This is a genomic window from Hymenobacter elongatus (genome assembly GCF_004745955.1).
GTDB classification, from domain to species: domain Bacteria; phylum Bacteroidota; class Bacteroidia; order Cytophagales; family Hymenobacteraceae; genus Hymenobacter; species Hymenobacter elongatus.
Window position 1 is genome coordinate 1 of record NZ_SRLD01000010.1, and the last position, 57671, is coordinate 57671.

The following is a 57671-nucleotide window of genomic DNA, read 5'->3' on the forward strand; positions in this document are numbered from 1 at the left end:
TAATATCCATGCCCTTGGCGTCGAGGCGCAACGAGTCGGTGGCGTAGGCATAGGGCTTGAGCGTGAGCCAGGCTTTGCCGTAGAGGTAGCGCTTGGCGTAGTCGAAGCGCACGTCCAGCTTGGTGTGCACCAGCGCGTTGACTTTGGTGTCGGTGGCGCGGTAGGGGAGCTGGGGTTCGGTGGTGGCCGTTAGGCGGGGAGCTTGGGCAAAGCTGGCTGTAGCTGTTAATAAGCTGACGCTCAGGGTTAAGATTTTCTTCACGAAACGCAGGGATAGGGAGAGGGAATAGCCTGCGTGAAAGTAACCGTTCCGGGAACAAAGGCTGCAACAAGGGGCGTACTCATCCCAAACCGCACTGCTTTTTATACAAGCCTGGTGTGATGCCCTCGTGCTTCTTGAAAATGCTCTGGAAGTAAGCCGTGTTGTTGAACCCGGCCCGGAAGCACACGTCGGCCACGGTCGTCACCGGGTTGCGCAGCAGGCGCTTGGCCTCGGCCATGCGCTCCTGAATAATATATTCCACCGGCGTCAGGCCAAACTCGCGCTTGAACAGGCGGAAAAAGGTGGCCTTGCTCATGCAGGCCAGCTCGCTTAGCTTTTCCACCGTTATCTGCTCGGTGAAGTGGCGCTTGATGTACTGCACCACGTGCGCGAAGCGGTGGGAGGTGAGGTGCTGGGCGTAGTTCTGAAAAATAGTCTGGCGGGCGTTGGTCTGCATCAGCCGAATCAGCAGCTCCTGCAGCGTGAAGCCGGCCAGCACATCCTTGGCGGCGTGGGTTTCCTGCGACAGATGAATCAGGCGCTCCAGCGTGCCGTTTAGCTCGGGCGTGTTGGTGAGGTGGGCATTGTGGCTGGTGGCCAGGTGCCAGGGCGCGTGCTCTTCGGCCAGCGGAAACTGCTCGTTCAGCAAGTCAATAGTGCGCCGGATAGTATCGGACGGAATGGCCACGGCCAGGCACTGGGTGGGGTTGTTGAGCGTGGCCTCGGGGAAGTCGATGACCATCACCTGCTGCTCGCCCACAATCACCGACTCGCCGGGCAGGTAGTCGAAAGCCGGTTGGCCGGTTAGGTGCATCACCTTTTTGCCGCGCAGCATGGTAGTCAGCACCAGGTTGCCCATGCTGAGCGGCACCTGCTGGGCCGTTTGGTGGGTTTCGAAGATGTTGAGCTCAAAGGCATCGAGCGAATACACGGTGCGGTTTTCGACCAGCGTCGTCAGGTCGTCCGGGGCATGCAGGGCCGGCAGCAGTCTGTGGTTCATGGCTATGACAGGGAGGCTAAAGACACGGTGAGGAAACTTGCGACTATTCCCGAGCTTGTTGAGAGAATACTACATATTTTCTGGCAGGAACTACAACTATCTTGTAAGTAAGTACTCACTTCTAAACCACCCCTGCATGGAAACGTTAGAAAAAGCGTCCACTCTCATTGCCCGTCCTCAATTTAAGTCTCATTACGACAATTTCATCGGGGGCAAATGGGTAGCGCCAGTGAAAGGCCAGTACTTCGATAATCCCTCACCCATCGACGGCAAGGCTTTTTGTAAAGTAGCCCGTAGCACCAAAGAAGATATCGAGCTGGCCCTCGATGCCGCGCACGAAGCCTTCAAGACCTGGGGTAAAGCCTCGCCCATGACCCGCAGCAACGTGCTGCTCAAGATTGCCGACATCATGGAGGCCAATCTGGCCCATCTGGCCGCCGTCGAAACGGTGGAAAACGGCAAGGCTATTCGCGAAACGATGGCCGCCGACCTGCCCCTGGCCATCGACCACTTCCGCTATTTCGCGGGCGTAATTCGGGCCGAAGAAGGCTCGGCGACGGAGCTGAACCAGGATACTCTGTCGCTCGTGATTCAGGAGCCGCTGGGCGTGGTAGGCCAGATTATTCCCTGGAACTTCCCGCTGCTGATGGCCACCTGGAAAATTGCCCCGGCCCTGGCGGCCGGCTGCTGCGTGGTGGTGAAGCCCGCCGAGCAAACCCCGGCCAGCATCATGGTGCTCATGGAGCTGATTCAGGACGTGCTGCCCGCCGGGGTTATCAACGTGGTAAACGGCTTCGGGCTGGAAGCCGGCAAGCCGCTGGCCAGCAATAAGCGGGTGCAGAAGGTGGCCTTCACCGGCGAAACCACTACCGGACGCCTTATTCTGCAATACGCCGCCGAAAACATCATTCCCGTGACGATGGAGCTGGGTGGCAAGTCGCCGAACATCTTCTGCAAGTCGGTGATGGACCACGACGACGATTTCCTCGACAAGTGCCTCGAAGGCGCGGCTATGTTTGCCCTCAACCAGGGTGAAATCTGCACCTGTCCCTCGCGCCTGCTCATCCACGAGGACATTTACGACGAGTTTATGCCCCGCCTGATCGAGCGGGTGAAGGCCATTAAGCTCGGCCACCCGCTGGACCCCGAAACCATGATGGGAGCCCAGGCCAGCAACGACCAGTACGAGAAAATCCTGAGCTACCTCGAAATCGGCAAAGCCGAAGGGGCCGAGGTGCTGGTGGGCGGCGAAGCGCACTCCCACGACCACGAGGAGCTGACGGAGGGCTACTACATCAAGCCCACCATCTTCCGGGGCCACAATAAAATGCGGATTTTCCAGGAGGAAATCTTCGGCCCGGTGCTGTCCGTGACGACGTTTACCGATAACGACCACGCCATCGAGCTGGCCAACGACACGCTCTACGGCCTCGGGGCCGGCCTCTGGAGCCGCGACGCCCACGAGCTGTACAAGATGCCCCGCGCCATTCAGGCCGGCCGCGTGTGGGTGAACTGCTACCACGACTACCCCGCCGGGGCTCCCTTCGGCGGCTACAAGGCCTCCGGTTTCGGCCGCGAAAACCATAAGATGATGCTCGCCCACTACCGCCAGACCAAGAACATGCTTATCAACTACAGCCAGCAGAAACTGGGCTTCTTTTAAGCCGGTACCTTCAGGCAAAGCGTAGTAAACAGAACGTCATGCTGAGCGAAGTCGAAGCATCTCGCGTGCAATGGTAATCAAATACTAGTGCGGGAGAGATGCTTCGGCCAGCTCAGCATGACGTTCTCCTGTTTTTCAAACTTCCCTTCCCATGTCCCAGCCCCCAACTCCCCGCGTCCTCGTAACTCCCGCCGCCGAAGCCACCATCGACTTGCTGCGCGATGAGCACGGCCCGCTTATGTTTCACCAGAGTGGGGGCTGCTGCGACGGGTCGTCGCCGATGTGCTTTACCAAGGGCGAGTTTCGGGTGGGCGGCAACGACGTGTGGCTGGGCCAGATCTACGGCTGCGACTTCTTCATGAGTGCCTCCCAGTTTGAATACTGGAAACACACCCAGCTCACCGTCGACGTTACCAAAGGTCGTGGGGCCAGCTTTTCGTTGGAAATTCCGATGGGCGTCCGCTTCCTGATTCGCTCCCGGCTTTTTACCCAGGAGGAAGAGCAGAATATGGCAATCGTGTATGACGGGGAAGAATATTTGACCCGGCCGATGGAGGCCTAAGACGTATAGTCTCACACACACAAAAGAGCCCCAACAGCATTTGTTGGGGCTCTTTTGTGTGTAGTAGCGCGGACTTTACGTTCTGCGGGCTTTGCGGTAACTTCTTAGCGCACCCGTACCGGTAAGCCTTCGAGCTGGGCGTAGCTAAGTTTCCAGGCACCTTTCGGGTTCTTCTTCCACAGCAGGATGAAGTTGCCTTCGCCCACGCCCATCGGGGTGCCGGCAGTGGTCGGAATAACATCGACGACGTAGGTGCCGCCTTCGTAGGCCGTTTGGGCGTCGGTGGCAGAGCTGGCTACGTTGAGGCGCAGATTGGAGATGGTCCCCATCGTTTCGCGCACCCACCGGTTCGATACTTCCGACTTGCCCTGGAAGTGAGTTTCGCCTTGTAGGAAATGCACGTCGTCGGCGAAAAGCGTATCGAGCTGAATGGAGTTTTTGCTGTTCCAGGCGCTGATGAACTGCTGGTTGAGGGTTTGCGCCGTTACCGCCGGAGTGGCCGGGTCGGCCGTTTTGGTGCAGGAAGTGGTAAGGGCGGCCGCGAGGGGCAAAATCCAGAGGAAGGACTTCATAAAACCAGAGTTTGGTGAACGATGTAAAAGAATTTCGCCGACTCCGGCACGGGGCTGGAGTCGGCGAAAATAAGGGAAATCCGGACTTACCAGCTTTTCCGACGAACTTCCGACGTCGAGTAAGCGCTGTTCCGAACGCCGTAAGTTTCGTTGGGCAGGTAGCCGGCGGCTACGGGGCCGTTGGCACTAGTCAGCATCATGGGCGTGTTGGCGGCAAAGCCATTGGCCATCATGGGGTACTGCTGCTGCTGTTTCTGGGTTTGGGCAGCCAGGGAGGCTTTGCGCTCGGCGGCATCTACGCGGCGAGCCAGAGCGGCACGGTCGGCGCGGGCTTCGGCGGCGCGGTTGGCGTTGGCCCGCTCAATAGCGGCTACCCGAGCAGCTTCCTTCCGCTTGTTGTCGGTGCGCTTGCCAATAGCGTAGCCGATACCAGCACCAGCAACACCACCTACTACGCCACCCACGGCGCGGTTGCGCTTATGAATAATAGCACCGGCGGCACCACCACCCAAGCCGCCAATGACGGCACCTTTAGCCTGGGGGCTCCATTTTTTTCTCTCCTGAGCCTGAGCCATGTTGCTGAACGCGGCGGTGAGCATCATTACCAGGGCGAGAACTAAACTGACCTTTTTCATGATTTTTACTTTAAGGGTTCAGAAAACACTACTTCAGTTATGAACAAGTGTTTTGCAAGCACCGTGCCAGTACGGCGGCCCGAGCTGCAAGGTTGGGGTGAGCCGCCACAGCCGGCACGGCAGAAAAGTGGGCTGTTGGTAGCGTAAGCATACGCCCAGACAGAAAGTTTTAGCGGCTTGTTAAGCCCAGAGGCGCTTACCGGTTTAGCCAGCCGTTGGCGTCAAGCCAGTTCTGGAACCGGTCGATCCAGGCGTCCTTCGTGGTCTTGTTGTTCAGGCCGAAGCCGTGGCCGCCTTTCGGATATAGGTGCATTTCAACGGGCACGCCGTTGCGCAGGCAAGCCTCGTAGAAACGCAGGCTGTTCTGCACCTTCACCGTTTTGTCGTCGGCGGCGTGCATCAGGAACGTGGGCGGAGTTTGAGCCGTGACCTGCTGCTCGTTGGAATAGAGACGAATCTGGTCGGGCGTGGGCGCGTCGCCGAGCAGGCTTTTGCGCGAGCCGGCGTGGGCCAGGCTATCGGTGAAGCTGATGACGGGATAGAGCAGTACCAGAAAGTCGGGGCGCACGGAGGTGTTGTCCTGGTTTTCGCCGGCGGGCTTGGCGAAGTGGGTGCCGACTGTGGCTGCCAAATGGCCGCCCGCCGAAAAGCCCAGCAGGCCGATGCGGGCGGGGTTCACGCCGTACTCGGCAGCCTTTTGGCGCACCAGGCGCAGAGCCTGCTGGGCGTCCAGGAGCGGAGTGGTGGCTTTGTCGGGCTGGCTCTGGTCGTTGGGCAGGCGGTACTTGAGCACAAAGGCGGTGATGCCCATTTCATTCAGGCGCTTAGCTACCGCGGTGCCTTCATTATCCATCGAGAGCCGCACGTAGCCGCCGCCGGGGCAGATGATGACGGCCGTGCCGTTGGCCTTGTCTTTGGCGGGCCGAAAAACCTGGAGCGTCGGCTGCACCACATCCGACACCTGCACGCCACTAGCCAGCGTGATGCTGATTTCCTGTACGCTGCTGGCTATGGAGTTGGGAATAGTGCCGGAATAAAGCGACACTATGCCCTGGGCGGCTAACAAATGAGTAGAGAGAATGAACACCAGAACAGTGAAGAGGAGCTTTTTCATATGCGAAGCCCAGTAGAAGTGCGGGAGCAAGAACAGATCGGCTCAATAATACACAAAGCCCAGCCCGTATTGGTAAGGCTTGCGGCTGGGGGCAACACGAAGTACTACTTTGCGAGTCCCTGAACGATGGTCGTTTTATAGAAACAGCCTCCGCCACGGCCCGCGAAGTGGAACGTCGCGTTACGGTCACCTTAGTGAGCCGGCAGCAGATTAGAGTCGTCGGGGCCAGGCTTTGCCTGCTCGGGCGCGGGGCCGCCGTGCTCCTCGTCGGGCTTGTAGCCGGCTTCCAGCTCAGCCAGCTTTTCCCGGCCGTAGGCGAAGCGGGTAATCAGCACGTAGAGCACCGGCACGATAAAGATGGCCAGCAGCGTAGCCGACAGCATGCCGCCGAGCACGGTCCAGCCGATGGTCTGCCGGCTCTGGGCGCCGGCCCCGGAGGCAAACACCAGCGGCAGCACGCCCAGGATAAAGGCCAGGGACGTCATCACGATGGGCCGCAGGCGCAGGCGCACGGCTTCCAGCGTGGCGTCGACCAGCGGCATGCCCTTATCCACCCGCTCCTTGGCAAATTCGATGATCAGGATGGCGTTTTTGGCCGACAGGCCGATCAGCGTAATCAGGCCGATCTGGGCGTAAACGTTGTTGGTGAGCTTGGGCAGAAACGTGAGGGCCAGAATAGCCCCGAAGGCGCCCAGGGGCACGGCCAGCAGCACCGAGAAGGGCACCGACCAGCTTTCGTAGAGGGCCGCCAGCAGCAGAAACACAAACACCAGCGACAGGGCGAAGATGTAGACCGTCTGCCCGCCGGCCAGCTGCTCTTCCCGGCTCAGCCCCGAAAACTCGTAGCCGTAGCCCTGGGGCAACGATGCGGCGGCGGTTTCCTCCAGGGCCTTCAGCGCGTCGCCGGAAGAGTAGCCGGGGGCCGCGTTGCCGTTGATTTCGGCCGAGCGGAACAGGTTGTAGTGCGAGATGAGCGGGGCGCTTTCGGTGCGCTTATAGCTGGTGAGCGTGCTCAGCGGTACCATGCCGCCCTGGCTGTTGCGCACGTAGTACTGGCCCAGGTTGCTGATGTCGCCGCGGTACATGCTGTCGGCCTGGGTCACGACGCGGAAGTTGCGGCCGTACACGGTGAAGTCGTTCACGTAGGCCGAGCCCAGGTAGGTGCGCAGGGCCGTGCCGATGTCGGACACCGAGACGCCGAGCTTCTTGGCCTTCTCCCGGTCGATGGTGAGCTGGTAGCCGGGCGTGTTGGCGGTAAAGAACGAGAAGGGCCGCACAATCTCCGGGCGCTTGCCCAGCGCGGCCACGAACTTCTGCAGGTTGGCGTCGAAGGTGCGGATGTCGCCGCCGGCCTCGCGCTCCTGGAAGATGAAGGAGAAGCCGCCGCTGTTGCCCAGGCCCGGAATGGCGGGCGGCGAGATGACCACGATGTTGGCTTCCCGCAGGCGGCTCAGGCGCTGCTGCACGGTGGCAATCAGGGCCTGCAGCTGCTGCGCCTTGTCCTTGCGGTCGGCCCAGGGCTCAAGCTGGCAGAACACGGTGCCGCTGTTCGACTTGGAGGAGAAGTTGACTACGTTCAGGCCGCCCAGGCCGGCATAGTGCTTGATGCCCTTGATCTGGCTCAGCTCCTTCATCACTTCTTGCAGCGTGCTCACGGTGCGGGCCGTGGAGGCAGCCTCGGGCAGGGTGAAAGTCACAAACAGCCGGCCCTCGTCCTCGGTGGGGATAAAGCCCGAGGGCTTGCTGCGGAACAGCAGCCCGGTGCCCACCACGATGCAGAGCAGCAGGATGACTACCAGCCGGGAGTTTTTGATGCTCCGCTGCACGCCGCTGCCGTATTTGCCCGTCACCTTGTCAAACCAGGTGTTGAAGCGGAAGAAGAACTTGTCGAGGCCCGTCGAATTCTCGTCGCGCTTGTGGGGCTTGAGCAGCAGCACGCACAGGGCCGGGGTAAGCGACAGGGCCACGAAAGCCGAAATGACCACCGAAATGGCAATGGTAATGGCAAACTGCTGGTAAAGCCGCCCCGTGATGCCGGGAATGAACCCCACGGGCACAAACACGGCCGCCAGAATCAGGGCAATGGCAATGACCGGGGCCGAGATTTCGCGCATGGCCGCCAGCGTGGCGTCCAGCGGGCTCAGGCTCCGCTCGTTCATGTTGTGCTCCACGGCCTCCACCACCACAATGGCGTCGTCGACCACGATGCCGATGGCCAGCACGAAGCCGAACATGGTGAGCGTGTTGATGGTGAAGCCCAGCGGAATGAAAAAGATGAACGTGCCGATGATGGACACCGGAATGGCCAGCACCGGAATCAGCGTGGAGCGCCAGCTTTGCAGAAACAGGAACACCACGAGAATCACCAGCCCCAGGGCTTCGAGCAGCGTGTGCAGCACTTCCTCAATCGACACCTTCACCACCGTCGCCGACTCAAACGGCACCACGTAGTCCAGGTCGGCCGGAAACTGCTTTTTAAGCTGCTCCATGGTCTGGTTCACGTTCTCGTAGGTGTCGAGGGCGTTGGCACCGGGCGCCTGGTACACGAGCAGGTAGGCGGCGCGCTTGCCGTCCACAAACGAGTTGTTGGCGTAGTTGAACTTACCCAGCTCCACGCGGGCCACATCTTTGAGGTAGACCACCGAGCCGTCGGCGGGCCGGGCCTTGATGATGATGTTGCCGAACTCCTCGGTGTTGGTCAGGCGGCCCTTCACAAACACGATGTACTCAAACGTCTGACCCGTCTGGGCCGGCGGCGCGCCGATGGAGCCGGCCGCAATCTGGGCGTTCTGCTCCTGAATGGCGGCCGTGATTTCCTGGGCCGTCACGCCGAGCTGGGCCAGCTTGTCGGGCTTGAGCCAGATGCGCATCGAAAAGTCGTCGGCGCGGCTCACAATGTCGCCCACGCCCTTGGTGCGCAGCAGCGCGTCCTTAATGAACACGTTGGCGTAGTTGTCGAGGAAGGTGGTGTTGTGGCTGCCCTTGGGCGCGTACAGCGCCACCAGCATCAGAATGCTGGGGTTGCGCTTGCGCACGATCAGGCCCAGGCGCTGCACTTCCTGCGGCAGCGTGGGCTGGGCAATGCCCACGCGGTTCTGCACGTCGAGGGCCGCGATGTTGATGTCAGTGCCGACTTCGAAGTTCACCGTCATGCTCATCTGCCCGTTGCTGGTGCTGTTGCTTTGCAGGTAGGTCATGCCCGGCGTGCCGTTCACCTGCACTTCCACCGGCGTGGCCACGGTCTGCTCCACGGTCTGGGCGTCGGCCCCGGTGTAGGTGCCGCTCACCGACACCGTCGGCGGGGTGATTTCCGGGTACTGGCCCACGGGCAGATTCAGGATGGCCAGCCCGCCCACCAGCACTATCACCAGCGAGATGACGATGGCCGTAACGGGACGCCGGATAAAGGTTTCTGCAATCATTGTGGATAGCTAATGGCTGACAGTAGATCAGGCTGTTCCTGGAAAACAAGCTGCTGGCCTGTGAATAAGGGCCAGACTTTCATTGTACTCGCAGATTATTTTTTCTGTGAATACAGCCTCTATTGTACTCACAGAAAAAATAATCTGTGAGTACAGCCACCGGGCTGGCCGCTTACTTAGCTGTCGCTGTGCCCGGCATTCCAGCGGCGGCCGGTGGGCCGGCCTGAATCGGGCTGCCGTCGCGCAGGCGCTGCACGCCTTCGGCCACCACCTGGTCGCCGGCCTTGATGCCGTCCATTATCACGATCTGGTCGCGCAGGCGGGGGCCGAGCTGCACCTTGCGCTGGCGGGCCTTGCTGCTGTCGCCGGCCACGAACACGAAGTTCTCGCCCATCTGCTCCACAATGGCTTTGTAGGGCACCACCAGCCGGCGGCCCGACTGCCGGTTGAGCACGCGCAGCACGCCGCTCAGGCCATCCTTCAGCCGGCGGTCGGGGTTGTCGAACTGCACCCGCACCCGCACCGTGCCGGTCTGCTGATTCACGCCCCGGTCGATGGCCAGAATCCGGCCCGGCTGGTCGTAGGTGCTGCCGTCGGGCAGGTCGAGGCGGAAGGTGGAGTCGCTCGGCAGGCCGCGCTGCTGCAGGTCCACGAAGCGGGCCAGGTCGCCCTCGGTCACCACAAAGTCTACGCCCATCGGGTTTTCGCCGCTGATGGTGTTCAGCAGCGTGGCCCCGGCACTCACCTGGGAGCCCAGCCGCACCTGCGAAATGCCGATACGGCCGGCAAACGGCGCCTTGATCAGGGCAAAGTCGAGGTCGGTGCGGGCGGAGGCGACGCCGGCCTGGGCCTCGGCAATCTGGGCCTGGGCGGTGGCGTAGGCGGTGCCGGCATTGTCGACAATCTGGCGGGCAATGGCGTCCTGCCGGAGCAGGCGCTGGTAGCGGTCCAGGTTTACCCGGGCATTCTGGGCCAGGGCCTGGGCCGTGCGCAGGCCAGCCAGAGCCTGCTGGTAGGCTGCCTGGTATTTGCGGCGGTCAATTTCGTAGAGCGTTTTGCCCTTCGGCACCAGCTCGCCTTCCTTGAATGAAATGGCCGTCACGAAGCCCGTACTCTGGCTGCGCAGCTCCACGCTGTTGATGGCTACCACGGTGGCCGGGTACTCGTCGTAGTACACGGCCTCGGTGGTGCGGGCGGCTACCAGCGTCACGGGCGTGGCCGGCGGCGGCCCGGCGGGCTTATCGGCTTCCTTGCTGCCGCAGCTGGTTTGGGCAAGTAGGCTGGCCGCGCAGGCCAGGGTCAGAAGAAGCTTGTTCATATTATCGGGAAAGCGGGAGCAGGGAAATCTTGCAATAGATCAGAACGTCATGCTGAGCTTGTCGAAGCATCTCGCGTGGCGTCGTTGGTTTAGTAATCAGACGTCAGCACGCGAGATGCTTCGGTCCCTGGCTTGATGCGCCACATGCTCAGCATGGCGTTCCGGGTTATTTAATAGTTGACCGGCAGGCTGCCTTGGGCGCGCAGCAGATCGACTTTGCTGCTGAGCACCTGAAACAGGGCGCTGTAATAGTTGAGCTGGGCGGTGCGCAGCGTCGTCTGGGCCACGATGACGTCGAGGTAGGTTTTGATGCCTTCCCGGTATTGCAGGTCCACCACCGAGTACACTTCCTTCGACAGCGCCAGGTTGCGCTGCCCGATCAGGTAGTCGGCGTAGTAGCCCTTGTACGCCGCCAGAGCCTGCTCAAACTCAGTGTTGATGCTGTTGCGGGCCGCCAGTATCGACTGGTCGAGGCGCTGGTCGCCGAGGCGGACGCGGCGCAGGTTCTGCAGGCGGCGCGTGCCTTGGAAGATGGGCAGACTCAGCTGCAGACGGGCGAAGGAGCTGGGGAAGCGCTGGCTGTACAGGTCGCCGAAGCGGTTGTTCTGAAACGCCGCGTTGTAGTTGCCGAAGGCCGACAGGGACGGCAGAAAGCCCCAGCGGTAGTAGCTGATCTGGGCTTCCTGCAGGGCTTTCTGGGTTTGCAGCTGCTGAATTTCGATGCGGTTGGCCGCTTCCAGCACCACGGTGGTGTCCACGGCCGCGTCGCGCATGAGCTGCAGCGTGTCGTACTGCAAGGCCAGGGGCTGCTGCCCGGCCCGGCCCATGAGCTCCTTGAGGGAGGCCGACTTGGCCTTGATGGCCTCCACGGCCTGCTTGCGGGCCACGATGGAGTTGTTGAGCGAAATCTCAGCCTGCTTGTAGTCAATTTTGTCCACGATACCGGCGTCGTAGCGGGCCTTGGCGTCTTTGAGGCTGCGCTGCAGCCGCACGATGTCCTCGCTGAGCACGTCGAGCTGGCGCTGGGAGAGCAGCACGTCGTAAAAGGCCTTGCTCACGCTGCTCACCACATCGATGCGTACGGTGGTGCTGTTTTGCTGGTAGAGCTGCCGCGAGGGCCGGGAGCTGCGCAAGGCCAGCAGCACGTCGTTGTTGTAGATAGCCTGGGTGCCCGCCAGCCCGATGGTGGAGGTGTTGTTCAGGCCTATCTGCCGGGGCACGCTCACGCCCTCGGCATTGGGAAACACGGTGTAGGGCAGCTGAAAAAAGTGCTGGCCGGTGGCGTTGAGCGCCAGCTGGGGCAGCCAGCCGGCCAGCCCGATGCGGATGTTGGCCTCGTTGGTTTCCTCATCGATGCGGGCCTGGCGAATCAGCGGCTGGTTTTGCAGGGCAAACTGCAGGCACTGCTCCAGCGAGTAAGGGCTGGCCGGTGGCGGGGCCGTGGGCTGGGCCAGTGCCAGCAGCGGCGTGAGTAGCAACAGGCCCAATAGCGGCCAGATAGCTTGAGGTATTTTTTTCATAGCAAGTAAGCAACACAGCTCCCCACGAGGGGAAGCTGCCGCAACAGGTAGAGGACTACCGCCGGTAGCAGGAGTAGGGGCGGGTAGCGGTAGCTGGTTGGGAGAACAGCTACCAGGAGCGGAGGGCAGGAGCGGTAGTGTGAAAGCACCGCCGGAATAGCGGCGTTCAGCTGGCAGGGGCAGGCACGTTTTGCCATGCTACCATCGGGGCTGCTCCGGCAAGCGAAGTCAGCCGCAAGCCTGGTAAACCGAAGAATAAAAGAAAGATTGTGCCTCTGGCCGCGCCTTCGAGGGGCGGCGGGCCGGTACTCGGCATCCGCCGCGAAGAAAACAGGCGGCTTGATCTGGCGTTAAAAAAGCCGGAAGGCACGCTTCTTTAACGCCAGATCAGGCAGGGTACTGCCAAATGCCCCTGCTACATAAAGAGCTTACGCAACGCCCACAGGCTCCACACGATTACCATCAGGCCCACGCCCACGAACATCCAGCGCGTGGGAATGCGGCCCGCCAAGCGGGCCGCAAGCGGCGCGGCGGCCACGCCGCCGACCACCAAGCCCAGAATAATCTGCCAGTGCGTGATGCCAATGGTAGCGAAAAACGTAACGGCGCTGGCAAACGTGACAAAAAACTCCGTGACGCTCACCGAGCCGATGACATACTGCGGCGTGCGGCCCCCGGCAATGAGGGTGCTGGTTACCAGCGGCCCCCAGCCCCCGCCGCCAAACGAATCGAGGAAGCCGCCAGCCGCCGCCAGCAGCCCCAGCTTTTTGTGCTTGCGGCGCGGCCCGGGCTTACTGAAGGCTTTGGTGAGAATGCGCGTGCCCAGCAGCAGCAGATACACGGCCAGCAGCGGCTTCACGTAGGCGGCGTACTGCTCGCCGAAGCGGGAAAGCAGATACGCCCCCGTGATGGCACCCAGCACGCCCGGAATCAGCAGCACTTTGAACAGCTTCTTGTTCACGTTGCCGAAGCGGTAGTGATGGTAGCCCGATGCGCCGCTGGCAAACATCTCGGCGGTGTGAATGCTGGCACTCACGGCCGCCGGCGCAATGTTCATGCTCATCAGGCTAATGGCCGTCACGACGCCGTAGCCCATACCCAGGAGCCCGTCGATGAGCTGGGCCCCGAAGCCGATGGCTACAAAAATGTAGAACATGCGGGCGTTGGTAGCCACGTCCCAGGCCTGCTGCCAGGTGAAATAGTAGGAGAGGATATTGAACACCAGCATGGCCGCAAAGGCCAGCAGCGAAGCCGTAGCCAGCTTGCGCCACCGGGCCGCCGCCGGCGACTCGTAGGCCGGCCCACCGGCCAGCTCGGCTGTCACGGCATTCAGCGACTTCACTTTGTTGGCAAAGTCGCCGGCCAGCCTGCCCCGAATGATGGTCATGTGCTGGAGTACTTCCTGCAGCTCATTGGGCAGGGCGTCGGTCAGCACCGAGCGCAGGCGCTGGGCCACCGTGGCCGACTTGCCGTTGGTGGAAATAGCAATTTTCAGGTCGCCTTTCCGCACGATGGAGCCCAGGTAGAAGTCGCACTCCTCGGCCATGTCAGCTACGTTGCAGAGCAGGCCCAGCTCGGTGGCGTGGGCCTTGATGCCGCGGTTGAGCACGGGGTTATCGGTGGTTACGAATACGATGTCGTGTCCCACCAGATCGGTGTGGGTGTAGGCGTGCTGGCGCAGCTGGAGGTCCGGAAAGTCCTGGGCCAGCACCAGAATGCCGGGCAAAAATGACTTGCTCACTACCGTAACGGCCGTGGCGGGGCTGTTGCCCAGTATAGCGGTCAGCTTCTCCAGGCCCAACGGGCCGCCGCCCACCACCAGCACCCGAAACTTTTCCAGCTTCAGAAAGATGGGAAACAGGTTATTGCCCGCTTCTGCGGTGGCCGGGACAGGGCCCAGCGGCGGCAAATCGTCTTCAGCGGGAAGAGGCGTTGTCATAGCAGGAAAGGTGGCGGGCGAAAGGGCGGAAGCGGCAGAACGTGTGCCAGGCATGAAAGTTCAAGCCATGCGTGGTAGCCAGCCCGGCCGCCGAGCGGCGCACCACGAAGGTGCCGCGCCGCTCGGCGGCCGGGCTGGCAGGGTGCTTTCTTCGTCCAACATTTCCCGGTAGCGTTTGTTGAGTTGCCCGCCCGCGCGGCTGGCTTGCAGGTATAAAGTAGAACGCCCAACGGCTTTGCCCATCAGCCCACTCTCGGCCAGCTACGGTCGGGCGCAGCCGTGGGGCCGTCAGTCGTCCGAATCGGGATGCCGTCGTCGGCTCGGTAGCATGTCCGAATGACAGTGGCCAGTCGATCATGTAGTTGCGGAAGGTAGTGCTCTGCTTCCGCAAACGCTAAGAAGCTGTTTGAGTTAGCAAAAAGCTGGCATTGTGATGTAGAGACGCATAATTGCGTCTCGCCGCTTGCGCCTCAAGGCCAGGTTTTGTTCAATGATGAGACGCAGCTATGCGTCTCTACATCATTCCTGATACCTGAAAAAATTAACTCAAAACAGCTTCTAAGGAACAAGTGTTTAACGTGTTGTCGGACAATGGGTTGAGTCACAGCGGCGGCGGTAAGTACCATGCAGTCTTCGCGGTTGCCTTACAATTCGCTCACACTAATCCGAATATCGGTGTTGCGGCCGTGGTCGTCGGCGCAGGATATTTTTAGGTTGCCGGGGGGCGGGCGGAAGAATACCCGCTCAGTGGCGGCGGCAGTTCGCAAAAACTGGTCGTTCACGTACCACGATACCTGCCGCACCTCGTTGTCGGTGGTGCAGCTGAGCAACAGCTGCTGCTGTTCGCCCCGGTTCAGCACATATTCGGTATTGGCCAGCGGGGAGGTGATGCCGGGCGCTTTTTCTGCCCCACCGCGCACGAGCTGGCAGGCGGGGTTATGGGGCGGCAGGCGGCGGTACGGAATGCCCTGCGCATGCTTAAAAGCCGCGACTTCCGGTAGCAGATTCGGATAGAGTGCCCGCCGAAAACCGGCCGCCGGGGCGCAGGCCCGGCAAAACAGGTACTGCTCATCGGCCGAAACCAACACCTCTTTCTGGTGCTGGCAGCGCCGGCTGGCCGACACGCCCGGCAGAAAATAGTCGATGAGCTGATGGGGGCAATTCTCGCCCGGCGGCAGGCCGGTTTCGGCGCATACCAGCCGGAAGTCCAGCGTGGCCGGGGGGTGAAACCAGTTGTTGGGCGAGTTGTAGGCCAGGGCGTTGAACAGATCGAACAGCAGCGGCGTGGCCACGTCGGAGCCGGTGAGGGCCGGGCTGCCCTGCCCGCTAAAGTTGCCGACCCACACCCCGATAGTGTACTCTTTATTGTAGCCGATGCTCCAGGCATCGCGGCGGCCGTAGCTGGTGCCGGTTTTCCAGGCAATTTTGGGAAGCCGAATGCTGGTTTCGTAGCCCACGGGCAAGTCGGGGCGGGTGAGCTGGGCCAGAATATCGGTGATGAGAAAGGCGGAGGCGGGAGAGACTACCGAAGAAGTAAGGAGGGAGGGTGTAGCAGCAGGAAGTGGTTCGGCCGGCTGCGGTTGCCTGCTGGGGCGTTTCTGCTCAATCTTGGTTCTTACTTCCTGCTTGTTGCTTGAGAAGCGAAGCGGCGCGTAGTGTCCCCCGTTGGCCAGCGTCACATACAGGTTCGTGAGCTCCTCCAGCGTAGCGCCGCAGCCACCCAGAATAGTACTCAGGCCCAGGTGCGGTGCGGTGCGGGCCACAGTCCGGAAACCGGCCGCCCGCAGCTTAGCGGTAAAAGTGGGCACGCCCAGATCCGATAATACCCGCACGGCCGGAATATTGAGCGAGTACGCCAGGGCCCGGTCCAGCGGCACCTCGCCGTGGCAGCGCTTGTCGAAATTCTCGGGCTGGTAGCCGCCAAAATTCGTGGGTACGTCGGGCAGCAGCAGTTTGGGCGTCACGAGGCCTTTGTCCAGGGCCAGGGCGTATAAAAACGGCTTGAGCGTGCTGCCGGGCGAGCGAATAGCCTGCACGCCGTCGTTCTGGCCTTTGCTGAGCACATCCTCGAAATCGGCGGAGCCCACGTACGCTTCCACCGCGCGGCTACGGTTGTGGATCACCAGCACGGCGGCGTTGGTAATGCCCAGCGCGTGCAGGCGGCGCACGTAGTTGCGGGTCAGGTCTTCGGCCTTGGCCTGTTTGTCGCGCCGCAGCGTGGAGGTGGTGATGGCCTGGCCCGGAAACTGCCGCACCAGCCGCCGCGCCAGGTGCGGAGCCAGAGCCGGGGCGGCGTGGCGCTGCACCTCCAGCGGCTCCAGCAGGGCGTTGTCGATATCCTGTTTGGGGAATACCTTTTCCGCGCCAAACCGTCGTAGCCAGCGGTTGCGCTCCCGCAAAATAGTGGCGTTATTCTTTCCCAGCACCAGTCCCCGGGGGCGGTTGGGAATAATAGCCAGCGTCACGGTCTGAGCCAGGGAGAGGTAGTCGGGCGGCTGCTGAAAATACAGCAGCGCCGCCGATTTTACGCCTTCGATATTGCCCCCGTAGGGCACCAGGTTCAGGTAAAGCTGCAGAATCTCATCCTTGCTGTAGTGGGCCTCCAGCTGCACGGCGCGCAGCATTTCCAGCAGCTTGTTGGCGGTGGTGCGCTCCTTGGGCTCCAGCAGCCGCGCCACCTGCATGGTAATGGTGCTGGCTCCGGTGGTGCGGCCCGTGCCAAACAGGTTGCGCCCCGCCGCCGTGAGAATAGCCAGCGGATTGACACCGAAATGATAGTAGAAATACCGGTCTTCCTTCGTAATGATGGTGCTGCGCAGAGCCGGTGTAATGTCGCGCAGCTCGGTTTTCATGCGCCACTTCTGGGTCGGGTTCAGAAAGGCGTGCAGCACCGCGCCATCGGCGGCCAGCACGATGGGCGAATACTGCGGGGCAGGCGGCAGCGGAAACAGGTGGTTCAGGCCCAGTAGCCCGAGTAGCACGAGCAGCAGGCTCACCAGAAGTCGTATGGTCGTCTGCCGTTTCATAGGGTGCAAGATAAGCGTCCGGCCGCCCGCGCCGGTAGATTTGCGTTGTATATTCGTTCGTCAACTCCTGTCTGCCGCCATGACGCCCATCACCGACTTTTCCCAGCTCGACCTCACCAAAACCTACACCTACGCCGATTACCTGACGTGGCGGCTGGAGGAGGTGGTCGAAATCATCAGGGGCCGGGTGCGCCGCACGAGCCCCGCGCCATGGGTGCGGCACCAGACTATTTCCTTCCGTCTTAATACACTGATCGGAATAGCCCTGCGGGGAACCAACTGCCAGGGCTTTGCCGCACCCTTCGACGTGCGCCTGACCCGCGCCACTGCCAACGGCGACGCGCAGATTACCACCGTCGTGCAGCCCGACCTCTGCGTCATCTGCGACCCGGCGAAGCTCGACGAGTTTGGCTGCGTGGGCGCGCCCGACTGGATTATCGAAATCCTGAGCCCCGGCAATACCGTTCACGACAGCAAAACCAAGTTCGAGCTCTACGAGGAAAACGGCGTGCGCGAATACTGGATGGTAGACCCCGGCCTGAAAAACGTGGTGGTATACACGCTGAGCGAGGCCGGCCAGTATGAGCTCCAGGGCGAGTTCTACCAGCCCGGCCCTATTCCCGTCGCCACCCTGCCCGGCCTGCTGCTGGAATGGGCGGAGGTGTTTGAGGGCGTGTAGCCACGGGGGGCGTCAGCTACCGCACCCGCACCACGCCCGCTCCATTGTAGGAGTGGTACTCCGCGTTGTACATAGCATCGGCACTCACCGGACCCAGCCGGAACGTACCCTTCGACACGGCCCGGGCCACGTAGTAGAACGACTTGGGCGCGGTGGTAACGGTGGTGAACAGGTTAATCCGGTCGTCGCGCAGGTCCAGGTAGTCGGGCTGGGCTGCATCCTGGGCCCAGGTGATGTCGCGCACGGCGCCGATGCGCGGGTTCTCGATTTCCAGGCCGGCGGGCAGCAGGTCCGTAATAGCCACGTTCTTCACTTCCCCGGCCGCATCGGCGCTCTGGATGGTGATGCGGACGATGACCAGGTCGTTTTGGCGGAAGGTGGCGGAGCCCACGGGGTTGCCGCTGCGGTCCAGAAACTGCCGGCGCACTTTCAGGTAGGCATCTTCCTCGCGCACGGTGTTGGTGGGTGATACGCCCTCGGTTTCCCAGAAGTAGTAGAGGCTGCCGCGGCCGGTGGTGCGCAGGGCCAGCCGGCGGTTGGCCACGTTGTTTACCGTGAGGTCCTTGCCGGAGAACCGGCCGATTTCCTTCGCGTCGGCCAGAATAGCCGCCGTGACGGTGCTGGCGGCATTCCGGCGGGCTACTTTGCCCAGGGCCAGCAGGGCAAACGCCCGTTCCTGGGTGCTGAGCCAGCCGGCCTGCTTCACCTGCCGGCTAAGCTGGCGGGTGAGCCGGGGCACCATGGCGTTGGCGGGGTCGGCTTCGAGCAGGGCGTTCAGGATCAGGGCGTCGTCGCGCAGGGGCGAGTAGAAGCTGCCGTCGAGGGCGCGGCGGGCGGCACGGTCGGTGAAGGTGGTGGGCAGCAGGTCGCGGAAGCCGCGCTGGTTGCCGCCGATAGCCTGGGCGGCGGCCAGCAGGAAGCGCGAATCCTGGGCCAGCAGCTGGCGGTTGGCTTTGTAGTAGTTCAGGGCCACGGCATCCTGGCGGCCGGACAAGGCCAGCACGTACACCGAGTAGGCAATTTCCTTTTTGGCAATGACCTTGCGGCGGGCGATGTTGCTTACGTCGAAGTAGTCATACTCCTCCGTTTCGTGCTTGCGGGTGCAGGCCTGCAGGTATTGGAGCGTCTTGTCGAGCGTACTCTTGTTCACCTCGAAGCCGGCGCGCTGGGCTTCGAGCAGGAAGTGGGCGGCGTAGGCCGTAGACCACCAGTTGTCGTAGTCGCCGCCGGGCCAGTAGCTCAGGCTGCCGTTGTAGAGCTGCTGGGCCTCGATTTTGCGGATGGCTTCCTGCACGTTGTAGTTGGGGTTGAAGCGCGTGCCCTTGGCTTGCTTGCCGGATTGCTGACCCAGCGTGGCCGTCAGGTCGCCGTAGTAAAGCTGGGGGAAAGCGGCCGACACGGTTTGCTCCAGGCAGCCGTAGGGATACTGGAGCAGGTAGCGCAAATCCTTGGCAAACTCCGTCATCGGCGAGCGGCTCACCACCAGCTGGCTGCGCAGGGTGGCCGGCAGGAAGTCGGTTTTCAGGTTCAGCTGCTGGGCACTGCCGCCCTGCACGACGCCCGAGCCGGTGACCTTTTGCAGTGGGGAAGCGGGGCGAACGGGTATTTCGATGGTTTCAGTGAACACCTCTCCTGCTGCCTGCACAGAAGCTACCACAGTGCCGTTGCCAATACCCGACGGTGCCAGTACTTTGAATAGGGTGCGCTGCTCGGCGTTGGGCCGCAGCGAAATGCTTTGAGTAGCCGCTCCAACTAAACGCAGTGGCCCGTTTACCTTAATTGTAGCAGTGCCGGAAGTCGTTTTACCCGTCGTATTCGTCAGCGTCACGGGCACGTCAATCGTGTCGCCGGGGCTGAGGAAGCGGGGCAGGCTGGTGCTGATAACCACCGGGTCGGCGACGCGCATGGTTTGCCCGGCGCTGCCGAAAGCATCATCCTTGTAAGCCACGGCCATGATGCGCACGGCTCCGCTGAACTGCGGAATACGGACTTTGTAGCGCACCTTGCCGCTGGCGTCGGCGCGGAGCACGCCGCTCCATTTGGCCAGCAGCTGCACCCGGCGCGAAGGCACGGGCGTGGTGCGGCGGGAGAGGTCGGCGCCGTCGCCGCCGGAGGAGCTGGTGCCCAGCTCGGGCAGCAGAAAGGGGTACACGTCGTAGGCCTGCACTTCCAGGGCGCGCTTCTGGTAGAAGTAGCCGTAGGGGTCGGGCGTCCGGGTATCCTTCAGCTGCAAGATGCCCTCATCGACCACCGCAAAGGTGACCGAAGCGCCCGGCGCGGTGCTGGCTTCGATGGTCTGCCAGGTCTGGGAGCGGCTCTGGGCAGGGGCCTTAATGGTAATGGGCAGGCGGGTGCCGGGCTTTTCCACCGTGAGCGGTACGAAGCCCCGGGCCACGGTGAGCGGCAGGCGGTTGTCGGTGATTTCGCGGATGGCGGTGGCCGTCACGTAGATGTTGGGCACGTGGTTGCCCCGGATTGGGATGCTCACCCGCGCCGACTTCTGGTCGGTGGTCACGTAGAAATGGTCGATAACCCGGTCCCGCTCCACCGTCACGAGCACGCGGCCGGGGAAGGGCGTTTTGAGCAGGAGTTTGGCCGTTTCACCGGGCTGGTACTTGGCCTTGTCAGCTTCAATGGTGACTTCGCCCTCGTTGTTGACCTCGAAGGAGTTGCTCTGGGTGTCGCCGTAGCCGTAGGCGTAGAAGCGGCTGGCCACGTAGGTAGCGGCACCCGGCCGGGACACGCGCACCTCGTACTCGCCGGAGGAAGCGGGCGTGAAGTCGAGGCTGGTTTCGGTGCCGATGGTGCGGTTTTGGGTCAGAATGGCCTGCTCGCGCTTCTGGGAGTTGTACCCGTAGCGCCCACCCTGGCGCTCAATAACGGTTTCCCACAGCAGCCGCACCACCCTGATTTGAGCGGCGGCGGCGGTCGGCTGACCTTTGGGCGTGAGGGCCACGAAGCGCAGCGGCAGCGGCTGGCGCGTGCTCACCAGCTCGGGCAGGCGCTGAATCCCGAACAGCACCGGCTGGGTCTGCACCTCGAAGGTAGCCAGGCGGTTTACGGGCCGGCCGCTTTCGTCGAACACCGTGGCGAAGGCCGCGCCTTCCAGGGTACCGAGGTCGGCGTAGGCGGGTACTTCGTAAGCCGCCGTGCCCTGGCCGGAGGCGTCGGTGGTGCCTTCGCGGGTGGTTTTCTCGAAGCGGTCCGAAATCGAGGTGTTTTCTTCTTCGCCGAAGTTCGTGCGCTTCCGCTCCCCGGTGCTGATGTTAAACTCGTAGCCGGGGTAGCTTTTGGGGTTGAAGGATTTAGCCTTCAGCGAGAATTCCACCTCGAACCTGCGGTCGGCGGCGGGCGGGCCAAACAGGTTCAGCGCCGTGATGCGGGCCGTCACCGACTGGCCGGGGCGCACCACGGCGGGCGCGGCTTGCACCGTCACCTTGAGGCGGTCGGGAATGAATTCCTCGACCGAGATTTTGCGCGAAGTCAGCAGCACGTCGTTGCCGGTCAGCACTTCCAGCGTGTAGAGGCCGGTCATCACGGCGGGCGGCAGAACAAAGCGCGACTCAAACGCGCCGTCGGCGGAAAGCTGCTTGCGCAGGCTGGCGTATTCCCTGCCGGTGGGCAGCAGCAGGCGGATTTTCACCGGCAGCCCGGCCGGCGGGGCCTGCCAGCTTTCGGTGCGGACGACGGTGTTGGTGCGGATGGTGTCGCCGGGGCGGTACAGGTCCCGGTCGCCGTAGAGGAAGGCCTGGTAGCGGGCCGCGTTGCTTTGCAGCCCGCCCACGTCGAAGCGGGAGGTTTCCACCCGGCTGGTGGGCAGGTTCAGAAAGGTGAAGTCGGACCCGCGCTGGGCCGTAACCATGCTCAGGCGGAAGCGGCTGGTGGCGGCCGTGCTGTCGAACACGGCCACGCCCGCGCTGTTGGTGGTACCCGAGCTAATCACCTGGTTGTTGGTGCTCACAAACCGCACGCTCACGCCGCCGAGGGGCGTAGCATTCCGAATGGAGTTGGCAAAGACCAGCGTGCGGCCGGCCTGGCCCTGCTTCACAATCAGCCCAATGTCGGACACCGAAACCAGCTTGCTCACCTGCAGCCACTGCCGCTCGGTATCCTGCACCTTCACGATGTAAAGCCCCTTCATCGGCCCGGTAAACTCCAGGTCTTTCAGACTCAGGTTCAGCAGCCGCAGCCCGTTTTGTTTGGGCAAACCGGCCACGGAGTAGGTGCGCTCGGTCAGCACGCTGCCCAGCGTTTCGACGTCGTAGTAGTTGTAGGATTTGTCTTCGTACTCGCCGCCTTCACTTTCGCCCCCGCCTTCCTCGTCGTAATCGTAGCCGTACTGCTTGCCGCCGCGCAGCAGCTGCTGGATGTTGTTGGCGTAGACCTTGGCAATGGTGACCTGCACCTTTTCGACCTCGGCGATGCGTACGCCCAAATTGCGCGAACCCAGCGCATCGAGGTACAGGGCCTTGTCGCCGTTGGCGAAGCTCAGGCTGGGCCGCTCATCCACGAAGGAGGCGGTTTGGGTAAATGGTTCGGCCAGCTGCCCGCCCAGCAAGCCGCGCATACCGCTGCGCAAGCTGAGCTGGTAGGTTTTGTCTACGTCGAAGCCGCCCTTGAGCACGAAGCCGCTTTCCAGCGCTTCCACCGCATACTCCACCGCCGGCGACACGGTGAGCAGCGCCGGAATTTCGGTGGCCGATACGGGCTGGTTGGTGAGCACCGTAATGACTGGGTCGCCCTCCACGATGGAAGCTACCACCTCGCGCACCAGCAGCGTCTGCTGGTCGGGCACGGCTACCTGCGCCGTCAGGGGCCGCTTCGTTGCCTGGTCAGAACCCAGGGCGCGCAGGCCGGGCGCTACTTCCAGCGTCACGGGGGAGCCAGGGCGCACGTCCTGGGTCAGGGCCACGCCCACGATGCTGTCGGCTTCGGCCGATACTACCTCAAACGCCACGGGCTTGCCGTCCTGGGTTACGCGCAGCAGGGGCTGCAGGTCGGCGGGCTGCACGGCGTAGTTGAACAGCAGGTTGGCGCGCATTTCGGCCGACCCCGCCACGCGCCGGCTCTGGCTCCAGAACAGCTGGGGCTCGTGCATCTGCAGGGCCGGGGTGTGAAACTTCGTCCGGCTCAGCGCGGGCTCCTTCTTCAGCTTCAGCGCCGCCAACGCTACCGGCCGCCACTGGGCCTGAAATGCCGTGGCGGGCCGAAACGGCTCGGCGGGCGAAAACGTCAGCTCCCGGTCGTTGGTCCACTTGAACTTACCGCGCACGGCGGGTTCGAACTGCACGTACTGCACCGTATCCCAGCGGCTCACGCGGCCTTCGCCCACGGGCTCATCGAAGGTAAAGCTGATGTTCTGGTAGGGGCTGATTTCCTCGCCTTCCGTGGTTGAGGCAGTGTCATCAGGCTTGGAGCAGGCGTACAGCAGAGTCAGCAGCACCAGCAGCGGCAGGTGGAGCATTCGGGAGGGCAGCATAAGGGGATAGGAGGGGAGTGGAAGGACGGGGGAAGGTATAGAGAAAAGGGGATTGTTGGTAGAATGGAGGCAGGCTTATAGCAGAGCGAATCCAGCCTTACCAACGCTTTTCAGCAATTAGTCTCTTACTTTGCTTCTATGGCTACCAAACGCACACCAGCTTCTACTCTTGCCCAAACCCGCCCGCCTTACATGCTCATTGCCAGTGTTATCGATGGATGAGACAGCTTACTATCATTTCTGCAATGCCGCCGCGACCATCAAGCAGATTCGTTCCATTATGTGGGCTAATCCTGAGCGACCATCAGATGAAAGTATTGACTGGCTTATGAATGGTGCCCGGCCGGAGAAAGAACGCCGGATCGGACAACGTCTACGGCGCGGAATGATATAAAAGCTCTTCCGCAGTTGTTCGGCTGTGCTTTAGCACTTATTGCCACGGACCACTGAACAAGCAAGCCATCATTCCCCCATCTTCGTCCCATGTTTACCCGCCAGAGCCTGCGCCACCTCGCCAACGACAACAGCTTTCAGCGTGGCCAGGCGTACTACGATGCCGGAGCCGTGCGCAAGCTGCGTCGCGAGGCCAATACCTTCCAGGCTCAGGTGAAGGGCACGCGTACTTACCGCACCGAACTGCTGTTGGCTCCCACCGGCCCTAAGTTCGAGTGCAACTGCCCGTATGATTTCGACGGCATCTGCAAGCACGCGGTGGCTTTGGGTCTGGCCGTGCTCGAAGCTTATGGTTCCAACCTGACGAGTCAGGAAAGCAGGGAGCACCCCGCTGTCCCCAAGCGGTTGGGAGCTGCTGTGGCGGCGGCCTGGGCCAGCCACCCCACCGCCGACAAGCTGCGCTTCCTGGAACAGGCCCTGGCTAAAAGCGACGATTTGGCGCGGCAGTTTCTGGGCTTCGTCGGCCAGCCCGTGCCCGCGTCCGGTCCCGATCCACTAGTCATTCTCGACACGCTGGCCGAGCGGCTAACCGATACGCTCAGTACCCTGGAGTTCGACGAGGAACTGTGGGAAAGCAGTGGTGGTAATGGCGGCTACGACGAGGGCGAGGCGCTGGAAGAAGCCAGTGCCGAAGTAGTGCGCGAAGCCCTGGCCGGCTTCGTGAGCGAGCTGTTGGGGCTGGCCCGTGGCGGCCAGCTTACGGCGGCCCTGCGCTACTGGGCCACGGCCTGTGCGGCCATCTACCAGGTAGACGAGCCAGGCAGCGACGACTACGGCCTGTTTGGTGACTACGGCACCGAGGTGCTGGCGCAGTGGCACGAGCAGCTGCACCCCGCCGGCTGGCCCGCCGTGCTGCTGTCCGCCGTGGTACCGCCCGCCGAATTGGAAGCGGGCTTGCACTGGTTGGATACTTACCTGATCGACCCACCAACCCGCTGGCCCGACTTCGAGGCGAGCTGGCTGCCATTGTTGCTGGCGCTGGCCGCCGACCCAGCCGCCGCGCCGCTACTGCTGGCCCACCTGGAAAAAGTCCCGCTCAGCGCCGACACCCAGGCCCGCTTGCGCCTCCAGCTGGCCCGCACCCTGGCCAACGACGCCGACTGGGTGCAAACAGCCGAAACGCTACTGCCCCAGGATGCCGCCGTGGCCCAGCAGCTGCTCAACTATTACACCTGCCAGGCCGACCGCCCCGCCCTACTACGTACCGCCGCCAAGGCCTTGGCCATCTGGCCCGATCATTTCGGCGGGTATGTCCTCAACACTTTCACCGCCGCCCAGGCTCCCGATCTGTACCGCGACGCCCTGCGCCACCGTACTCAGGCCAACCACAGCCTCGACGACTTCGGACAGCTGCGCCCGCTGCTGATGCCGGCCGAAATCACGGCTTTAGTTGAAACCGCCGTGGCGGCGGCGCAGGACGGACGCGGCAGTGTGGCCTTTGCCGCCGAACTGCTCGCCCGGGAGGCCAGCCCGGTAGCCCTGACCGAGTTCGTGCTGGGGCTGGAGTGGATTCACATCAGCCCGCCCTACCACGCCGAAATTGCCATGATGCGGTTGGCCGAAGTGGACCCTACGGCGTTGATGCTGGCGCTGGAAACCCGCGTTCGTGCCTACCTCGGCGGCCACGCCGGTGCTAAGCGCGGGGCTTTTCTCTACGACCGTATCGGCCGCTGGCTGGTGTCGGTCCGTGGCACGGCCCCGCGCCTCACGGAGCCCGTTTTGCGGCTAGCCCTGGAGCTGCGGCAGGAATTTCCAACGCTGTCCGGCCTGCGTCAAGTGCTGCGAGACGAGGGTTTTCTACCCATGGAGTCGACTGGCGCGCCACATAAGCGGGGGAAATAACAAACGGCTCTATACTGAGCAGGATGACCACATTTCATCAACCGCTTTTAATTCAGGAACAGGTCTGCTGTGTAGCACTGCGACCCTGAGCGCCCCGGTATGCGCGCCGCTAGTACGAGTGAAGCCGCGCAGTTTATGCCTGAGCCGGTATGACCCCACGCGAAAGATCTCGTCTCTACACAGCTGCATGCACTGGTGTGTGCGGTTTCAGAATATCACTGGCCAGTCGACATCATCGTGCGACGGGTCGCGAGGCAACGCTTCGCGGTACGGGCTTAGAGCCGTTTTTTTGCCCCTGTTTCGCCTAAGCTAGCTGGCTGGAAACTGGCGCTGATAGTGCAGCTTCAGGATAGTATCGACCTTCTCTTTGGTCAGCGGCTTGCTCACCAAGCCGGCGATGGGCAACTCCTCCATCCGGTCCAGGTCGTGGGATTCCATAGAAGCGGTGTGCATCACGATGACTACTGCCTGGCGCTGGGCCGGCGGCAGGCGCTTGTAGGCCTCCAGAAATCCCATGCCGTCGAGCACGGGCATTTTCACGTCGAGCAGCACCAGGATGGGGCTGGCCGGGTCGGCGCTGGCAGTGAGTTGGTCGAGCGTAGCCAGCGCCTCGGCGCCGTTAGTGGCCGTCAGGTACTGGTCGGCCACGCCCAAGTTCTTGAGAAGCCGCTCGTTGAGGTGATTGGTAGTAGGGTCGTCGTCGACCAGCAACACACTAGAGAGCTTGATCATAAGTAGAAAGGTTCTGCACAGAAGGCCGCGCCACTATACTCGCAGATGACATCAGGCGGGCAGCGCGACGACAAAGGTAGTGCCAACACCGGGTTGACTACGCACCGAAATGGTGCCCCCGGCGTTTTCTACGATCTTTTTTATCGTGTAGAGCCCCACGCCCGTGCCCTCTACGTGGCTGTGCAGGCGCTGAAACAAGCCGAACAGCCGGGCCTGCTGGGCTTCATCCAGCCCCAAGCCATTATCCTGCACTTCGAGGAAGGTGCTAGTCTCAGTACAGTGGCAGCGCAGCTCTACCACCACCGGCCGGCTCGGGTCGCGATACTTCACGGCGTTACTAAGCAGGTTGTACACGATGCTGCGCAGGTTGCGGGGCGCGAACGACAGCGTAGGGCAGCGGGCCACATCCACCACCAGCTGCGGGCTGGCAGCGGTTAGCAGCGGAGCCAGATCGGCGCACACGTCTTCGACGAGGGTTGCCATATCCACTGTTTCGGGCGGCTGGGAGTGGGACGCTTGCAGCCGGATAACGTCGGTGAGCTGGGCCAGGGTGAGCTTGAAGCGCTCCACGGCGCTTTGCATCATATGCAGCAACGGCTGCACCTCGGTGGCCTGCTGCGCCGTGGCGGGCAGCAGTTCGAGCAAGGCATACACCAAGCCCTCGATATTGGCAATAGGCGTGCGCAAATCGTGGGAAGCGGTGTAGATAAAATTGTCGAGGTCGGCATTGGTGCGGCTGAGCTGCTCGTTGGCGGCGGTCAGCTCCCGGGCCAGGTCCAGGGCCTGCTGCTCGCTAGCAGCTACTGCCTGCCGGGCCCGCACCTGTTCGGTCACGTCATGGGCAAACACGCGCACGCCGTCCACGGCTCCGTACTCGTCGCGGTGAGCCTGATAGGAGAAGGTACAGTAGATTTCTTCCAGCGCGCCCCCGTCCTGCCGGGCCATCATCAAGGGCATTTCCTGGGCTACATACGGCACTCCCGTCTGGTACACCTGCCCCAGTAAGGCGGGAATAGGCGTGTCGGTCAGCTCGGGCAGGGCCGTGAGCAGGGGTTTGTCCAGCAGCTCCCGACCCGGAAATATGTGCTGGTATGCCGGGTTTACTAGTCGGAACACATACTCGGGGCCAGCGAGAATAGCGATGGGAGCGGGGGCCTGCATAAAGAGCTGCTCCAGCTCCAGCTGTTGGGCGGCGCGCTGCTGACGAGCCAGCACCTGGTCGGTTACGTCGTAGGCAAACACCGAAATGCCGGCGGTCTGGCCGTCTTCCTGGTAGGCCTGGTAGGTAAAGTTGAAGTAAGAAGTCTTGGCCGGTTGGCCATCGGGCTGCTCCACCACGAAGGGTAATTCATTGCCAAAATGCGTTTCACCCTTCTGAAAAACTCCGTCGAGCAGCGCTACTAAGCCCTGCGCCGCCGCCTCGGGTGCGACTTCAGCAATGGTTCGGTTGCGCAGCTCGCGGCCAGGAAACAGCCGCTGGTAAGCAGGGTTGTAGTACTCAATGCGGTGGCTGGGCTCGCGCAGGAGGGCTATCAGGGCCGAGGTCTGCTCAAACACCTGGTAGAACGCTTCGCGCTCCTGCACCTGGTGCCGGGCCGTCGACAAGGCCTCGGTCTGGGCCGCCAGCGCAGCCTGGGTATGTTCCCGCACCCGAATTTCCAGCCCCTGGTTGAGCTGCAGCAACTGCTGGCGGGCCAGCACTTGCTCGGTTACGTTGTAGGCAAAAATGAGCACGCCGGCCACGGCCCCCGCGGCGTCGCGGGTGGCTTGGTAGATGAAGTTGAAGTAGCCCGGATCTAGTCGGCCCGAGTTGGTGCGGTCCAGCAGTGCTGGCACTTCATTGCCGTAGTGCGTCTTACCGGTGCGGTATACCTCGTCCAGCCAATCGAAAAACGGTTGGCCGGCCAGCTCCGGCGCGGCTTCGCGGTACGGGCGACCCACCATCTCGCGGAAGCCAAACGTCTGCCGGAAAGCATCGTTGGCCATTTCGATAATGTGGTCGGGGCCGGCAAGGCGGGCAATCATGCCGGGAGCCTCGTCGAAAACGGAAAGCAGACGCTGGCGCTGGCGCAGGGCCTCCGTCAGGGCGGCCTGTTCATGGGCCTGGCTTTCGCGCAGGTCCTGCTCCACGGCGCTCCGCCCGTGGTCGGCGGTGTCGGTGAAGCTCACAACCAGCAGCGCTCCACTGCGCTGGGCCGCGATGTGGTAGTAGTTGTCGAGCCCGTCGTGTTGGTAGTTGACATCGTAGCGGCCGGCCTCGCCCGTTTCGAACACGCGGCAGTAGAAAGCGAAAATGCCAGTTTCTACCGTGTGCGGGAAGTGCGTGAGCAGCGTGCCACCCGGCTCTGCGGGCAGCGTCAGCATGCGTTGGCCGGCCGGGTTGAGGTAGTCGAAGGCAAAGTCGGTCAGCGTACCGTCCGGTTCGTAGATCGGCCGCCACAGCTGCAGGGCCGTGAGCGAAACATCGAGTACACTTTGCAGCAGGTCGTTGGCAAGGGGCAAGGGCAGGCGGGCCCCGTTGGTGGGGGCAGTGGAGGAGAACTCCATAGGGTGCGCAACAGGCGCAAAGGGAAAGCGGGGGCCAGGAAAGCAGCGGCGAAGACTGCGGGCGGGTAAGGACCGACGGCCGCGCTGAGGCGGTGGAGGGGCACCCGGGGGCGGGGTGCGGGCCGGAAGGCTGTCCAAGCAGGACCGGCACATAGGTATACGGCGTTGGCGCTAAGGTGACTGGAACAGCAGCGGCAGGAAAGAAATAAACGTGCCTGTAGCAGTGGTGGCCGCAGTTTTGGGTGTTTCTGGAAGCTGGTTTAATTAAGTTTACTTGAGCTGCCGAATGCTGTAGAGCTGCAGCAGTGTGCGGCTGCTCACAAGCAAACCGTTCACCGACGAGACGCGAAATGATGCGCCGCTACGGCAGGCTTCCCCTTATTAGTACCGCGCTTATGTTGTTGCCGGAAACGCAGAGACGTACCCCACATAGCTGCTTGCGCGTCAGGCGGCATCCCGACCGGGATGCCGCCTGACGCGCAAGCAGCTATGTGGGGTACGGTTTCTACTGCTTATTCTACTCTGCAAGCAAGGCCGTAGCCGGGCTGCCAGCGCGGCCGATGACTACCGCTTCCTTGGTGTTGTCCTCCGGCCGCCGGTCTATCAGCAGCAGATCGGGGTCGATAGTGGCCTTGGTGGGCGCTGCCGACACGAGGAGCTGCAAGGTTTTCTGGTGGCTATCGAGGCGCACGCGCTGCCGGTGCAGCACCTTGTTGCGGGCTCCGTAGAGTGCCACATCAATGTAGTCGTGCAGCGGCGCTTCCGTTTCCTTGCCCGTGGCATCGGCGTAGCGCTTGTGGGCTTCCACCTGCAGAAATACCTTGTAGCCACCATCGGGCAGGCGCTTGTAGGCCACTTCCCGCACCTGATTATCATAGAGCGTGATGCGCTTGAGTTGGTCGGCCACGAAGTAGTGCAGCGAATCGGGCGTGGCCCGCAGCAGGTAGCCGTAAAGGTCGTCGGAGGTGGGGTAGGGGGCCGGGCGGCCTTCGTAGTCGCGCATAAATTGGGCCAGCGCACCGTGCAGGCGGGTTTCGCCCAGGTAGCCGCGCAGCGAGTACAGGGCCAGGGAGCCTTTGGCGTAGTGAATGTGCGGCTGGTCTTCGTTGTAGAGCAGGGGCAGCTCGCGCACCTTCTCACTGGCCCGGCCGCGCAGGTAGTAGTCGAGGGCGTAGCGCCGCAGCATCAGCACCCGCGCCGGGCCGTAGAGTCGTTCCAGCATCAGGGTCGAGAGGTATTCCGAGACAGATTCTGACATAAACGTGGCTCCCTGTACGGCCGCGCCGGTTACCTGGTGGCCCCACCATTGGTGGGCCATTTCGTGAGCTACCACCCGGTAGGTGCGGTCTACGTCCTTATCGTCGGGGCTGGTCTGGGCGATGAAGCCGAGGCCTTCGGAATACGGCATGGTGCCCGGAAAGGCCTGGGCTACTTTCTGGTAGCGCGGAAACTCGATGATGCGGGCCTGCTGCTGGGGGTAGGCCCCGAACTGCTGGCCGTAGTAAGCCAGCGACGCGCGCATGGAGCGCATCATGCGGTCGAGGTTGTAGGGGTGGGCGGGGTGGTAGTAGATTTCCAGGTCGACGCCATTTAGCTTTTCGCGGCGCACCTGATACCTGGCCGAGGTGATGGAATAGAAGTTAAGAACCGGCGCGGCCAGGCGGTAGTGGAAGTAGCGGCGACCGTTCTGCTGCCATTCTTTCAGCATAGTGCCGGGGGCCACGGCAATCTGGTCGGGGCTGGTGCTCACCGTGGCCTCGAAGCGCAGCCGGTCGGCGTCGGTCGAAATGTAGGTATTCGCGTAGGCCGCCGAGTCGCTCTGCGGGGCCAAGCGGGGCCGCTCGGCCAGGCCAAACCTGGCGCGGTCGGTGGCGTTTTCCAGTTCCAGTATCCGGGTGTAGCCGATGGTAGGCGCCAGGTCGAAGTTGTTGAGGAAGGTGCCGTTGCCGTTAATCAGGGGCCGGGACACCTTGTTTTCGAAGCCCCGGGCGCGGTAGTGGGCCGAGTAGCTCAGCACCAGCGAGTCGCCGGGGGCCAGGGCGGGCTGCAGGGCGAAGCTGCGGAAGCGCAGGCGCTCATCGTTGAGCACGGGCCGGGCGCCGGGGATGCTGAACTGGAAGTCTTCGAGGTAGCTGCCGTAGGACAGGCGCAGCGTGTCGAGCGGGCGGCTGGTTTTGTTGGTGAGCGTCAGCCGGCCTTGCACCTTTGCGGCGCGGGCTTCGGGGGTGAGGTCCACTTGCAGGCTCACAGCCGTCACGCGGGGCTGGGGGGCCCGCTCGAAGCGCTTGTACTGCTTTTCGTAGTCGGCCTGTACCTGTTGCTCGCCGGCCGCCGTGGCGTAGTCGTTGCGCACGTTGGTATTGTAGTGAATCCAGCCGCCCAGGCCTAGCCAGGTTAGCAGGCCGGTGGCGGCCACCGCCCGCAGCGCCGGGGTGAACGACTGGCGCAATTGCACTGCGCTGAAAGCCCCACCCACGGCCCGGCCCCGCACCCAGAGCCCGGCCGTGAGAGCCGCCAGCAACATCGTAAAGGCAGCCCAGTACAGCTTAAACCACACGATGCTTTCCGCGAAAGGCCCGAAGCCGTTCATGTCGGAGTAGGTGAAAGCGGGGGTGTCGGCGAAGCGCAGCAGGTTGTTGTTCCAGTCCAGGGCCGCCCCGCTGATGCTTTGGAACAGGATGATGGCCACCGTCAGGCCATAGGCCAGGAACTTGTTGCGCAGCAGCACGTGCAGAAACACCGTGCCCACGGCCACCATCACGTAGCGGGTGAACTCAATGCCAAACACGGCCTTGCCGTACAGGCTCCACTCAAAGTTGGTGTAGCCCTGCAGCGCCTGGGCCGCCACGCACACCAGCACGCCCACGCTCGTGAGCAAGGCGGCAACGGCCACCAGGGTCAGCATCTTGGCCGTGTAGGGCACCCAGGAAGGACGCGGCGACGCATCCAGGATGCCGTCGAGGCGGGCGTCCTGCTCTTTCCACACCAGCACCCCGCCGTAGTACACCAGCACGGCTATCACAAACAGCCCGTAGGTGCCATTAATCAGGTCGAGCATGGTGTAGGTGACCGGGTAGAAATGGCCGCCTTCCCGCTCCGAGGCCGTGGCCGCGATGCTGAGTAGGTTGATGACCCCCAGCCCGAGCAGAATCCAGAACGGCACGCTCTTCAGAATGCCGAGCAAATCCAGGCGGGCCTGCTGGGCCAGCTGCACCAGCGCCGCGCCGCGGTCGTGCCGGGGCTGCGTCCGGGGCTGGGGGGTGGGAGCCGAAGGCCGGGCTGCCGTCGGGGCGTCCGCCAGCCGGCGCTTTTTGGCTTTGCCGGTCGAGGTCGTGAACGAAAAGACGCCGTGCGTGAGGCCCATCAGAGCGCCGGCAATGCCCAGCCACACCAGGCGGTTGGTCAGCAGCGGCCCGGCGAAGGCCAGCACCTCGGTGTTTTTCTCGGCTACCGTCCAGTACTTGGTCAGGGCGTTGAGGGTGCGCAGGCCAAAGGGGTCGAGCAGCAGCACGGAGGCCGGCGCTTCCAGGTTGGAAGTCAGCAGGCCCACCAGCAGGAAGCCCACCATGAGCCCCAGCGCCGCGATAAAGGCGTACACCGTGTTGCGCGTGAGCACCGTGAGGCAGTAGATGATGGCCCCGGCCAGGACGACGTTGGGCACGATAAAGAAGCCCAGGGCCTGCACATACGGCGCCAGTTGAAACGCGCCCACCCGGGCCGGCTCGTTGAGCACCGCGCCCAGGGCAATGGCCAGCAGCACGCCCAGCAGCGCGAGCACGGCCACCAGCAGGCCGCCGGCGAAGCGCCCCCAGAGGTAGCCGGCTTTTTCGAGCGGCGCGGCGTACAGCACCTGCGCGTAGCCCGAGCCGGAGTCGCGGGTGGCGGTGCTGGCCATGATGGCCGTGATAAAGAGCAGGCACAGCATGGTCATGGCCCCGGCCCGGTTCAGGATGGCAAATGGGGCGTTGACGTGCAGGTTGCGCAGGTCCTGGCCTATCTGCAGGTTGGGCCAGAGCATGGCCAGAAACGTCAGCCCGAAGGTGACGGCGAAGAAGATGTAGGTGAGCGGCTGCTTGCGCCAGGTGGCCAGCTCGAAGCGGAGGAAGGCAGTGAACATGAGCGGGCGGGCTTAGGCGTGAACGAGGGTAGATTGAGGCTGCGCGGCTTTCCCCTGGATGGTGGAGAAAAACACGTCTTCGAGGCTGGGCTCCACGGCCTGGAAGCCGGCGGGCTCCAGGTCGTCGCCCACCACGTGCAGCAGCGGCTGCCCGGCCAGCAGCTTGGTCGATATCACGGCGTATTCCTGCTGGTATTCGGCCAGCTCGGCTTTCTCGATGGTGCGCTCCCAGATGCGGCCCTTCAGCTCGTGCATGGCGGCCTGGGGCTGCCCGGCAAACAGCACCCGGCCCTGGTTGATGATGGCCATGTTGCGGCACAGCTCGCGCACGTCGTCGACGATGTGCGTGCTCAGAATGACGATGATGTTCTCGCCGATTTCGCTCAGCAGGTTGTAGAAGCGGTTGCGCTCGCCGGGGTCGAGGCCGGCGGTGGGCTCATCCACGATGATGAGCAGGGGCTGGCCGATGAGGGCCTGGGCAATGCCGAAGCGCTGCTTCATGCCGCCCGAAAACGTGCTGATGCTGCGCTTGCGCACCTCGTAGAGGTTGGTTTGCTCCAGCAGGGCCTTCACCGTGTCGCGCCGCTCGCCGCGGTGCACGATGCCTTTCACCACCGCCATGTGGTCGAGCAAATCCTCGGCCGACACGCGCGGGTACACCCCAAACTCCTGGGGCAGGTAGCCCAGCACCCGGCGCAGGGCCATCTTATCCTCCAGCGCGTCAATGGCATCGAGGTGGATGCTGCCGCTGTCGGGGGCCTGCAGGGTGGCAATGGTGCGCATCAGCGAGCTTTTGCCGGCGCCGTTGGGTCCGAGCAGGCCGAACATGCCCTGCGGAATGGTGAGGCTCACGTTGTCGAGCGCCTTCACCCCGTTGGGGTAAGTTTTCGACAGATTTTTGATGGTCAGTTCCATGCGGGTCGGGGGTGAAGGGGTGGTGTCGTGGCAGCTGCCACGCGGTTTGGTAGGACAAACATCCATCAGGCCGCGCGGCAATGAAAGGCAGAATGAGTAAGTGGTAGCCGCCAGCTAGAATTCGGTCGGCTTGGCTTAGGCTGACCTCGGCCCCGGGCAAGGCCAAGTCGTCTTGGCGTGGTTCTGAGGATGGGGAATAGTCGTGCGAGCTTCCTGATTAGCGGCTAGAGCGAGCTGACGGCACGACGGCTCCAACTGCACTGTTTGGACTGCTGCCCGACTACTGTCCGAAACACTTTCCCGCAAGACAACTCGGGCCGATGGCGGCCTCGTTGAGCTCGCACTTCTCCTTCAACGGGTCAAGGGCAGTGCTCTCACAGAAGCTGTCTTTCAAGCCGCCGCCGCCGCTCGGCCGGGGCCTGATAAGTCACAGCTTAGCAGAGGCTAATGGGCTAAAAAGCGTCTAATCTCCGCTGCATATAACTCCGGCTGCTCCGCAAAAATCTGATGGCCTGAATTAGGTATTAACGTCAGCTTACTGTTGCTGAACAAATCCAGATATTCTTTCGTGTAGCCCCAGGAAATGTAATCGCACTGGCCTTTCATGACCAAAACGGGAATTTTATTGTCTTTCAACTTGATTCTTGGGTCTTTTAAATCACCGTAGCTGACGCTCGTATTTAAATTGCAATAACCGCCTGCACCCCCTTCTTCTTTCAAGGCACGGGTGCTATCGCAAACAAGACCTTTCGTAAACACAAAGGCCATCTTGGTTAAGTAGCCATCGGCTTCTTTATCCGAAGCAAGTTTTACCCCAAAAAACCTTGCCCACATGCCGATGGAAACATACCGTGGATTAAGAACGATGGGCAGCACCTTGGCATTAGGGCTATAAGGCTCTTTTAAACCCAGACTGTCGGGTGCTTTCACTTTTTCCAAGGCTTCATTCACTGGCTTAATCGAGCCCGGACACGTGAAAACTATTTTATCTACTTTGGAGGGGTTGTCAGCGGCATACAATACTGCCAATGCACCACCCCAGGATTGTCCAACCAGAATCACCTTTTCGACCCCCAACACCTTGATAATTTCTTCCAGGTCCTGTTGATGCCGGACGGCGGTGTATTCCTTCACTTTGTCCAGTCTTTCCGAAAGGCCGCATCCTACTTGGTCATACAAATACACATCGTACCCGAAGGCCGAAAGTGCCCCCAGCGTTTCAATGTTTTTAGTATACACGTATCCTCCCGGACCACCGTGCAAATAGATAATGGGGTACGGTTTTTTAACACCTTGGCCTGCAAGGTGTGTGTAGGCAATTTTTGAACCCGTCGGTAGTTCCCAATAGCGAGTGGTTGCACGGGGCTGAATAGCCGGCATAGCCAACTTTGTCGGAATACACCCTTTAAATATGAAAATTGTAATAAATGCAAAGAACGTCCATTTTGTAAATCTCAGGGCCTTTTTTTTCATCGTCATGTTCTTCATTTTTACCGGTAAGGGTTGTAAAGGCTACTGTGAAACATAGCAGCCAATGGCGCTTTACTGGAACAAACGTCCACCTATTCTCCCGCTCCTGAAAGGCACAATGAGTAAGTGGTCAGCCCCGGCGAGTATCCGGTAAGCTTGACTTAGAGCTTCATGGCAAGACAACTGGCGGTCCGGCATTTGGCTTCGGGCGGCAGTGGCCGAATGTGCCGAAAGTCACGCCCCAAACCGTTTCATCAGCTCGTCCTTTTTGCGGCGCGACACTTCGATAATAGAGTCGTCGGTGAGCTGCACGTAGCCGCCGCTGCCTTTGATGTAGCGCTTCACGTGGGCCGCATTGATGAGGTGGGACTGGTGAATGCGGATGAAGCCGTAGTCGCTGAACAGCTCCTCGTATTCCTTCAGCGTGCGGCTGACCAGTATTTTCTCCTTGCCTTCGAGCACGAACAGGGTGTAGTTGTCGTCGGCCTGGCAGCGCACCACGCGGGCTACTTCCACCACCTCGAAGCCCTGCATGGTGGGCAGCACTACTTTGCCGGCCGGCCCGTTGCGCTCCCGCAGGTTGTCGTAAAACGTGGTCAGCTGAGCCGCCACGGGTGCTTTCTGGCGCTGAGCTTTGGCCACGGCTTCGCGCAGCTCGGCTACGCCCACGGGCTTGAGCAGGTAGTCGAGGGCGCAGAACTTAATGGCCCGCAGGGCGTAGCGGTCGTGGGCCGTGGTGAAGATGATGTCGAAGGGTACATTGCCCAGCGCGTCGAGCAAGTCAAACCCCGAACCCAGGGGCATTTCCACGTCCAGAAACAGCAGATCGGGCGTTTGCTCGCGCAGCAGCAGCACGCCCTGCTCAGCCGACGTGGCCTGGCCCACCACCGTTACATCGGGGCAATAATGCCCCAGCAGGGCCCGCAGCGCCTCCCGGCTGTTGGTTTCATCATCGATAAGTATGGTGCGAATCACGGGTACGGCCTGGGGCTAAGCGGATAGGGAGAAGGTTGCTCGTGTTGTCATTCTGAGCCTGCGAAGTGCTTCTGCCGCAATGGTAGGGAATAAACGGCGGCGCAGCGAAGATAAAATAGCACGTGCAACTGGGTTTCTGCCGACTTTCCTGTCAGCTTCTCAGGAATGCAGGGCCGGAATCCGGACCACGACGCGGGTGCCTTCCGGTGGCGTGTCTGCGCTGGTCAGGTCCAGAATCTGAATCGTGAGGGGGCGGCGCGCCTGCCGGTTCAGCAGCGCCACGCGCTCCTCCACGATGGCCGAGCCCCGGGATGGGTAGCCGGCGTGGGTGCCGCGCTGCCCGGCGGCCCGGCGGCGGCCGATGCCGTTGTCCTGCACCACGGCTGTCAGGTAAGCACCGTCGCGGGCAAAGCGCACCTCAATATGGCCCTGGCCCGTGTGGTGCGACAAGCCGTGCCAAACGGCATTTTCCACGAACGGGTGCAGCAGCATAGCCGGAATTTCCTCGGCCAGCAGGGTCTCGTCTTCCACTACCACGTCGTAGGTAAACTGGCCCTCGAAGCGCAAGGCCTCCAGCTCCAGATAGCCGCGTAGCATCCGCACTTCGTCGCGCACGGTGAGCAGCGGCTGTCGCGACTGTTCCAGGATCAGGCGCATGAGGGCACCAAACCGGGTGAGGTAGTGCTGGGCGGCCTCCGCCTGGTTGTGCAGAATGTACTTCTGAATAGACTGCAAAGAGTTGAAGATGAAGTGAGGGTTCATCTGGGCCAGTAGCGCCCGTTGTTCCACCTGGGCCAGCTGCGTTTGCACCCGCTGCCCGCGCCGCATGTTGCGCACGCCCCAGGCACCCGCGCCCGCCGCTACGAGCCCGCCACTCAGCCAGCCGAGCCAGGCCCAGCTCACGGGCTGCTCTTTCGGTAGGCGCACGATGCCCTGGCTCGTAATAAATACCCACTGGCGCGCCGCCTCGCCCACAAAGCGCACGTCGCGGCCCTGCAACGCGGCCACGGCCCCAAAACGGCGGTTGGTGTAGCGCAGCACCCCTTCTGCCGTGGCTACCCACAACGGGCCTTGCGGAGCCTGGTAGAGGTGGTGAATCCGCTTGCTGGGCAGCCCCTGAGTGTAGGTCATTTCCCGAAAAGCCGCGCCGTCGTACCGCAGCAGGCCTTCGCGGGTGCCCACCCAAATCTGACCGGCGTCGTCCTGGGCCAGCGCCGTCACGGTGTCGTTGCTCAGGCCGTTGCGGGTCGTGAAGCGGGTGCGGCGCGGCCCGTCCGTCAGCAGCAGGCCCGGCGCGGCGGCTTCCCAGACGCGCCCCTGCCGATCTACCAGCCGGACACTGCCATCGGAGTCAGTGGTGTCTGCTGCCTGAATGTTCTGATACAGCAGAAGTAACGAGCCCAGGAAAGTATAGCGTAAGAGTTGCCAAGCCTTGCGTACATCTACTCCTCCTGTTGCCATGCTCTAAATGTAGGGAAGTATCTATATAGGGAGCGTTAAACCAGGCTAGAAACAAGCACTACTAGTGCCGCGTCAACCAATTGTTATGGTGAGGTAACAGGTGCAAATTCGTGGTAGTAGCTAGGCCGGAGGTGCCCCATAACTGCTTGCTAAAAATGTGATAAGGTAAATATAATCAGTGTCTTAAATTTTATTTGCTCTATCATTGCTGGTTATTCAGAATCTGATAGGAGCTCGATATTAGGGTTCAGTCTCGTGAGTGTGAGGATATTCAGAAACGCGTGGTACCGATTACGAGAGCCGGTTGGCTATCTACAATACGAATTCTATTTAGGCGGTGACTGTATCGGGTAACAGCCTTAACCTTATGGGCAAGTGCAGCGGCTGAGAGTACTAGTATTGGAAGTTGCTGATAATCAATGCTATATTCACTTAGCATCCAATGAGCGTATAGTTGGTCGAAAGAGTATGGGTCATAATCACACTGAAATTAAGTTATATCGGTAAATTTACATTGCTTATTATTGTGCATTCAATGCCGCAGAATATGTTCTTTCTTTGCGGTTTGAACAAGCATATTTATATCTAACGCTAAGGATTCAAAGGTTTGAAAGCACTAGTTACTATTGTGTTGTTTGTTCTTTCTGTTGCTGTAGGCTATCTGCTCTATCGGCAGCCACCAGTTATAGCCTATGTGGATTCTGCTAAAATGCTGAATAGCTACCAGGCCATGATTGATGGACGCAAAGTTTACCAGGCGAAATTTCAGGGCTGGCAAAACAACGTAGACACGCTTTCTGCCGGCGTTCAGCAAGCCATTAAGGAGTATGAGCGCAAGGCCGCTGGCATGTCGGAACAGGAGAAAGTACTGTCGCGCCAGTTGTTAGCATCCAAGCAAAAACAGTTTGTCGAGTACCAGCGAGCCATACAGCAGAACGCACAGCGTGAGGAGGCTAAGTCCAACGAGAAGATATTAGCAGCTGTCAACGCTTTTCTGACCCGCTACGGAAAAGACCATGACTATGATCTGATATTGCTGGCGTCTCAAGCCGGTACTATCGCCTATGCTCGGCCTGCTCTCGACCTGACGGATGAAGTAGTAGCCGAGTTAAATAAAGAGTATATACAGGCCAAAGGCAAGTAATGAAGCATTCATTCACGCTACTGGTTGGACTGCTGCTACAGCTCGCTGGCTGCACGAACGAGCTGACCACGAGCGAACTGGACCACTACCTGGCGAATCCCGCAAATGGCCTTACTCGAAAGCAGGAAGCCGGCGAGCTAACGGTTGAAGTGACCTATCGCCCCGCCGCCCTGGTCGCGCCTTATCACAGAGAAGACAAGCTGTTGGATAGGCACCAGTCGCAATACTATTTATTGTCAATCAGCAGAAAAGGCGCGGAAGTGCTTGATCCAGCGCGCGGTTTTTCAGCCTACAGCTCCTTGCTGCAAACGTTGGCTTTTAGGCCTCAGGAATATATGAGGCTGACCACCGCAGACGGTGACACGCTAGTGCCCAGCAATTCGATTTTGGAACGCACTTACGGTATGGGCGCGAGCACCCGCATCTTAGTCGCTTTTCCAGCATCAGCGGGAGAAAAGCACCCGTCGGTTGTCTTTCACTTGGAAGAGTTTGGCCTCCAAATGGGAAATCTGTCCTTTCCTTTCGAACACCAGGACATTGTAGATATCCCGCCGCTCAAGCCAACGGCTACAATGGCAGGTACTCCTAAGTAGTGTTATTTTTTGCGCGACATATTAGTAGAATATGAAATTCCTCTACCGGCCCAGAATTATAAAAGCCATTGCTTCCTTCTTACTATTGGAAGTAGTCACCCAGCTAGTCGCTCCAGCAGCAAGCTATGCCTTGACCTCTGGCCCCACGGTTCCCGAAGCAACCAGCTTTGAGCCGGTCGATACCACCGACATGGTTGATTTGGCCTCTGGCGACTTTACCTACAACATTCCCTTACTGGAAGTGCCTGGGCCTGAGGGGGGCTATCCTCTCGCTCTGTCTTATCACGCGGGTATCCAGCCCAACGAGGAGGCATCATGGGTAGGACTTGGCTGGTCGCTGAATCCAGGTGCTATCAATCGTAATGTTAATGGGTTTGCCGACGACCATGAGAATATAACTCAGACGCGCCGTGACTATTGGTCGGGAGGGCAAACCAGCACTACTTCTGTTGGGGTCACAGTCGGTATTCCCGGCACCCCCGCTAGCGTATCGTTTGGCTTGTCTTTCTCGCAAGACACGTACCGCGGCTTTGGAGTAGGAACTAATATAGGTATTGGTAGTTCATTCGAAATGGGGCCCGCATCGATAGGCGCTAGTGCCAGTGTATATACAGATGGATACGGTAATTCAGGTGCTGGAGTGGGAGTGGGCGTCTCGGTTGCTGTAGCCGGTAATGTATCAGCCAGTTTGGGAGTAAGTGCAAGTACGTCAGGTGGCTTTGGTGTAAACGCTGGTTTAGGATACAGCGATAAAGCAAGCAAAATGAGTGCGAGTATCCTCGGGGTTTCTATGAATTCCGGGTCATCAACTCCGTCGTTATCAGTTGGAGGCGGGTCAGCAATGGTGGAGAGTGGTAGAGCGGGAATAATTCAAACAGAGGTTTCAAGCTTTGGGGTATCTATTCCCTTCCCTGGCGGGTCAGTGAATTTGCGGCAAAGTGATGTGCGCTATTGGTCAGACGAAACAGTGGATGTACTCGCCAGTGGGAGTATATACTTTCCCAAGCAGTTTACGCCTAACGTTTGGAATTCATCAACTTCGAGTTACACTTTTGATAATAAGGCATTCGATACTTATCGGTTGTCGGATCCCGAAAACGCGAACATATACGAGCATCCCGACCCCAACTGGTTGTTGGGTGGTAGTTTCGCAGATTATGATAATTATATGGTTTCTGGTCAGGGAATAGCTGGCTCTATGAGACCCTATGTCTATCAGGCAGCATTATACAGCCAAAATAAAGTGGTGCCTAACGTGAGTAGTCGCCATCATATTATCGATTATCCATTGCCATGGGATAACAAGCCTGCGTTTTTTCGCTTCGAAAATGATTTTTCTAATCAATACCGGCAAACTAGTACTGGTACGCTGACCAGTGGCCCTTATTCTTATGGTGGGCAGAACTATGACGATGTAAGATATAATTTTGACAACCAGGCCCAGCACGGTGAGAACAATACGCTTGGGTATGATGCTTCCAATGATCGTATTGCGGGCTCAAAATCAATAGAATATTACACTAACCAACAAATAAAGAGCGGAATAGCAAAAGTAACAGGATTTATTGATCAGTCAGCCAAAGGTTTTGCACGGGACAACAACAGCCAAATAGGCGGATTTTCGGTCACTAATGCCAGTGGTGTTACCTACCATTATGCCTTACCTGTATATTCATTCAACGAGCTGTTCTATATGCAGAAAGTTGGAAGTAGTGGAAGCAATTTGACCTACAACAGACTCTCCAAACCTCAGAAGTATGCTTATACGTGGTATTTAACCGCAGTAACCGGGCCTGACTATGTGGATATCAATAACGACGGCTTAGCAGGGCAGGGCGACTGGGGTTATTGGGCGGTATTCAATTACGGCAAATGGAGTACTGACTACAAATGGCGAAACCCATCTGAAGGATACCATCGTGACGCAGATGCCTCATTTGAAAGCTATTCAAAAGGCATGAAAGAGCTATACTATCTTAATTCTGTTGCAACTCGAACTCACACCGCTTTGTTCGTGAAATCATTTCGAGCGGATGGTAAAGGTGCTGCTGATGGCAACGGAGGTTCGAGGCCTTTCGCTGTGACTCCCGCAATAGGGTGTACCCCCACTGGGGGAGGAGGTTGTAGAGACCCTTATTGGAGGTGTGCTTACCCTGCGATTCAACTAAAGTTAGACAAAGTAATTACGCTCAAAAATGAAGATGTGCCAGCTAATGTTGAAAATCAGGCTACTACCTACAATATTAATAACGTTGCTTATTCCTCTAATGGGGTGAGTTTTAGTACGAGTGGAAGACGGTTTTTAGGGGAGAATATCTTAGATGTTGCTGACGTAGCCTCTCTTTCATCTATTACAGTAAAATCAATAAATAGTACTGTATTCTCATATAATTACTCGTTAAGCCCGGGTACTGTGAATAGCTGGGATGAAACAGGGACTTTTTATACCTCCTCTGATTTATCGAGTCCTTCTACCTCTGTTTCTAACACACCACCATTGTTTGGCAAGCTTACTCTAAACCAAATACAGACATTTGGATTAGGTGGTAATGGTGCGATGCCACCTACCAAGTTTGGCTACGAGTTGTCCCAAGAGGAAAAATCTAGTACCAGCATTACAGTTGGTGAGGTCATAAACTCTAAGGGATATGTCATGCTAGGAGATGAAAATCCTTTTCGTGAGGGCGACCTACTCGAGTTTATTGCTAACGGACGCCGCGTTTGCTGCGCTTTGGTGAAGAGTGAGGGGGGTATTCATTATTTAGCCAGATATATTGGCTATAGCCCTCCCTCAGGGACTTACACTGCTTCACTTACAAAGAACCCTCCCTATTCCAAGGATAATTATGACATGTGGGGCATGTTCAAAAGTGATTTTAATACAGACTTGACCAGTTTGTCTGGCTTTGATGAGACCATGGGCAGAGCAACAAGTGAAGTCTCGGCCAAGAGTACGGACGTGTGGTCATTGCGTAGTATTCAAACTCCGTTGGGAGCTATTCTTAAGGTCAAATATGAAGGAGATAAATACCAAGCGAAGTTGCTAAAACGCCCTAACATGATAGCTGGTTTCGGCTATGGGCAAGCCGCTTCAACGGGTAACCATACTCCAGCTTCTAGCACTGGAAGAATTGCCCTTGGTAATCGCTTGGTCGTACCTGCTTCCTCTGTTTTTAAAGTTGGGCAACGGGTAATGATTTCTGGCTTGTTCACCCCCAATGATCCTTCGCGTAATTTTAGAGGAGTATATGACGTTCCAGTTACTATAACTCAGATAGAGGATTTAAATTCCAGTCTAGGCTCCAATATTATATATGTTAGGGATGATACTGGGCAGTTATGGCAGCCAGCAACTAATATTCCTAGGCAACAATTGTACCTCGGTCATGTGAAGCTTTCGGAGAGTAATAATAATAATTATGGAGGTGGGTTAAGAGTGCAAAATATTTCTGTAAGTACATTCGGTTTAGATAAAACAACTCGTTATAACTACGAAAATAATGAGTTGCCTTCGGGTGTGACAAGTTATGAACCGGGTTCTTACCTGCCTGTTAATGAAGCTGATTTTGCTGGTTACATATCAGCATCGACTCATGGTGGAATGAATTCTAATGAAATGTCATCTGCCAGAGCTGCTGCTTCGACAACTGCCAAAGCATACAAGATAAACTACTACAGCACCCTTCCGACTCTTCTATCATTGACTCGTATCTTACCAGCTCCTGGTGTAATGTATGAGTACGTTACGGTACGTGATGAAATCAAGCGAGCTAATGAGACTGAGAAGATATTGCCGCAAACAACAGTCTATCAGTTTGAGGTAATTAAACCCAATATGGTTAGCCTGTTGCCTGTTACTTATACATCAGGAGCTGCACCAACAAGTAGCAAGCCTTATCGAGTAATGACTCGGGAAGTTGCTATCCACGACTTTACCACACGCGTGGGACGCTTAAAACGGCGTACTTCTTATTATTCTACCGATGAATCGGGCAGGACATCTGCGTCGGGGAAAAATTTGGTGAAACTGAGTGAAACAGTTAACCATTACCTGCATGATGAATTTACCAATGCTGGTATAGGGGCCAATGTTACGCTGAATAGTTCTGGCTACACGGCTAAGTTGGGCCAATATGGTTATATCGGCATGGTGCAGGAGACCTTCGCGGATTCTCGCAAAACTCAAATTCCGGGAAACGAATTTCAGTACGACCGTAAAGTAATTATGAGTAGTAGAAAGACGTATCCAGTAATTCTGACGGGCACTACTACTACTGATTACAAAACGAATACTAGCGTAACAACTGAAAATAGACAGTTTGACTTCTTATCGGGCGAGGTTACGAGTATGCTCACTACGGACAGCTACGGCAACCGTATGCTGAGTGAGAGTACGCCTGCTTATCGTAAGTACCCGACCCTCGGGCCCAAAATGGGTGCTAACGGCAACCGCAATATGTTGACGCAAAGCGCTGGTTCCGCTCAATTCAAAGTAGATGCTCAAGGCAATAAACAAGGATTGCTTTCAGCTACTGCTCAAACTTGGAGTACTTCCGTGCCTGTACTTGGTACTGCGGTATTCAATCCTGAATACCGTGACGTACAAACGAGTGTCTGGCGGCCACAGGCAACATATTCGTGGCTGCCCATCAACTCCACCATTGATGGTCTCACTCCTCTGACTGGTGCAGGTGCCTACACCGATTTCTTTACAGGGGGAGCAGTAGCTCCTTGGAAAAAAACTTCACAAGTAACTTTGTATGACGTCTTTTCCGCTGCTCTGGAGGCTACTGACATAAACGGGAAATACGCCGCCACCAAAAAGGGATATGACCGAAGCCGCGTCTTACTATCAGGTGCTCCAGCTTCTTATAATGAACTGGCTTACACCGGACTGGAAGATGTTGGATCTGTCTCCGAAACGATAAATGGTGGAATAAAAGCTGTGTGGCCCGATTGGGCTACTAGTGATGCCGCAATAGAAACTGATGCCAGTCAGACAACTACCATTGTACATACCGGAATTAAAAGCTTGCTTTTGAAGCCTCAAAAACATGGTATGTCCTATGATGTGCCTATCGCTTCCGTGCAAACTGCCAAGGCGTACAGGGCAAGCGTGTGGAGCAACAGACCTGAAGCTCAACTATATTACTGGGTTGATGGTGTCGAGCGAAGTATTGTCAGCGGTAATACCCAAAAACAAGCGAATGGTTGGTACTTGCTGGAACTGACAATTCCTCCAATTGGAGCAGGCCACCAGACATTACGCGTAGGATGCTACAACAGCAGTCCGACGACTAATGTGTACTTGGATGACTTTCGTTTTCAGCCCATTGATGCTCAAACTACGGCATATGTTTACGATAAGCATACAGGGAAAGTCACGCACTTGCTCGATAATAATAATCTCTACACGCGCTACGAGTATGATGCTGCTGGGCGCTTAACTAAGACTTACCGGGAGACCTTCAAATATCAGCCAAAACTGGTCAATGAGGTTGCCTACCAGTATGGGCTAAGCCGCCCGGCTTTGGATGGCATAACGCTTGCCGTTTCGCCACCATCCAATTCCCGAACGGTGCAAGTTTCTTTATCTCTTCCCGCTGCCTTGAGTAGCAACCGTGTCATTCAGTACAATCCCGGAAGCGGCACTGCTTATACTACTGTGAGTAGTGTTGCTTTTCCCTATACGTATAGCGCCGCTGGCACTTATTGGATGCGAGTCAGGGTAACAGATGCGGAAGGCAAGCAGCGCGAATTGGTTAGTAAAGTAATTGTTCCTTAACGGGTAATAACTTTTAAATTTATGAGGAACATCTATGCGCGTTTGTTATTGCTACTTATCCTGGGATTTGCCTACTCGGCAAGTGCTCAAGATATTTCTGGCGAAACTAATATCGTACCAGGTCAAAGCTATAGCTATTCCTATACAGGCTATAGCTGTAATTCTCCCAGCTATAGCTGGTCGGTAGCGGGTGGGGTTATTAGTACAAACGATAATTACGGAACAATTACTGTCACTTGGGATTGCGCTGCCCCAGTACGTCAGATAGATGTGAGTATAGAAGGCGAAGAGTATGATCCTGAATATGGCTACTCCTACTCAGTATATTGCGGAACCACTTCTCTCACCAATTTTACCACTATTCCCCCCACGGCTGGCGGTATTTACCTCTCGTATTACAATTTCTTCCTGCAAAACGAAATCTGCCCCAACGAGGCATTTATGCTTGGCTATTCTGGGTCTTCAGGTGTTCAGCAGGTCAACTGGTTTCGATGGGATGGAACGGCTTGGCAAGCTGAGGGAACATCGTCGTTTGGTCCCGACTTCTTCGGCTATTTTTCTGGTATAACCAGCACGACCACGTACAAAGCGCAGCCTATTGCTTGTGGTGGCGTGCCGCTTGCTGAGCAAACGATTACGATTCAAGTAACAGATGTAGCTTCCGCCGGTGGCGTGGCACTTGGCTCACGTGATGTTCTGTTCGGGGCCAATGAAGGAACGGTAACGCTCGCCGATAGTCGAGGAATTATCATCAACTGGCAACGTTCTACAAACAGTGGTATCACGTGGGAGGATATGACTGACACCGGAGAAGAAATAAACTTTAGTAATCTGACAACAACTACTTTATTCAGGGCTAAGTCTTATTTCTTTGCGTGTCAGCAAACTCCTGTTTACTCCCAGCCATGCGCTATTCGAGTAGAAGTAGGACCTAGTAATCTTAGCTGGATAGAAAACAAAAGCTACGATGAGGGAGCCCGTGTAGTCAGCAACTCCCGTTCCTATTTTGACCTATCAGGCAGGTTGCTTCAATCGCAAACCAGAAATATCTCGCAGGGGAAGATTCTAGCCACCCAGCCGTTGTTCAGTGCTTATGATCAAGCGGTTGGTACTACGCTGGCGGCTCCTATCACGGATGTCGATTTTACTTACAAGCCTCGATTTGTTAGTCCTTTCTTTACTGCGTCACTTCCTTACAATCACAATCATTTTGATTCGGGCAGCACTCTCAATGGACCTGTTGCCGTGGGGGGGAACACCCCGGGCACTCTAGGGTGGTATTACAGCACTAATAATACTCTAGAGCCCAACACTGCCGTCACAGCATATCCCTACTCGCGCATGGAGGAAGCCGCCGACGGTAGTACGGGCGTAGTCCGGTCATCTGGGGTAGGTGAGGTGTTCCGGATGGGGCAGGGCAGGGAAAACGTGCAGGGCAGCTTCTCCGTGCGGGCGGAACTCACGAATTATGCTCAGCTGCGGAGCCGATACTTCCCCGCCTCAGTGGCAGGCGAACAGCCTGCCAGCTTAAGCGCCGCCACTATCCAGCAGGTAAGTATCAATTCTAACGGCCAGAAAGTAGTTACTTTTCAAGATAAGGAAGGCCACGCACTCATGGTCGCCCGGCCCGGCCGGTCCAATGATTGGCTGAGTGTAACTAATACCGCAGAAGTAGGCTGGCCTTATTGCTTCGTAAAAACTACGAATGAGATTTATGAAAATCCACTAATTGAGGCCAGTGCTGATATTGTGGTTTATGATGAAAACTACGTTCGCCTGTTTGCCGGCCATGCCCGCGACTTTAACGCAACGTTAAGTGCCCGCGCTGGTTCCTGTCGAATCTATTGCAACGAGCCTTTTCGAATAACGACCGGTCGTATCCTTAATGCAACGACTAGAGAGCCAATAAGCTGGAATTCTATGTACGAACTGCTACCTACCAAAAGGGAGGCTTATGCTTATTTTAATTTCTATACGTTTGAAACCGGTAAGACATCTATTACCCCTCTGATTACCAGCTCCGATTATATCGTCACAAATACTATCACGGGAGCTGATGTTACGACAACATTCAAAAATGGATCTGCTATTCCAGCAGGCTTTTATCAGGTTCGCATTATTCAGGGTGCTGTAAGTCTGAGCTATACCAACGACTACCAGGATATATCCTACAGTTTCTATAATCAAAAAGGTCAACTCCTAGGCAGTTTGGCTCCTAATGGGGTCAAGAAGCTGCTGAGAATTGGTACATCAACGGTTGCCGGGCCTACTTCACCTAGTCTTACGGCAGGGCTCGTTGCGTGGCTGCCGTTTGACGAGGCATCTGGGAACATTGCGGCCGACGCCTCGGGTAACGGAAAACACGCAACTTTAAACGGTAGTACGTGGAGTTGGAAACCTAGCGAAGGCAGCAACAATGGTGCTCTGGAACTGACTGGCTCGAGCTATCTGTACGTCCCGGTTGCCTGGCAGCCATCGGCCTTCACCGTGTCTTGGTGGACCAAACCCTACCAACGCTTTCCATACAACCAGATGGTTGCCGCAGACTGTGGGTGGGGCGGCTTTATGTTTCACACAGACTGGAACGGTGAGGCCTATGTAGGAACCGATTTAGGAAGTCGAATTGTGCTGGGTGCCAACACCGTTGCACTTAACGTCTGGCAGCAGTTTACCTTCACTTACAATGCTGGCGAAGGCCGCTTGTATAAAGATGGGCAGTTGCTAGCTGTAAAGCAGGGGATGACCGCTCCACAAACGTGGCGGTACTTCACTTTTGGCACTGGCCCGGGCGGACAGCCCAGTGAGGGGTTGCTGGATGACTGCCGAGTGTATGATCGGGCCTTATCCGAATCAGATGCAAAGGAGTTGTATCAAAGCCGACTACCCTTTTTCACTAGCTACGAATACGACGTGCGCGGCCAATTGCGTGCAATGAATGAAACAGACGCAGGCCGCACGAAATACTACTATCGCGTCGATGGTACTTTGCGTTTTTCTCAGAACGCGAAGCAACAGCCGCTTGGTTACTTTTCTTATACCAATTACGACGACGCTGGTCGGCCGGTGGAGGCGGGTGAGTGCCGCCCAATTAGTAGCGCCTATTTTGCTACTATTGCCGAATCATCGACTGTGTTGGAAAGTGTAGATCCTCGGGGCGGCTTCGCACTCGAACATCCCCGTCAAGATGTAGTCCTGACCAGTTATGACCTGCCGCTATCTCTACCTGGTCTAAGCGGAACTTATACCCAGGAATTCCTAGCCGGACGAGTATCGAATACGCGCAAATACAGCACATTTGCTGCTCAGGGAATCAATGCTGCACCAGTATCCCAGACTTGGTTCAGCTATGATGAGCAGGGGCGCACGAAATGGGTGGTGCGGCAACAGTTTAATCAGGCTGCCCATACTCTCGACTATGATTACGACTTGAATGATAACGTATTATCGGTTTGCTACCAGAAGAATATTGCGGCCAACCGCTTCACCCATTATTACAGTTATGATCCGGATCAGCGACTTAGTGAAGTGCGCACTAATACCGCCGACCCGACTAATCAAACCGAGCCTCGTAAGCTTCAGGCTTCGTATTCTTATTATCTGCATGGTCCCCTGAAGCGTGCGGTTATTGGTGGGTTACAAGGGGTAGACTACCTGTATACTGCTCAAGGGTGGCTCAAATCCATCAATGGCTTACAGCCAGGTAGCGACCCAGCCACCGATGGACCTACCACTTCCGGGATGCTCCCTGACCTGTTTAGTCAGGAACTCGAATATTACGCTGGCGATTACTACTCCGCCCGCCGTACTCAGGGCAGCTTCACTTCTAGTGGCAATCATCCAGATCGATTCGACGGTACCGCACGGGCACAGGTATGGCGCACTTCCAGCCGCCCAACGGCCATGAGCGGATACGGGTATCGCTATGATGAACGTGGCCAGCTTATTCAGGCCGATTACGGACAGCTTACTCCGGGTGCAGGCGGGAATACCAGCTTCATTCCTGATGCTGCGGGCCGCTACCAAGAAGGAGGGCTTACGTACGACCCCAACGGAAATCTCGGCGATTTACGCCGCACCGACCGGGTGGGGGCTAATTTGATGAATATCAAGTACGAGTATATCGGTAATACCAACAAACTCTCGCGAGTTTATAATCCCCAGAGTCCTGGCTTACCAGTCCTTGAGTATACTTATGATGCTTTAGGGCAAATGACCAGTCAGGTGGAGCCCGGTAAGCCCAAATACTTTAACTATGATGTGACGGGTAAAGTAACGGATGTATACCGGACCGCTGCCAAGGCCACTACCGATCTAATTGCTCATTATGACTATGATGAATTTGGTCAGCGCATCCGTCAAACGGTGTACAATGCGCAACAAGTGGCCGAGACCACAGAATACGTTCGCGACGTCGATGGTAATGAAATTGCCTCGTACTATGTGGAGCCTGGGACCAACATCCTGCGCTTAGCCGAGCAGCCTGTGTATGGCGCTACCCGTGTGGGAGTAGTGCGGCAGCCCCGCAATGAAGAGGTGCGAGCGGAACTCTACGAATTGAACGACCAATTGGGGAATACCCGCGTGGTATTTCAGGCCCCGCGCACCGTTCCGTATACCTTGACGATGGAAAACGGCCAGGCTGACCAAGAGAAGAAAGACTTCCCAACGCCCAATGCCACGACCTACGACCAGGTACGTAGCAACTTGTATGCTCGCGGTGATACTCCCGATGGTACCGGTTACTCCATGCGCTTGTCGGCTCAGATAGGTCCGGGCAAGAAACTGGCCGTAGCTCCCGGCGACCGGGTGCTGCTGGAAGTGTGGGCGGGCTATCCATCCATGTGGGGCGTTATCAATGGGCGAGCAAGTGTGCCAAACGTCCGGGCCATTGGTTTGGCTAGCGCCGCCTTGCTCGTACAGCCGCAGCCACGGTTAGCTGAATCTGGCAGTACCCGAGCCTTGCCCGCATGGCAGCGCCTGTTGAGTCAAGTATCGGTTGGGGTGGCAATTCCGCTCACAGGCCGCCAGCCTAAAACCTATGGTGCCGCCGCGAAAGTCGATCCAATGACACCTACGACTCTTCCTCCTAACGCTGTCCTGCGCTACACACTTCGTCTGGTGCGCGACCGTAGTATTGTTCGGGAAGGCACGGCGCGCGTGGCCCCCGCAGCCGAGGGACAGTGGCAGCCATTGAACCTCAGCGTGACCATAGATACTGAAGAGCCCGCTGAACTGGAAGTGTGGCTGCAGAATTTTGATGCTCAGCCCGTTTACTTCGATGATATGCGCATCGAACACCAGGTGGGTACTCTGGTAGCCGAGAACCATTTTTATCCTTACGGACAACGCAATGAGGGCTTGAGCTGGACCAGGCAATATATGCGTGGGTACGGCCGCGGCTACCAAGGCCAGAATACCCGCTTTGATGAGGAAACCGGCTACGATAATTTTGAGCTACGGATGTATGATGCCCGTATTGGCCGCTGGCTGAGTATGGACCCAATGGGGCAATTTCATTCGCCTTATGTAGGAATGGGTAATGACCCCGTGAATATGATTGACCCCGACGGCGGTTTCTCAGACCCAACGTTTCCTGCCAATCCCAAGAACGAGCAAACCTACATAGACCCTGGAACAAAGCAAGCTTATATATATTTCAACGGTTCGTGGAGCCACTCGCTTGGTGAAGTTGCAGTAGTAGGGGCGCGGGCACCAAGTCCTACCAACTTTGTAAATGCTTTAGCAGTACCTAGTATACCCTGGAAGACTCAGTACAGAGAACAGAAGCCTCATTGGACAAACTGCTGTAATACAGTTAAAAAGATGGTCAGTTATGTGCCTGCAAGTAGGGTGTACATCACAAAGGAGGCAAACAGTAGATTAGTGCTTGTACCTGGTGCTGCAAAAGGCCTGAAAAAGCTGGACGAGTATTTAGCCAATGGTACCCCAGTTATGATAGGAGTTCATCACACCTATAATGCTGGTTACAACGAAGGAACTACGGATCATTTTGTTCTTGCAGTTAGTGGGAATACTCGTATCGGAATTAGATTCTCTGATGTTGGAACATTAGACAGAGCTAGAGGAACTGCACCTTCGAATATGTTGTATATGAATCCAAAAACTGGTATGATGACTGGCTCATCAGCTGCTACTGGAAAGACATACACCCTTTCACAACTTAGATTTAAGTAGAATGTACCTAAACATGAAAGCCACTGTAGCACTAATAGCATGCTTAGTCAGCTTGGTAACAGGCTGTGAGTCTATTGATAGGCAAAGCAATAACGCCGTTGAAATTGAGTCAAAGAGTGTTATAAAGGATACATCAATTGCAAAGGGTCAATCGGAGTATTCGAATAAAGGGGCTGGAAATCAAGATGTAAGCCGTGATGTCGCAACGCCATGTCTAACAAATATTCAATCTTTCTATAAGTGGTATTTAGGTGTACAGGATACAGTAAATTATTTTGCTAATAGTATCGTGTTTCAAAGCGATAGTACAGGAGAAAGTGCAAATAGATTTTATATAGTTGATAGATTGAAAAAAAGTAATTATCTAAATTTTTTGCAAAAATCAGGATTTTTTTCCAAGTATTTTCTTGAGAGAATGAATGCGTCTCTGGAGTATAAAATGCGTCATATTGAAAAGATTAAGCAACACGATGGAGAACCCGAAGGTTTCGAGTCGGATTTAATCTTGTTCACCCAAGATTTAGATCCAAATACAGATAATTTTAGATATAAATTTAGGAACAATCGAGTTGAAGTAGATAATGGGGAAAATGTAATTTTGTTCTACTTATCAAAAGATTGTTCCATTGATTCCACTGTATTTAATGGTCGTTCAGAGAGGATATAATTTGTCTTTAAATCAAATTTTACAGGCTTTTTGTGAATATTTTGTATTGCGATATTTATATTTTCGCGTTTTTTAATTTAAACTAAAGGCGTGTTATTTGTTTGTGTATGAATGAGAGCCGAGTCGGTAAGTTGCAATGATGGCATAAGGGTTAGCTGACTGTTCCACTAAATAAATTGACTTTATCATATTATATATAACTGCCGGCGCTACCGCCCGTACGGACTATCGGCCCGAAACCGGCGCTCAAATTCCTCCCGGGTACAAATCGACTTCACGTCCACTACCCGGTCAACAGATAGCACGCCGTCGAGGTGGTCGATTTCGTGCTGCAGCAGCTCCGCCAGGTCGTCTTCGTGGCCGGCCCGGGTTTCGTGCCAGTGGCCGGCCGGGTCCTGGTAGCGGACCGTAATCCAGGCGTGGCGCTCTACCTGCATAAAAATGGCGAGAAACGACAGGCACGCATCCCACACCACCAGCTTCTCGGGGCTGCGGTCAATAATGGACGGGTTGATAAGCGGCCAGATATCGTGGCCGGGCAGGCGCAGCAGCACGATGCGCTGTAGCTCGCCGATTTGGGGAGCCGCAATGGCACGGCCGTAGCCCGTGGTGGCCCGCCAGTGGGCCACGGTATCGGCCAGATCGGTGATGATGCGGGCGGTTTCGGCCGACGTCGGATCAGCAACGGGCGTGGCTATTTGCCGGAGCACCGGGTTGCCAAGCTGCAGTATTTCACGGATGGGCATACCAGCAATACAAGGAGTGGAGGATGGGTAATCAAGGTTTCGGCTGCGCTCAGCATGAGGATACTTTTCTGACTATTCACACACGCTGGCAGAATGTCAACCACACTTTTGTTCAACCACACTTTTGTGTTTGTAGACCGATTGTATTTTAGGTCGTGCCGCAGGATTCGGGGAGAAGTGTAGCCGGCTTATTTATTTCTGACTGCCTGTACCAGGCGGTCCAGATCGGCGGCGGAGTACAGGGTGCCGCGCGTGACGACAGCGTCTATTTTCTTGATGTTGGCGATATTTTCCAGCGGGTTCTGCCGCAAAATAACCAAGTCGGCATCCTTGCCCACCGCAAGGGTGCCGCTGGTTTTTTCTACGCCCATAAACGTTGCTCCATTAATGGTAGCGGCCCGCAAGGCTTGCAGCGGCGTCAGGCCGGCGGCTACCAGCATCTGCAGCTCACCCTGCAACGACGCGCCCGGATACACATAGGAGTTAAACGGGCCACTATCGGAGCCCGCCAGCACCAGCACCCCGGCCGCCTGCAGCTGCGGCACCATGGTCATAAAGCGGGCGTTGAGCTTCTGGCCGAAGGCCACGGCGGTGGCCGACTGCTGCCGGGCGCTGCTTACGCGCCGGGCGTAGGTGGCCTGTATTTTGGGCGAAATAAATGCCAGCAACGAGTCGCGAGTGTGGTCGGCAGTGGCTACTTCGGCCAGCGTTTTCTGAATAAATAAGGTCGGAACGACGGCCGTTTTTTTAGCCGCCATTAGCTTGAAAAGACGGTTAGCCGTAGCCACGTCATAGGTGTCATACAGCGCCGGGAGCACCGCAAACAAGCCCAGCGGCTTGGGCGTGCGTAGGCTTTGGGTCACCAGCGCCGTGAGGCTGTCCTCTTTGCTGGAACAGCCTTTGAAAACGTAGTACAGATGCTCGGTAGCATCCAGGCCCTGCGCTATGGCCTCGCTTAGCTTCACGGTGAAGGGCATGTGGCTCGTCGTTTTGAGCCCTCGTTTTTGCGCTTCCGCTACCACCTGCAAATACGCTTCGCGCGAAATCTTGCTATCGTAAATTTTAATGTAGTCCACGCGCAGCTTTTGCAGCGAATCCAGGGCTTTGGTAATCTGAACGGGCGTTTCTACCTCCAGCGAGCCGGGCCAGTACGCCTGCGGGCCATCTATTTTTGGCCCCGAGGTGAAGATGCGCGGGCCGGGCAACGTACCGGCTTTTATTTGCTGCCGCCAGCTGAAAATAGCGGCCGTCAAGTCGCCGCCGGCATCCCGCACGGTGGTTACGCCGTGCGCCAGAAAAAGCGGCAACGTATTTTTAGCGGCTTGCGTCAGGCTGTCGCCGCCGCGAAAGTGCATGTGCATATCCCAGAGGCCGGGAATTACATATCGGGCCTTGCCATCCAGCGTTTTTTTGGCGGCGTAAATGCGCGTGCTGCCGGGCTCGATGCGCCGAATAATGCCCCCCGAAATAGCCAGTGTGTGGTCGGGACGGATGCGGCCCGATTGCACGTCGACGACGTTGAGGTGCGTGATAACCAAATCGTAGGTTTCGGCGGGACGGGGTGACGTGCCGCTGACCAGTAGGCCCGCTAAAATACTGCTCGCAAAAGACCGGAAGCCGGGGCTGAGAATTGCCATTGTCGGGAGAAAAGGAAAAGAGCGGAGAAGAGCGAAATGTAACGGTCGGCGGGTACTATCGGGCCGATTGGCCCCGGACTTCCTACGGCTTCTTATTTTACCGGCAGAGCCCGAACTACTCCGGTTTGTCTATCGACTTCGAAAGCAGCCTTGTTCGGCATTCGGTCGGCCCAGTCGGTGCGGGGCACGAGCACCTGCCAGTGCGTATCCACACGTAGGACCTGGGCCGAGTCGGGCACGAAAAGCGCGGCGTTGGGCTGTGCCTGCACGTACCGGTGCACCGCGTCGCGGGCGGCCGCTTCGGTTGGGGCAGCCATAGCCGAAGTGGTGACGGCCGGTGGCACAGGGCGGTCGGTGGCTGGGGTGGGCTGGCAGCTGGTGAGCCCACTTATCGTGGCAAGCAGCAGGCACGCGGAGACATTTGTCATGAGCTAAAGTAACTTGTCATGGGCTAAAGTAACGCAGGAACATCGGGCTGGTATCGGCTTCGCCGCCCGCGAAAAATCAGGGTGCTTCCCGGCCAGCAGCTTCACCTGGTCGGTTGCGCGCAGGATTTGTCGGCGGCTGTAGCGGCTCTTTGCTTTGAAATTGGTAGAGCACGAAGCCTGGGGGAATATAGAGGGAGGGAAAAACAATTTCGCCCTCGGAGCCATCGGCAAAATATGTTTTCTGGGGTGTGGCCTCGATGGAGTCGTAGCGGAACGTAAGGCCCAGTACGTTGTGGCCGCTGGTACTGATGATGGTATCCAGGCGGGCGTGCAGCGGCCGGCAAACCGCCTGGATACGGTGCCGCCCCACCGGAAGCACGAGGTGGCGCACGAGGCGGTCATCGGCTGTTTTGTACTTGGCCACCACGGTATCCAGCACGCTTTTGCCGTCGCAGAGCACTTGTATCGGTACCTGCTTTTCCTGGCTGTCGTTGGCTACGCGCAGCAGTACGAGCCGGGTCGTATCAGTGGGGCCGGTGCAGGCCGCTGCCAGAAGTGGGAAGAAAAGGAATACGTGTTTATACATCGAGCAAAGTGTGTCCGGCCGCCGCTGGCTCCGTCTACGACACTCAACAAAAAAAGCCCTGACTGCTTCGGGAGCAATCAGGGCTTTCAGGGCAAAGTCGGGAGCAGACTACGCGTGAATGCGCTTACGCTTCTGACGGCGGCGCTCCTGCGCCTGCTTTACGCGGAAATGCAGGGCCTCCAGGGCAGTTGCGGTCGGGGCCGAAGCAGCGGCTTCGTTGTTGGTGTCCTGTGAATTGTTGGTTTGCATGGGGAAAGCTGCTTTTTTATGTCTTGTCTGTACTCCTGACAAGCCGTTAAAGTTCTTGCCGGGGGCGAAAGGTACGGGATTCTACGGGGTTTTGTGGAATTTTGGTCACCATATTGGTGCTTTTCCTCCTTCCATGCTGCCCTGCTATGGTTTGTTACCGCCCTCTTAGTCAGCTATTGCTGCCCGTATTGCTCGTTCTCGGCGGCCCGGTTGCCACCGCGCAGCGCATTCTGCAGCGCAACTTTCAGCCTTACTTCGAGGCCCACGAGCTGCGCGGTTCCTTCCTGCTGCTCGACGTAAGCGCCAACCAATACACCGCTTACGACCTGCCGCGCTGCCGCCAAGGCTTTTTGCCGGCTTCCACTTTCAAGATCCCCAATACGCTCATCGGTCTGGAAACGGCTGCCGTGCGCGACACCGCCGAGGTATTTCGTTGGGATGGTAGGGTGCGCAGCTTTGCCCAGTGGAACCAGGATATGACGCTGGCCCGCGCGCTGCGCGTGTCGTGCGTGCCGTGCTACCAGCAGCTGGCCCGCCGCATCGGGGCCGGGCGCTATCAGCACTGGCTGCCAAAGCTGCGGTTTGGCCGCATGGTCGTCACACCCACCACCATCGATTCGTTTTGGCTGGTCGGACAGTCGCGTATCACTCAGTTCGAGCAAATAAACTTTCTGCGTCGTCTGCAGCGCGAACAGCTGCCGGTGTCGCGGCGCAGCCAGGAGCTGACCAAAACGCTGCTGGTGCTGAGCCGTGGGCCCGGCTGGGTAATGCGCGGCAAAACTGGCTGGACCATGCAGCAGGGCCATGATAATGGCTGGTTTGTAGGCTGGGTAGAGCAAGGCCGAAAAATATATTTCTTCGCCCTGAATGTCGAGCCCAAGCACGCTGGCCCTGTCACGGCGAAGTTCGTGCAGGGCCGCCGAGCCGTAACGGAACAGATTCTGCGGCAGGAATTCGGGCTGCTGTCGCAGTAGTTGGAGAAACTACTTACGGCTGCACCGCGCTTCCACTCTCTGCCGCTTTCGGTTCCGAATATCCGGCCAGTGGCAGGCGCGGGTTCATGGTGCGAAACCAGAGCGGCGGCAGCGTTGCCAGCAGCATCATGCCAGGGTAGCCCGTGGGCATCTGCGGACTGGCGGGCTGGTACCGCAGGGTGTGGTAGGGGCGGGAGGCCAGGTAATGATGGTCGGAATGGCGGGTCAGCTCATAGAGCAGAATGCGGCCCAGGGCGTGCTCGGAGTTCCAGGAATGCTGCGGCTGCACCCGCTCATACACGCCAGTTGTGGCGTTGCGCTGGCGCAGCAGGCCGTAATGTTCCACGTAGTTCACCAGCTGAAACAGCAGCACGCCAATGGCCGCCGCACCCAGCCAGGCCAGTAGCGCAGTGGGCCCAGCCACCAGCCCTACTGCCAGCACCAGCGCGCCCTGCGCTAGCTGAAACTGCAGCATCTGATTGGCCCACGACACGGCCGGGCGCTGCTGCCGCCGGAGGCGCTCATGCTCCAGCTGCCAGGCCGAGCGGTATTCGCCCCACACGGCGCGGGGTAAAAAATGCCAGAAAGGCTCGTGCAAACGAGCGGTGGCCGGATCGTGGGGCGTGGCCACGTGGCGGTGATGGCCGCGGTTGTGCTCGATGAAAAAGTGCAGATACAGCGTACTCAGCAGCAGCGTTTGGGCCAGCAGCTGTTCGTAGCGGCGCGGCCGGTGGCCCAGCTCGTGCGCCACATTGATGCCCAGCGCCCCACAGCAGATGCCCAGGCTGAAGACCAGCCCCGCTGTCTCCCAGTGGGTCAGGGCCGTGTGCGTCGTCACCCACATAAGTCCGCCTACCAAACTCAGGTGCAACGGCACGTTGCCATAGAGCAGTGTATCAAAAAACAGGTGGTGCGCCCGGCCTGCTGTGGCAGGCGCGCCCGGCCCGGCCCGGTGCGCCGCCGA

At 58.3% G+C, this 57671-nt stretch carries 33 protein-coding genes and 1 pseudogene (1 of these 34 running past the window's edge); 10 read left to right on the forward strand and 24 right to left on the reverse strand.

Annotated elements, in window-relative coordinates; translation table 11 throughout:
• Positions 1–262 (reverse strand): annotated as a pseudogene (locus E5J99_RS21595) (M1 family peptidase); the annotation flags it as partial.
• 79 nt (positions 263–341) lie between these two features.
• On the reverse strand, positions 342–1262 hold the full coding sequence (locus E5J99_RS06630; RefSeq protein WP_135496939.1) for an AraC family transcriptional regulator: 921 nt from the start codon (positions 1260–1262) through the stop codon (positions 342–344).
• Between the two features lie 136 nt (positions 1263–1398).
• Here E5J99_RS06630 and E5J99_RS06635 point away from each other — a divergent pair, with 136 nt between their 5' ends.
• Positions 1399–2925: an aldehyde dehydrogenase family protein gene (locus E5J99_RS06635; RefSeq protein WP_135496940.1), complete on the forward strand. Its 1527-nt coding sequence runs from the start codon at positions 1399–1401 to the stop codon at positions 2923–2925.
• Positions 2926–3076: 151 nt separating this feature from the next.
• Positions 3077–3487, forward strand: a complete 411-nt coding sequence (locus tag E5J99_RS06640; protein WP_135496941.1) for a DUF779 domain-containing protein — start codon at positions 3077–3079, stop codon at positions 3485–3487.
• Between the two features lie 104 nt (positions 3488–3591).
• Here E5J99_RS06640 and E5J99_RS06645 read toward each other — a convergent pair whose 3' ends face one another.
• The 8 genes from E5J99_RS06645 to pbpC all read right to left on the reverse strand — a co-directional run bounded on the left by E5J99_RS06645 (position 3592) and on the right by pbpC (position 17033).
• Positions 3592–4059, reverse strand: a complete 468-nt coding sequence (locus E5J99_RS06645; RefSeq protein ID WP_135496942.1) for a YybH family protein — start codon at positions 4057–4059, stop codon at positions 3592–3594.
• Positions 4060–4145: 86 nt separating this feature from the next.
• On the reverse strand, positions 4146–4694 hold the full coding sequence (locus tag E5J99_RS06650; protein ID WP_135496943.1) for a hypothetical protein: 549 nt from the start codon (positions 4692–4694) through the stop codon (positions 4146–4148).
• A 196-nt stretch (positions 4695–4890) separates the two neighbouring features.
• A complete protein-coding gene (locus tag E5J99_RS06655; protein WP_135496944.1) occupies positions 4891–5808 on the reverse strand; it encodes an alpha/beta hydrolase in 918 nt (305 codons plus the stop codon).
• Between the two features lie 191 nt (positions 5809–5999).
• Positions 6000–9230, reverse strand: coding sequence for an efflux RND transporter permease subunit (locus E5J99_RS06660; RefSeq protein ID WP_135496945.1), 3231 nt, complete (start codon positions 9228–9230; stop codon positions 6000–6002).
• Positions 9231–9402: 172 nt separating this feature from the next.
• On the reverse strand, positions 9403–10548 hold the full coding sequence (locus tag E5J99_RS06665) for an efflux RND transporter periplasmic adaptor subunit (RefSeq protein WP_135496946.1): 1146 nt from the start codon (positions 10546–10548) through the stop codon (positions 9403–9405).
• Between the two features lie 170 nt (positions 10549–10718).
• Positions 10719–12068: a TolC family protein gene (locus E5J99_RS06670; RefSeq protein ID WP_135496947.1), complete on the reverse strand. Its 1350-nt coding sequence runs from the start codon at positions 12066–12068 to the stop codon at positions 10719–10721.
• A gap of 415 nt (positions 12069–12483) precedes the next feature.
• Positions 12484–14007 carry a TSUP family transporter gene (locus E5J99_RS06675; RefSeq protein ID WP_167852021.1) on the reverse strand — a complete coding sequence of 508 codons (1524 nt, stop codon included), beginning with the start codon at positions 14005–14007 and terminating at the stop codon, positions 12484–12486.
• 644 nt (positions 14008–14651) lie between these two features.
• Entirely contained in the window at positions 14652–17033 is a 2382-nt protein-coding gene (gene pbpC / locus E5J99_RS06680; protein WP_135496949.1) for a penicillin-binding protein 1C, read from the reverse strand.
• A 79-nt stretch (positions 17034–17112) separates the two neighbouring features.
• Here pbpC and E5J99_RS06685 point away from each other — a divergent pair, with 79 nt between their 5' ends.
• Complete coding sequence (locus E5J99_RS06685) at positions 17113–17712, forward strand: Uma2 family endonuclease (protein WP_135496950.1); 600 nt, start codon at positions 17113–17115, stop codon at positions 17710–17712.
• A 16-nt stretch (positions 17713–17728) separates the two neighbouring features.
• On the opposite strand, the gene E5J99_RS06690 is transcribed toward E5J99_RS06685, so the two are convergent.
• The gene (locus E5J99_RS06690) at positions 17729–23191 is read right to left on the reverse strand and encodes an alpha-2-macroglobulin (RefSeq protein WP_135496951.1); all 5463 of its coding nucleotides are present in this window, start codon (positions 23189–23191) and stop codon (positions 17729–17731) included.
• 483 nt (positions 23192–23674) lie between these two features.
• Between E5J99_RS06690 and E5J99_RS06695 the strand changes: the two genes are divergently transcribed.
• The gene (locus tag E5J99_RS06695) at positions 23675–25486 is read left to right on the forward strand and encodes an SWIM zinc finger family protein (protein ID WP_135496952.1); all 1812 of its coding nucleotides are present in this window, start codon (positions 23675–23677) and stop codon (positions 25484–25486) included.
• A 309-nt stretch (positions 25487–25795) separates the two neighbouring features.
• On the opposite strand, the gene E5J99_RS06700 is transcribed toward E5J99_RS06695, so the two are convergent.
• The 7 genes from E5J99_RS06700 to E5J99_RS06730 form a co-directional block, all read right to left on the reverse strand.
• Positions 25796–26218: a response regulator gene (locus E5J99_RS06700; RefSeq protein WP_135496953.1), complete on the reverse strand. Its 423-nt coding sequence runs from the start codon at positions 26216–26218 to the stop codon at positions 25796–25798.
• A gap of 51 nt (positions 26219–26269) precedes the next feature.
• Positions 26270–28765: a PAS domain-containing sensor histidine kinase gene (locus tag E5J99_RS06705; RefSeq protein WP_167852022.1), complete on the reverse strand. Its 2496-nt coding sequence runs from the start codon at positions 28763–28765 to the stop codon at positions 26270–26272.
• Between the two features lie 517 nt (positions 28766–29282).
• Positions 29283–32882, reverse strand: coding sequence for an ABC transporter permease/M1 family aminopeptidase (locus tag E5J99_RS06710; RefSeq protein WP_135496955.1), 3600 nt, complete (start codon positions 32880–32882; stop codon positions 29283–29285).
• 12 nt (positions 32883–32894) lie between these two features.
• On the reverse strand, positions 32895–33797 hold the full coding sequence (locus E5J99_RS06715) for an ABC transporter ATP-binding protein (protein WP_135496956.1): 903 nt from the start codon (positions 33795–33797) through the stop codon (positions 32895–32897).
• A gap of 444 nt (positions 33798–34241) precedes the next feature.
• Positions 34242–35285: an alpha/beta fold hydrolase gene (locus E5J99_RS06720; protein WP_135496957.1), complete on the reverse strand. Its 1044-nt coding sequence runs from the start codon at positions 35283–35285 to the stop codon at positions 34242–34244.
• Between the two features lie 216 nt (positions 35286–35501).
• The gene (locus tag E5J99_RS06725) at positions 35502–36242 is read right to left on the reverse strand and encodes a LytR/AlgR family response regulator transcription factor (protein ID WP_135496958.1); all 741 of its coding nucleotides are present in this window, start codon (positions 36240–36242) and stop codon (positions 35502–35504) included.
• Positions 36243–36401: 159 nt separating this feature from the next.
• Positions 36402–37703 (reverse strand): sensor histidine kinase, encoded by a 1302-nt coding sequence (locus tag E5J99_RS06730; protein ID WP_135496959.1) that lies wholly within the window; start codon positions 37701–37703, stop codon positions 36402–36404.
• Positions 37704–38310: 607 nt separating this feature from the next.
• Here E5J99_RS06730 and E5J99_RS06735 point away from each other — a divergent pair.
• The 5 genes from E5J99_RS06735 to E5J99_RS06755 are packed head-to-tail and all read left to right on the forward strand — an operon-like array spanning position 38311 to position 52087.
• Positions 38311–38847, forward strand: a complete 537-nt coding sequence (locus tag E5J99_RS06735) for an OmpH family outer membrane protein (protein ID WP_135496960.1) — start codon at positions 38311–38313, stop codon at positions 38845–38847.
• Complete coding sequence (locus E5J99_RS06740) at positions 38847–39440, forward strand: hypothetical protein (RefSeq protein WP_135496961.1); 594 nt, start codon at positions 38847–38849, stop codon at positions 39438–39440. Before E5J99_RS06735 ends, E5J99_RS06740 begins: the two co-directional genes overlap by 1 nt.
• A gap of 31 nt (positions 39441–39471) precedes the next feature.
• The gene (locus tag E5J99_RS06745) at positions 39472–45225 is read left to right on the forward strand and encodes an RHS repeat domain-containing protein (RefSeq protein WP_135496962.1); all 5754 of its coding nucleotides are present in this window, start codon (positions 39472–39474) and stop codon (positions 45223–45225) included.
• A gap of 21 nt (positions 45226–45246) precedes the next feature.
• Positions 45247–51420 carry a LamG-like jellyroll fold domain-containing protein gene (locus E5J99_RS06750; protein ID WP_135496963.1) on the forward strand — a complete coding sequence of 2058 codons (6174 nt, stop codon included), beginning with the start codon at positions 45247–45249 and terminating at the stop codon, positions 51418–51420.
• A 13-nt stretch (positions 51421–51433) separates the two neighbouring features.
• Positions 51434–52087 (forward strand): hypothetical protein, encoded by a 654-nt coding sequence (locus tag E5J99_RS06755; RefSeq protein WP_135496964.1) that lies wholly within the window; start codon positions 51434–51436, stop codon positions 52085–52087.
• 209 nt (positions 52088–52296) lie between these two features.
• Here E5J99_RS06755 and E5J99_RS06760 read toward each other — a convergent pair whose 3' ends face one another.
• The 5 genes from E5J99_RS06760 to E5J99_RS21205 all read right to left on the reverse strand — a co-directional run bounded on the left by E5J99_RS06760 (position 52297) and on the right by E5J99_RS21205 (position 55733).
• Entirely contained in the window at positions 52297–52833 is a 537-nt protein-coding gene (locus tag E5J99_RS06760; RefSeq protein WP_135496965.1) for a peptide deformylase, read from the reverse strand.
• Positions 52834–53021: 188 nt separating this feature from the next.
• Positions 53022–54470, reverse strand: coding sequence for an amidohydrolase family protein (locus E5J99_RS06765; RefSeq protein WP_135496966.1), 1449 nt, complete (start codon positions 54468–54470; stop codon positions 53022–53024).
• A gap of 92 nt (positions 54471–54562) precedes the next feature.
• A complete protein-coding gene (locus E5J99_RS06770; protein ID WP_135496967.1) occupies positions 54563–54898 on the reverse strand; it encodes a hypothetical protein in 336 nt (111 codons plus the stop codon).
• A 76-nt stretch (positions 54899–54974) separates the two neighbouring features.
• Positions 54975–55484: a hypothetical protein gene (locus E5J99_RS06775; RefSeq protein WP_135496968.1), complete on the reverse strand. Its 510-nt coding sequence runs from the start codon at positions 55482–55484 to the stop codon at positions 54975–54977.
• A 108-nt stretch (positions 55485–55592) separates the two neighbouring features.
• Positions 55593–55733, reverse strand: a complete 141-nt coding sequence (locus E5J99_RS21205; RefSeq protein WP_167852023.1) for a hypothetical protein — start codon at positions 55731–55733, stop codon at positions 55593–55595.
• Between the two features lie 188 nt (positions 55734–55921).
• Between E5J99_RS21205 and blaOXA the strand changes: the two genes are divergently transcribed.
• Entirely contained in the window at positions 55922–56707 is a 786-nt protein-coding gene (gene blaOXA / locus E5J99_RS06780; RefSeq protein WP_167852024.1) for a class D beta-lactamase, read from the forward strand.
• A 13-nt stretch (positions 56708–56720) separates the two neighbouring features.
• Here blaOXA and E5J99_RS06785 read toward each other — a convergent pair whose 3' ends face one another.
• A protein-coding gene (locus E5J99_RS06785) for an alkane 1-monooxygenase (RefSeq protein ID WP_135496970.1) crosses the window boundary here: on the reverse strand, positions 56721–57671 show its 3' portion. Its footprint extends 138 nt past the window's final position; 951 of the gene's 1089 nt are visible here — the last part of the coding sequence; its start codon lies off the right edge, out of view; it ends in the stop codon at positions 56721–56723.

Excerpts from the sequence above, each read along its gene's own strand:
- E5J99_RS06650 (WP_135496943.1), bottom strand. The coding sequence starts at position 4,694 with ATGAAAAAGGTCAGTTTAGTTCTCGCCCTGGTAATGATGCTCACCGCC.
- E5J99_RS06670 (WP_135496947.1), bottom strand. The coding sequence starts at position 12,068 with ATGAAAAAAATACCTCAAGCTATCTGGCCGCTATTGGGCCTGTTGCTA.
- E5J99_RS06690 (WP_135496951.1), bottom strand. The coding sequence starts at position 23,191 with ATGCTGCCCTCCCGAATGCTCCACCTGCCGCTGCTGGTGCTGCTGACT.
- E5J99_RS06715 (WP_135496956.1), bottom strand. The coding sequence starts at position 33,797 with ATGGAACTGACCATCAAAAATCTGTCGAAAACTTACCCCAACGGGGTG.
- E5J99_RS06645 (WP_135496942.1), bottom strand. The coding sequence starts at position 4,059 with ATGAAGTCCTTCCTCTGGATTTTGCCCCTCGCGGCCGCCCTTACCACT.
- E5J99_RS06775 (WP_135496968.1), bottom strand. The coding sequence starts at position 55,484 with ATGTATAAACACGTATTCCTTTTCTTCCCACTTCTGGCAGCGGCCTGC.
- E5J99_RS06760 (WP_135496965.1), bottom strand. The coding sequence starts at position 52,833 with ATGCCCATCCGTGAAATACTGCAGCTTGGCAACCCGGTGCTCCGGCAA.
- E5J99_RS06710 (WP_135496955.1), bottom strand. The coding sequence starts at position 32,882 with ATGTTCACTGCCTTCCTCCGCTTCGAGCTGGCCACCTGGCGCAAGCAG.
- E5J99_RS06720 (WP_135496957.1), bottom strand. The coding sequence starts at position 35,285 with ATGAAGAACATGACGATGAAAAAAAAGGCCCTGAGATTTACAAAATGG.
- E5J99_RS06665 (WP_135496946.1), bottom strand. The coding sequence starts at position 10,548 with ATGAACAAGCTTCTTCTGACCCTGGCCTGCGCGGCCAGCCTACTTGCC.
- E5J99_RS06695 (WP_135496952.1), top strand. The coding sequence starts at position 23,675 with ATGTTTACCCGCCAGAGCCTGCGCCACCTCGCCAACGACAACAGCTTT.
- E5J99_RS06755 (WP_135496964.1), top strand. The coding sequence starts at position 51,434 with ATGAAAGCCACTGTAGCACTAATAGCATGCTTAGTCAGCTTGGTAACA.
- E5J99_RS06745 (WP_135496962.1), top strand. The coding sequence starts at position 39,472 with ATGAAATTCCTCTACCGGCCCAGAATTATAAAAGCCATTGCTTCCTTC.
- E5J99_RS06655 (WP_135496944.1), bottom strand. The coding sequence starts at position 5,808 with ATGAAAAAGCTCCTCTTCACTGTTCTGGTGTTCATTCTCTCTACTCAT.
- E5J99_RS06750 (WP_135496963.1), top strand. The coding sequence starts at position 45,247 with ATGAGGAACATCTATGCGCGTTTGTTATTGCTACTTATCCTGGGATTT.
- E5J99_RS06705 (WP_167852022.1), bottom strand. The coding sequence starts at position 28,765 with ATGGAGTTCTCCTCCACTGCCCCCACCAACGGGGCCCGCCTGCCCTTG.
- E5J99_RS06660 (WP_135496945.1), bottom strand. The coding sequence starts at position 9,230 with ATGATTGCAGAAACCTTTATCCGGCGTCCCGTTACGGCCATCGTCATC.
- E5J99_RS06640 (WP_135496941.1), top strand. The coding sequence starts at position 3,077 with ATGTCCCAGCCCCCAACTCCCCGCGTCCTCGTAACTCCCGCCGCCGAA.
- E5J99_RS06770 (WP_135496967.1), bottom strand. The coding sequence starts at position 54,898 with ATGACAAATGTCTCCGCGTGCCTGCTGCTTGCCACGATAAGTGGGCTC.
- pbpC (WP_135496949.1), bottom strand. The coding sequence starts at position 17,033 with ATGAAACGGCAGACGACCATACGACTTCTGGTGAGCCTGCTGCTCGTG.
- E5J99_RS06700 (WP_135496953.1), bottom strand. The coding sequence starts at position 26,218 with ATGATCAAGCTCTCTAGTGTGTTGCTGGTCGACGACGACCCTACTACC.
- E5J99_RS06740 (WP_135496961.1), top strand. The coding sequence starts at position 38,847 with ATGAAGCATTCATTCACGCTACTGGTTGGACTGCTGCTACAGCTCGCT.
- E5J99_RS06635 (WP_135496940.1), top strand. The coding sequence starts at position 1,399 with ATGGAAACGTTAGAAAAAGCGTCCACTCTCATTGCCCGTCCTCAATTT.
- E5J99_RS06765 (WP_135496966.1), bottom strand. The coding sequence starts at position 54,470 with ATGGCAATTCTCAGCCCCGGCTTCCGGTCTTTTGCGAGCAGTATTTTA.
- E5J99_RS06675 (WP_167852021.1), bottom strand. The coding sequence starts at position 14,007 with ATGACAACGCCTCTTCCCGCTGAAGACGATTTGCCGCCGCTGGGCCCT.
- E5J99_RS06685 (WP_135496950.1), top strand. The coding sequence starts at position 17,113 with ATGACGCCCATCACCGACTTTTCCCAGCTCGACCTCACCAAAACCTAC.
- E5J99_RS06730 (WP_135496959.1), bottom strand. The coding sequence starts at position 37,703 with ATGGCAACAGGAGGAGTAGATGTACGCAAGGCTTGGCAACTCTTACGC.
- E5J99_RS21205 (WP_167852023.1), bottom strand. The coding sequence starts at position 55,733 with ATGCAAACCAACAATTCACAGGACACCAACAACGAAGCCGCTGCTTCG.
- E5J99_RS06630 (WP_135496939.1), bottom strand. The coding sequence starts at position 1,262 with ATGAACCACAGACTGCTGCCGGCCCTGCATGCCCCGGACGACCTGACG.